Here is a 56,863-nt window from a genome sequence, read left to right as displayed (position 1 = left end):
CCGGAACCAATGACGAGGACGCTTTTGAGATCTGTACGTTTCGGCATTACTTCTTGTCCTCAGTCTTGTTGTCGTTTTTGTGTTCGGCGCCGGCGGAATGTGCAGAGTCCACGGGATCCTTGGACAGGTTGGCAGTCCTGCCGTCCCGGGTTCCGTCCATCAGCTCGATGAAGCGGTCAAACAGGTAGGCGGCGTCGTGCGGTCCGGCCGCTGCCTCAGGGTGGTACTGGACGGAGAAGGCGGGGATGTCCAGGCAGGCAAGGCCTTCCACCACGTCGTCGTTCAGGCTGACGTGGCTGACCTCCACGCGGCCGTACCGTTCCTCGGGAGCCAAGGTGGCGCCGTCGAGCGGTGCATCCACGGCAAAGCCGTGGTTCTGCGAGGTGATCTCCACCTTGCCGGTGCGGCGGTCCATCACCGGCTGGTTGATGCCGCGGTGGCCGTAGCGCAGCTTGTAGGTGCCGAAGCCCAGCGCACGTCCCAGGATCTGGTTGCCGAAGCAGATGCCGAAGTAGGGCAGTTTTTCGTCCAGGACAGAGCGGAGCAGCTTGACCTGGGCGTCGGCCGTGGCTGGGTCGCCGGGGCCGTTGGACATAAAGAAGCCGTCCGGGTTGACGGCCTTGACGTCTTCCAAGGTGGCGGTGGCAGGCAGCACGTGGACCCGGACGCCGCGCTCGGCGAACCGGACGGGGGTCATGGCCTTGATGCCAAGATCGACGGCGGCGATGCTGAAGCGGGGGTCGCCGTCCCAGCCGTGGTCCTTCGGTTCCACCACGTACGCCTCGTCAACGCTGACTTCCTCGGCCAGGCGTGCACCTTCCATGGGAGCGCTGGCGAGCACGGCCTGGACCAGTTCCTTATCGGTGGCCTGCGCGGCTTCACCGGAGAAGATGCCGGCCCGCATGGTTTTGTGCTCGCGGAGGTGGCGGGTGATGGCCCGCGTGTCCACGCCCTGGATGCCCACGATCCCCTGGTCCACCAGCTCCTCGTCCAGCGAACGCTCAGAGCGCCAGTTGGAGGGGCGGCGGGCGGCGTCGCGGACGATGTAGCCGGCCACCCAGATGCGGCGGGACTCGGCGTCGTCGTTGTTTACACCGGTGTTCCCGATGTGCGGGGCGGTCTGGACCACAAGTTGGCGGGCGTAGGAGGGGTCCGTGATGGTTTCCTGGTAGCCGGTCATGCCGGTGGCGAAGACGGCCTCGCCCAGGGCGGTTCCGGTGGCCCCGTAGCTGCGTCCGCGGAAGATGCGGCCATCCTCGAGAACCAGCGCAGCTGGAGCGGAAACTGGGGCCGATACTGCTGTGTTTGTTGTCACTGTCTTACTTTCCACTATTGGCATCAGCCGCGGGGGCCGAAGAAATCAATTCCTGAAGTGCTGCGAAAAGCACGTTCCTGTCCTCTGCGCGGCGGGTCCGGAAGCCGGTGTCCAGCTCGTGGCTGCCGTGCATCCACGACAGGACCAGGAGGCCGTCCTTTTCCACGAACTTGCCGGCCATGCCGCTGTCAAGCCGCACCCCGGTCAGGGAAGCCGCGGGGATGTACAGCGCCGGTGCTCCTGCCCGGTCAAAAAGGACGCCGTGCGCGTAAACCTCGAGCGTGGCGTTCGTCCGGATGCCAAGCCCGTGCACGGCGATTCGGTCCAGCCAGTCGCCGCCAGTGGTGGACGCGACGTACTGCCCCTCGGCACTGGTGAGCGGCTCCCCCGGCGCCTCGGGCACCGAAGGCAGCTGTTCGACGTCGGCCTGGCGGCGCAGGCGGTTGCGCCAGCCCAGCCAAATGAGGCCAAAGGCGGCGGCGATAAGGGCCAGTGTGATGACCAGCGAGAGCAGTTGGGTGTCCATCAGGCGGCGCCTACGGAAGCGGCGTGCCGGTACGGGGTGTTGAGGGCGCCGGCCAGGACAGTGGGGTGTCCCTTGAAGAACGTGGCGACAACCTTCCCGGGCAGCTCCATGCCCTTGAACGGCGAGTTACGGCCCATGGTGGCCATCAGGGAAGGCTCCACCGTCCAGCGCGCGGCGGGGTCCACCAGGATGACGTTGGCGGGTTCGCCTGCTTCGAGCGGGCGGCCCTGGTCCTCCAGGCGGCCGATCGTTGCGGCGGCGGCGGAGGTGACCCGGGCAAAGTCCGCCCACGTCATCAGGCCCGTTTCGATCATGGTGTGCTGCACTACGGACAGGGCGGTCTCCAGCCCGGTCATGCCCATGGCCGCCTGTGCCCACTCGCATTCCTTGTGCTCGCTGGGGTGCGGGGCATGGTCGGTGCCGACGACGTCGATGGTCCCGTCCGCGAGGCCGGCGCGCAGGGCCTGGACATCGGCATCGGTGCGCAGCGGCGGGTTGACCTTGTAGACGGGATCGTAGCTGCGGACCAGCTCATCGGTCAGCAGCAGGTGGTGGGGGGTAACCTCTGCCGTGACATTGATGCCGCGTTCCTTGGCCCAGCGGATGATTTCCACCGAACCGGCCGTGGAGACGTGGCAGACGTGGAGCCGGGAGCCAACGTGCTGGGCCAGCAGGACGTCCCGGGCGATGATGCTTTCCTCCGCCACTGCGGGCCATCCGGCAAGTCCCAGCACCGCTGACACTTCGCCCTCGTTCATCTGGGCGCCGGCGGTAAGCCGCGGCTCCTGCGCGTGCTGGGCCACCACGCCGTCGAACGCCTTGACGTACTCCAGTGCCCTGCGCATGAGGACCGGATCGTGGACGCAGATGCCGTCGTCAGAAAACATGCGGACCCGGGCGCGGGAATCGGCCATGGCGCCGAGCTCGGCGAGCTGTTCACCGGCGAGGCCCACGGTCACGGCGCCGACGGGGCGCACATCCACCCAGCCGGCCTTTTGGCCCAGGCTGTACACCTGCTCCACCACGCCTGCGGTGTCAGCGACGGGAGTGCTGTTGGCCATGGCGTGCACGGCGGTGTAGCCGCCCAGGGCGGCGGCGCGGGTTCCGGTCTCCACGGTCTCGGCATCCTCGCGGCCCGGCTCGCGCAGGTGGGTGTGGACGTCCACCATTCCCGGCAGCGCCACCAGGCCGGCGGCGTCGATGACGGTGGCGCCTTCGCTCCGACCGTCAGCGGAAAGATCGGTTCCGGTTTCGGCGATGTGGCCGTCACGGATCAGGAGGTCCGCCGGCTCGCCGCCCAGGATTGAGGCCCCGCGGATCAGATAGGTTCCGGTGTTGCCTGCCATCAGTTGCTCTCCTTGGTGGAATGGGTGCCGGTATACGCCAGGGCGGGGGTGGCGGCTGGTTCGCGGGTATCCCCGGAGAGCAGCAGGTAGAGGGCGGCCATGCGCACGGACACGCCGTTGCGGACCTGCGCCAGGACGGTGGAGCGGGGGGAATCGGCGGCGGCGGCGGAAATTTCGAGGCCCCGGTTCATGGGGCCGGGGTGCATGATGATGGTGTCCTTCATGCCCAGTGCGTCCAGCGCCCGCAGCCGGTTGTCGTCAAAGCCCCACCGCCGCGAGTATTCGCGGGTGCTGGGGAAGAAGGATGCATTCATGCGTTCGCCCTGGACGCGGAGCATCATCACGGCGTCAACGCCCTGTTCGATGGTTTCGTCCATGTTGTAGCTGACGTTGCAGGGCCACTTTTCGACGCCGATGGGCAGCAGGGTGGGCGGCGCCACCAGGGTAACCTCGGCGCCGAGGGTGCGCAGGAGCCAGACATTGGATCGGGCCACGCGGGAGTGCAGGACGTCGCCGGCGATTGCCACGCGCATGCCCTTGAGGTCGGCACCTTCGGAGCCCGTCCCCGCCAGGCGGGCCCAGTGCCGGCGCATGGTGAATGCATCCAGCAGTGCTTGGGTGGGGTGTTCGTGCGTGCCGTCGCCGGCGTTGATGACGGCGGCGTCGATCCAGTCGGTCGCGGCCAGCCGGTGCGGCGCACCCGAGGCCCAGTGCCGGATAACGACGGCGTCAGCCCCCATCGCGGACAGCGTTTGGGCCGTGTCCTTGAGGGACTCTCCCTTGGACACTGAGGAGCCCTTGGCGGCAAAGTTGATGACGTCCGCGGAGAGGCGCTTGGCCGCGGCTTCGAAGGAGATGCGGGTGCGGGTGGAGTCCTCGAAAAAGAGGTTCACCACGGTGCGGCCGCGAAGGGCGGGCAGCTTCTTGACCTCGCGGTCACCGACGGCAGCCATTTCCTCGGCGGTATCGAGGATGCGGATGGCGTTGGCGAGGCTGAGGTTTTCGGTGGAGAGCAGGTGCTTCACGAGCGGCCCTCAATCACTACTTCGTTGACCGGGGTGCCGCCGGGGGCGGTGTCGGTTTCTTCGAGCCGGACCCGGACTTTCTCCGCGGATGACGTGGGAAGGTTCTTGCCCACGTGGTCCGCGCGGATGGGCAGTTCCCGGTGGCCACGGTCGATCAGCACGGCGAGCCGGACGATGCGGGGCCGGCCCAGGTCCACGAGGGCGTCAAGGGCGGCACGGATGGTGCGGCCCGAGTACAGGACGTCGTCAATGAGGACAACCACCTTGTTGTCGATGCCGGTACGCGGCAGCTTGGTGGGGTACGGCGGCCGGGTGCCCTGGTGGGACAGGTCGTCGCGGAACATCGTGACGTCCAACTGGCCAACAATCGCGGCGGCGTCCACGCCGGGATCAGCGGCGGCGATTTTTTCCGCAAGCCTGGCAGCCAGCGGGTAACCGCGGCGGGGAATGCCAAGCAGGACGAGGTCCTGGGAACCTTTGTTGGCCTCGAGAATCTCATGGGCGATACGAGTGAGGGCCCGGTCGATGTCCGCCTGGCTAAGGACTACCCTGGCTGGAACCGGTGCGCTGGTGACAGAAGTCAACGCTCGTCTCCCCTTTCCCCGCCTCACAGGACGGAATTAAAAAAGGATCATGTGCGTTCCAAAATTACCACACAGGCCTGGCGGGCCCGCTCCGGGACAACGCGTTGATGGTCACACTCCCGGGGCCAATGCATGGGGTCCTTGGACACGTGGCGGGAGCCACTTAGGCTTTCCGGTATGTCGATGCATCCCCGCTTTCCTGCGTCCGGGCCACCCGAAGATCAGTACCGGGGAGCTGGTACGCCACTCCCCCGTGATGCCAACCCCAGTTGGATGGGGCAGGTGCAGCCGGAGAACTACAGGGTGGCGCCGGGGCATCAGGGACGGCCCGTGGATACAGTGGTGCCGCCGCAGGTCCAGGGAACGGTTGTTCATGCCGGCCGGACCCGCAGCGGCGGGTTGCTGGGGCTGACCATCGGCGGCAGCGCCCTGGCCTTCCTCAGCCTCTTCCTGGTGGTGCCGTTCCTGCTCTCCAACACCGGACCGGCCGGATTCCTGGTGGGTTTCCTGGCCTCGCTCATTCCGCTGTCGGTGGTGCTCCTGGCCGTGTATGTCATCGACAAGTGGGAACCTGAGCCCAAGCGGCTCCTGTACTTCGCCTTCACCTGGGGCGCTGCGGTATCCATCGCGGTGACCCTGCTCATCCAGCCGTTTTTTGTGCTGGGGTTCCAGTTGTCCGACGGAGCGGACCTGCAGACGTACATGGCTACGGTGCAGGCTCCCATCGTGGAGGAGTTCGCCAAATCCCTCGGGCTGCTGCTCCTGCTCCTGCTGGCCAGGAAACACTTCGATGGACCTGTGGATGGAGTGGTCTTCGCCTTCACTATTGCCGGCGGCTTCGCCTTTACCGAGAACATCCTCTATTTCGGCCGGGCCATCGCCGAATCGGCGGACCCGGCCAGCAACTTCGCCCAGGTCTTTTTCCTCCGCGGCGTTATGTCCCCCTTTGCCCACGCGATCTTTACCGGCACCACCGGGCTCATCATGGGCTTCGCCGCGCGGCGCTGGCACGCAGGCGCCTCTGTGGCCGCCTTCTTTGTGGGGCTGCTGCCGGCCATGTTCCTGCACAACCGCTGGAACAGCATGGGCCAGGGATTCCTGGTGGACTACATTTTGGTCCAGGTTCCCATCTTCTTCCTTGCCGTGGCAGGCATCATCCTCCTCCGGGTGGCGGAGAAGCGGCTGACGCGCCAGCGCCTTCTGGAGTATTCCGCCGCGGGCTGGTTCACCGCTGCCGAGGTGGAGCTCCTCGCCACGTTGGGCGGCCGCCGTACGGCCTTGAACTGGGCCGGCAGCTACGGCCGGAAGCGGCAGATGAAGGAATTCCTGAAAGCGGCCACCCAGCTGGCCAACACCCGCCAGCGTATCCTCAGCGGCCGGGACGTCCAGCTGCACCAGGCGGAAGAGCGCCAGCAGCTGCAGCGCATCCTGGCCCTGCGGGCCGCCGTCGCCCGTTGAACCTGCTGCACCCCCACCTATAAGCTGCTGGCCGGCAGCTTAACCAGCAAAGGGCCGGCCTCCACGTTCGTGGAGGCCAGCCCTTTGGGTTCCTGCCGCTAGGCGAGCAGGGAAGGCTTCAGCTGCTGCAGCCGGCCCAGGAGGCCGTTGATGAACTGCGGCGACTCGTCGGTGGACAGTGTCTTGGCCAGCGCAACCGCTTCGCTCACCGCCACGCCGTCCGGGACGTCGTCGTTGTACAGGAGCTCCCAGGTACCGATCCGGAGGATGATGCGGTCAACAGAGGGCATGCGCTCCAGGCTCCAGCCCTGCGAGTACGTTTCAAGGAACTCATCGATGGCTGCCTGCTGGGACAGTACGCCCTCAACGATTTCCAGGGTGTACGGGTTGACGATCTGGTCAGTCTTCTCCCGCCGTGCCCGGAGCACGTCGAAGGCCGAAACCGAGCGCTGCTCGGCCTCGAAAAGGACATCCAGGGCCCTGTTACGGGCTTTACCGCGTGCGCTCACTACTCAGTGACCCGGCCGAGGTAGCTGCCGTCGCGGGTGTCCACCTTGACCTTGGTGTTGTTTTCGATGAACAGCGGAACCTGGATCTCGTAGCCGGTTTCCAGGGTGGCGGGCTTGGTGCCGGCCGAGGAGCGGTCGCCCTGCAGGCCAGGCTCGGTGTAGGTGATCTCGAGGACAACGCTCGGCGGCAGTTCGATGTACAGCGGGGTGCCCTCGTGGATGGCAATGTTGACCATCTGGTTTTCGAGCATGAAGTTGGTGGCGTCACCTACGGTAGCGCCGGAGACCGTGATCTGGTCGTAGTCGGAGGTGTCCATAAACACGAAGTCCGCGCCGTCCTGGTACAGGTACTGGTAGTCGCGGCGGTCAACCGTGGCGGTCTCGATCTTGAGTCCGGCGTTAAACGTCTTGTCCACGACCTTTCCGGACATCACGTTGCGCATCTTGGTGCGAACGAAGGCGCCGCCCTTGCCCGGCTTGACGTGCTGGAATTCGATGATGTTCCAGAGCTGGCCCTCAAGCTTCAGGACCGTTCCGTTCTTGATGTCGTTAGTGGTTGCCACTGGTTTCCTCTGGTTTCTTTGTCTGGTCGCGTCGTCAGACGTTGTATGCCGGGCAGGCCTGCCAATCGGCTTGCCAGCGCGTGTTTGTCAAAAATCGGGTCTTCGAAAAAATTCAAGAACTATTCTACCGGTAAAACGGCGGGCACCTTCCGGACCGCGCCCGCTGACGGCGTCAGCAAGCCAGGTCCAGGACATCCCGGGCACGCTGCAGCGCCACAGTGGACGAGTAGATCAGGGCGGCATCTGCGGACTCGGCCACCCGCAGGTCCAGGGCGCGGGCGAAGGATTCAACCGCCGCCGACGTTTGCCCCGCGCTGTACTGGGTCTTGCCCAGGAACTGCAGGACCAGTGCCTCGCGGGGCGTCCCCTGCACCTCGGCGAGCAGTTGCCGGAACAGCTCCACGGCCCGGTCAAGCCGGTTGGAAACCCTGAGTACTTCGGCTTCAAAGGCCCGCAACTTGAAGGACTCGGGGTCTTTGAAACGCGCCTCGGCCAGCAGTTCCGCCGCCTCAGCACCGTGTCCTTCCACCAGCAGGACGAAGATGTGGTCTGCAGGGTCGGTGGACACTGCCAGTGCCTCCCGGCAGGCATCCTCGTTCACGATCTGCGGCAGCAGCGTTTCAGGGTTGATGCGGATACCCGGGAAGCCAGCCTCCGGCCAGTCTCCTGTTCCCTCCATGTCGCCGAGCATCAGGAAGCGATCTCCTGGTACGCGGCGAACAGCAACGAGGTGTCCGGAACGTCAAGGATCCCCGGCTTGGCTATCCCGTCCAGGACAACGAAGCGCAGGAGGTCGCCGCGGGACTTCTTGTCCCGGCGCATCCCGTCCAGCAGGCCCTGCCACCTGTCCCGGCGGTAGGTGACGGGAAGTCCCAGTGTCTCCAGGATGCTGCGGTGCCGGTCGGCGTCGGCGTCGGTGAGCCTGCCGACGCTGCGGGCAAGTTCGGCGGCAAACATCATGCCCACGGACACGGCTGCGCCGTGGCGCCAGGAGTAGCGTTCCACCAGCTCGATGGCGTGGCCCAGCGTGTGCCCGTAGTTCAGGATTTCCCGCAGTCCCGACTCCTTGAGGTCCTCGGAGACAACCTTCGCCTTCACGCCGATTGCCCGCTCAATGAGTTCACGGAGGGCGGCCGATTTCGGATCCACTACCGCCTCCGGGTCCCTTTCAATGAGATCGAGGATGGCGGGGTCGGCGATGAAGCCGCACTTGATGACCTCCGCCATTCCCGAGATGATCTCGTTCTTGGGCAAGGTGTCCAGCGTGTCCAGGTCGGCCAGCACGGCCGCCGGGGGGTGGAAGGCGCCCACCAGGTTCTTGCCCTCGGCGGTGTTGATGCCGGTTTTCCCACCTACGGAAGCGTCCACCATGCCGAGCAGGCTGGTGGGCATGTGGATGACCTTGATGCCGCGGAGCCAGGTGGCAGCGACGAAACCGGCGAGGTCTGTGACTGCGCCTCCCCCGACGGCGACAATTGCGTCGGAGCGGGTGAAATCGTTCTGCCCGAGGACCTGCCAGCAGAATGCGGCCACCTGGATGTGCTTGCCTTCTTCTGCGTCCGGAATCTCCGCCGTCAGGGAGGTGAATCCTGCTTCCGCAAGCTCATCCCGGACGGTGTCGCCGGTCAGCCGCAGCGCGCGGGGGTGGATCACCAGGACCCGCCGGACGCGCTCACCGAGCAGGCCGGGAAGGTCCCCCAGAAGTCCACGCCCCACCACGACGTCGTAGTTGTTACTGGCGGATTCGCCGGTGACCTTGATAACTGTTGATTCCGCGCTCACTTTTCAACTTCCTGTTTGGCAGCTGCGTAGTCCCGCAGTGCTGCTTCCAGTCGGCGTCCCAGCTCGGAAACCGAGCCGTGGCGCACGTCCAGGGTGATATCTGCCAGCCGCTCGTACACCGGCTTGCGGGTGGCGAACATTGCCGTCCACCGGCCCATCGCGTCCCCCGCCAGCAACGGCCGCCCGGAATTCCGGGCAATGCGGGCGGCCACTGTCGTTGCGTCGCCTTCGAGGTACACCACCGTGCACCGGCTGATCAACTGCTGGGTTCCGGAGTCAAGAACAGCGCCGCCGCCAAGGGAGATGACGGTGGGCGTGCCGTCCGTCGCTTCCACGACGTCGGCCACTGTCCGCGCCTCTATCTCGCGGAAGGCGTGCTCACCGCGTCCCGCGAAGATATCGGAGATAGAGCCATGGGCTGCCACGATGACGGCGTCGGTGTCCACGAAAGGTACACCGAGCTGCTGGGCAAGCTGCTGCCCAATAGCGGATTTACCGACGGCCATGGGCCCGATGAGGACCACCGGGCGGCCCAGGGACGCGGTTTTGTTGCTGTGGGGCACTTACTGGCCGATCGAGTCCAGGGACGCCGGAATGCTGTCCAGGTAGCCCTTGATGTTGCGTGCCGTTTCCGCCACGGAGTCGCCGCCGAACTTTTCGGTGACCGCTTCAGCCAGGACCAGTGCCACCATGGCTTCTGCCACCACGCCGGCGGCCGGGACGGCGCAGACGTCGGAGCGCTGGTGGTGTGCCTTCGCCGGTTCTCCCGTGCTGACGTCGATGGTCTTCAGTGCGCGGGGAACTGTAGCGATGGGCTTCATCGCGGCCCGGACGCGCAGCACATCACCGATGCTCATACCGCCTTCGATGCCGCCCGCACGGTTGCTGGTGCGGACAATTCGCCCGTCGGCGTCCCGGACGATCTCGTCGTGGGCAGCCGAACCGCGGCGTGCGGCGGTCAGGAATCCGTCGCCGACCTCCACACCCTTGATCGCCTGGATGCCCATCAACGCGGCTGCGAGGCGGGAATCAAGCCTGCGGTCCCAGTGCACGTAGCTGCCGAGTCCCGGCGGGAGTCCATAGGCGAGGACTTCAACGACGCCGCCCAGGGTTTCGCCTTCCTTGTGCGCCGCGTCCACCTCGGCCACCATCGCGTCGGACGTTTCCCGGTCGAAGCAGCGCAGCGGATCCGCATCCAGGGCCAGCACGTCCGTGGGAACAGGCAGCGGGCGGCCTTCGGGCACGGTAACGGTTGCGATGGAGACGGTATGGCTGACGAGTTCGATGCCGAGGTGCTTCAGGAACTGCGCCGCGACCGTACCCATCGCCACGCGGGTGGCAGTCTCGCGGGCGCTGGCGCGTTCCAGGACGGGCCGGGCCTCGTCGAAGCCGTACTTCTGCATCCCGGTGAAGTCGGCATGCCCCGGCCGGGGGCGGGTCAGCGGCGCGTTGCGGGCCTGGTCGGCGAGCAGCTGGGCATCCACGGGATCGGCAGACATGATCTGCTCCCACTTGGGCCATTCCGTATTGCCCACCTGGATGGCGACGGGCCCACCCTGGGTTCGCCCGTGCCGGACACCGCCGAGGATAGTCACAACGTCCTGTTCAAACTTCATTCGTGCGCCGCGCCCGTAGCCCAGGCGCCGGCGGGCCAGTGAATCAGCGATGTGCCCGCTGGTGATTTCCACACCGGCGGGGACGCCTTCAATAATTCCCATCAGAGCCGGACCATGGGATTCACCGGCAGTCAACCAACGCAACATATTTTCCATCCTGCCACGTATGGCGGTTACAACGCCCGTCGGGGAAGGCCGACTGCGTCACACATCACATCTATGACGGATGCGTTAACTTCCTCATCGAGCCGGCTGAACAGGCGTACCTGTTCCACGGCCTGGTACAGCAGCATTTCGAGGCCCGGGACCACGGCACCGCCGCCGGCCTCCCACACGGAGGCGATCAGGCTGGGCCAGGGATCGTAGGCCACGTCCAGCAAAACGCCGGGCGTGGAGGTCTTCAGCGCCGCGATCTCAGCTGCCAGCCCGTCTGCAGCGCGCGGCGGAAGGGTGGAGATAACGACGTCGGCAGCCGCCGTTGGTTTCGCAGCCTCCGGGAGGGGCCGGATTTCCAGGGAAAGGCCAAGGCTTTCTGCTGCGGCGCGGACTTCGGCCGTTCGTGAGGGATCACGTACGAAGATCCGGGCGGAGCCGGCTCCCAGCTCTGTCAGGGCTGCAACGGCTGCGGCTGCGGTGCCGCCGCCGCCGAGGATGACGGGGGCCTCAGGCTTGCGGGCTCCGGCGTGCCGGACTGCGTTGACGATTCCTGTGACATCCGTGTTGAAGCCAATGGCACGTGAACCGCCCGCGTGCTCCTCGAAGGACACCGTGTTCACCACGCCCAGCGTCCGGGCCACACCGCGGACCTCGTCCACCTCGCCGACCATGGCGGTCTTCAGAGGCATGGTGACCGAGAGCCCGCGCCAGCCCGGCTGGTCCCGGAGCTGCCGCATCAGCGACGGCAGCAATTGCTCAGTGACGTCGATGGCCGTGTAGCTGATGCCGATGCCCAGCCGGCTGTATGCCGCGTGATGCAGCACCGGCGACTTCGAGTGGCTGATGGGGTGGCCCAGGACGGCTGCCCTCAGGCTCATGTGCAGCGGCCGACGTTCGCCATGCACCAGGCGTTGTACTGGTCAACGTAGACGTTGTGTTCAGCCAGGGTGCGGGAGAACTTCGTTTCCTTGGTGTCCAGGTTGATGGTCACCCAGTACAGGTAGTCGTTGGATTTGGGCTTGGCGGCAGCATCAATGGCTGTCTTTCCCGGGGAACCGATCGGGCCCGGGGGCAGGCCCGGATTGGCGTAGGTGTTGTACGGGTTTGACTTGTCCTGGCGCTGTTCTTCCGTGAAGTTATAGCTCTTGGTTCCCAGCCCGTATGTGACAGCTGAGTCCACCTGCAGGAAACCGTTGGTCTGGTCATTGGGCTTCAGGCGGTTGTAGATGGCCCCGGCAACGTCCCCGTATTCTGCCTGGCCGCCTTCCGCCTGCACGATGCTGGCCACGATGACGGCCTCATACTGCTTGGCAGGATCAGTGATCCCCTGCGACTCCAGCTCGTCAACGGTGATCTTGACCAGTGATTGGAGGATGTCCTTCGCCGGTGTGCCCAGCGGGTAGCGGTGCTCACCCGGGGCCAGGTACCCTTCGAGGTTCTTGGCAGTCGCAGGCAGCCCGAACTGGGCCGGCTGGTTGCTGAGGGCCTGCAGATCCTGGATGGAAACGCCGGAACCTTCAGAAATGGCCTGCAGCGACTCACCGATACGCAGCCCGGCGCTCAGGGCGAAGTAGATGACCTTGGTCTGGTCCTTGCCGAGCAGGACGTTGACGGCGTCGGAGTTCTTCATCTCTGTCTTGAAGGTGTAGTCCCCCGGCGCCAGAACTCCGCCGGATGCGTTGAAGGCCTGGAGGAAGGTGTCGGAATTCGCGACGACGCGCTCACCCTCCAGCTTGGTGGCCACGGATCGCGTGCCTTCCCCGTTCTCCACCGTCACCATCACCTCGCCCGAACCGGGGCCCGGGTAGTCGCTGGGCTTGTCATTGCCCAGCAACGGCTTCAGGAACTGCGCCCCCACGGCAACGGCGGTCACGAAAACCGCAAGCGTGAGGAACAGCGCCAGCAACCTGCGACGGCGCCGGACCTTTTTCGAGGGCTTGGCCACTACGGGCGCTGCCGCGGCGACGGGCAGGAACTCTTGGTGCCCGGCGCCGTGGTGCGCATCGTTGTAATGTCCGTGGTCATAGTGCCCCTCGTGATGGAGGGCATGGTCGTGGTGCACGCCCTCCTGGTAGTGGTGCCCCTCGGCATAGTGGGCATCGTCGTCGTAGCTTTCCGCTGCGTGCTGGTGTCCAGCGAGGGCAGGCTCAGGGTAGGACGCGTGGACGTCATCGTAGGAGCCGTCGTCGTGCAGAGCCTGCGGCCCGTCATGAATGTCCTGGATGGATGGTGGCGTTTGGGGAGCGGCCGGAACCGAGCGTTCTTCAGGGGCCGAAGGAGCCGGTGGCGCAGCAGCGGCCGGTGGCTCGGAGGGCGGTGGCGGAACGTCGTGACCCGTTTCGTAGGCCTGCTCGGGCACGGCGCTCTGGAGTCCGGTGTCAGAGGTCTTTTCGCGTGCCCGGAGTTCCTTGCGGGTCAGCGGCCGTGCAGCCCCGGCGTCCAAGGGGCCGGAAGCGTCGTCAATATTGGCAGGACTCACTGTTGCCTTCCATCATCTGAAGATCGGTCCGTGTCCGGAGTGGCGCGGAGGGACTCAACCGCCCCGCCTACCTCCGGTTCCACGGAAGGGGCGGGCACGGTCACGCGTCGACCGACATCCGATCCCCTGGCTTTTTGCATGTCGAGGGCGTGCTGAAGGATGCCTGCCGCCGCGACCTGATCAACTACTTTACGGTGATTCCGGCTGCTCATGCCAGCTTCATGCAGGTTGCGGTGGGCCGTAACGCTGCTCAGGCGCTCATCCACCAGGTTCACGGGCACCGCCAGGGACCGGGTGGCCAGCTCTGCGGCCAGCAGTTCCGCGTACTCGGTAGCCATCCTGGCGGACGCGTGTTCCTCGCCCTTCATAGTCCGGGGCAGGCCCACGATGACCTGCACAGCATCAAGTTCCTGGACCAGGTTGGCGATGACCCGGACGTCCGAGTTTTTCTTCGGGTTCCGGTCCAGTGTCTTGTACGGCGTGGCCAGGATGGAGTCGCGGTCGCAGATGGCCACCCCCACCCGCACCGTGCCGACGTCGACCCCCAGTTTGATGCCCTGGGGGCTGCCGCCGGCCGCTGTTGGATTGGTCATGGGAGGTTTATCGCCCCGAAATCGCGTCCACGACCGCTGCCAGGGCAGGGGCCACCTTGCCGGCGTCCGTCCCGCCGCCCTGGGCTACGTCGTCTTTGCCGCCGCCGCCGCCGCCGAGGATGCCTGCCGCGAGCCGTACCAGGGCACCGGCCTTGACGCCGGCTTCCCGGGCGGCTTCGTTCGTGGCCACCAGGATCATGGGGCGCTCGTTCGCGACGCCGGCAACAGCCACCGTAGCGGCGGCCGAACCCAAGCGGTTGCGCAGGTCCAGCGCCAGGCCGCGGAGGTCGTCCGCGCCGCTGACCTGCCCGGCGTCGTGGGCAACCACGCTGACCCCGGAGGCATCCTTGGCGCTGTTGACGAGCTGGGCGGCGGAAGCAGCCAGTTGTTCCTTGCGGAGCCTGTCGAGCTCCTTCTCGGTAGCCTTCAGCTTGGCGAGGGTGGCGGCGATCCGGTCAGCCAGCTGGCCGGAGGGAACCTTGAGCATGTCGGTCAGTTCGGTCACCAGGGCGCGCTCAGCCGCGAGGTGGCGGAACGCGTCCATGCCCACGAAGGCCTCGACGCGCCGGTTTCCCGAGCCGACTGATTGCTCGCCCAGGAGCGAGAGGCTGCCAATCAGCGAGGTGTTGGCCACGTGGGTTCCGCCGCAGAGCTCGCGGGACCAGGCGCCGTCGATCTCCACAACGCGCACTTCGCTGCCGTAGTTCTCGCCGAAGAGGGCCATGGCGCCCAGGGCCTTGGCCTCGGCCAGTCCCATCACCTTGGTTTCCACGGTGTAGTTGTTCCGGATGGCGAGGTTGGAGACCTCTTCGATCTCAGAACGCGTGGCGGTGCTCAGGCCCTCGCCCCAGGCGAAGTCGAAGCGCAGGTAGCCGGCCTTGTTGTACGACCCGCGCTGGGTGGCTTCCGGCCCAAGGATCTGGTGCAGTGCCGCATGCACAATGTGGGTACCGGTGTGGGCCTGCTCGGCGGCGTGACGGCGTTCGCGGTCGACGGCGGCACGCACCAGCGAGTCAGCGCCGATCTCGCCTTCGCGGACAATCGCCTTGTGGACGCTCAGGCCCTTCAGCGGCCGCTGGACGTCGAGGACCTCGACGACGAAGCCGTCGCCGGTGATCAGGCCGGTATCCGCGGCCTGCCCGCCTGCTTCTGCGTAGAACGGGGTCTCGGAGAGGACGAGCTCGATCTCGTCGCCCGTGGACGCCTGCTGTACCGGCTGTCCTCCGGTGAGGATGCCGCGGACGCGCGATTCGCCGTCGAGCTCGGTGTAACCGGTGAAGACCGTCTCGCCCTGGGCCAGAATCTCCTGGAAGGCGCTCAGGTCGGCATGGCCGCCCTTCTTGCCCTTCGCGTCAGCCTGGGCACGCTTGCGCTGCTCCTGCATGAGGCTGCGGAAGGCTGACTCATCCACCTGGAGCCCGGCCTCCTCCGCCATTTCGAGCGTAAGGTCGATGGGGAAGCCGTAGGTGTCATGCAGGGCGAAGGCATCGGCGCCGGAAAGCGGCCTGTTGGCGGCCTTGGATTCCTTGACGGCGTCCTCAAGCCGGGCGGTGCCGGAGGCGATAGTGCGCAGGAACGCCTTTTCTTCCGCGTAGGCGATCCGGCTGATGCGGGCAAAGTCGGTGTCCACCACCGGGTAGACGCCCTTCATGGCATCCCGGGAGGCCGGCAGCAGCTCCGGCAGGCAGGCCTGCTCCACGCCAAGGAGGCGCATGGAACGTACGGCACGGCGGATGAGCCGGCGCAGGACGTAGCCGCGTCCCTCGTTGGAGGGGGTCACGCCGTCGGAGATCAGCATGAGGGCCGAACGGATGTGGTCGCCTACCACGCGCATGCGTACGTCGTCGGTGTGGTGCGGATCGTCAGCTGTTTCGGCGGACGTGTATTCCTTGCCCGAGAGCTCGGCGGCCTTGTCGATGACGGGACGGACCTGGTCGGTCTCGTACATGTTCTCGACGCCCTGCAGGATCATGGCCAGGCGCTCCATGCCAAGGCCCGTATCGATGTTGCGCTTGGGCAGCTCACCCACAACATCGAAGTCTTCCTTGGAACGGACATTCTCAATCTGGTACTGCATAAACACGAGGTTCCAGATCTCGATGTACCGGGTCTCGTCGGCAAGCGGGCCGCCCTCAATGCCGTAGGCGGGGCCGCGGTCGTAGTAGATCTCCGAGCAGGGGCCGGCCGGACCGGGCTGGCCGGTGTGCCAGTAGTTGTCGGACTTGCCCATTTTCTGGATGCGCTCTGCAGGAACGCCGGTGTTCTTCAGCCAGAGTTCCTTGGCTTCGTCATCCTCTTCGTAGACCGTCACCCACAGCAGTTCGGGCGCGAGGCCGTAGCCGCCGTCGTCCACGCTGGTGGTCAGCAGTTCCCAGGCGAACTTGATGGCGTCTTCCTTGAAGTAATCCCCAAAGGAAAAGTTTCCGCACATCTGGAAGAAGGTGCCGTGCCGTGCGGTCTTCCCGACTTCCTCGATGTCACCGGTGCGGATGCACTTCTGCACACTGGTGGCGCGGGAGTAGGGCGGTTCTTCGCGTGCGGTGAGGTACGGGATAAACGGAACCATGCCGGCAACCGTGAACAGCAGCGAGGGGTCGCTGGAGACCAGCGATGCGGAGGGAACCGCGGTGTGGCCCTTGCTGACAAAAAAGTCCACCCAGCGCTTAGTGATCTCCTGCGACTTCATGAGCTGTTTACTTACCCTTCTTGGTCCACGCACATGCGCGGAAGTTCGTTCGCTTGGCAGTTCCGTAGGCACGGTTGCTGCCGGTTGGTTCTGACGTGCCGGGGCCGGGCTGCGGCCTGGCCGGGTGCCGGGTCAGCGGCGGACCAGTTCTCCGGAGTCCACCCCGAGGGCGGCGCGGAGATCGGTTTCCCGTTCACGCATTCCGTCCCGGATGGCATCCGCGAAGTCGTAGACGCCGTCGGCCAGCCGGCCTACAGCCCGGTTGAGGCCCTGGGGCCCAAGCGTGGACTGCATGGTGGCCTGGGCTTCGGTGACTTTGCGGAACGCGATGACTCCGATCGCCACGCCGATTCCCATCCAGACAAGTCGTTTCATTTTAGGTTCTCCGGAGTTCAGCGGCTGCGGCGGCCGGCAGCGGGTTTCTTGCGGTTGGCCAGTGCGGTGCGGACGCCGTAGCTGAACGCTGCCACTTTAATGAGCGGGGAACCAACGGTGGCGGCAACCAGCGAGGACAGTGCCGAGAGGTTCGCTGACGCGTCAGAGACGTTGGAGGAGATTCCATCCACCTTCTTCAGCTGCTGGTTGGTGGTGGACACGGTGGCCGTGACTTCGTCCATCAGCGGCGTGGCGCCGTCGCTCAGGGACCTGATGGAGGTCCGGACCTCGTCAAGTACTTTGCCCAGCTTCAGGATGGGCACGGCAAGCAGCAACACCAGGAGCGCAAACACTCCGGCAGCGATCAGGCCGGCAATATCGCCACCAGACATAGACGTTCATCTCCTCGAAATTCTGTGGTTCGTTCCACCCGGCGGATGCGTCGTGAAGCGCATTCCGCAGATGTCCCCCAAGTACCTTACATACAAAGAAGCCCGCGGCGCTTGCCACGGGCTTCTTTGGATACGCTGCTGGAATTTAGCGTGCGTAGAATTCGACGACCAGCTGCTCTTCGCAGGTCACGGGGACCTCGGAGCGCTTGGGGCGGCGGACCAGGCGTGCCTGGAGTGCTTCCAGCTTGACGTCCAGGTATGCCGGAACGGCGGGCAGGACGTCGCGGTGGGCGCCGGCTGCTGCAACCTGGAGCGGAACCATGGTTTCGCTGCGGCTGTGGACGTGGACCAGCTGGCCCTCGCCGACGCGGAACGACGGGCGGTCAACGCGGACGCCGTCAACCATGATGTGGCGGTGCACAACCAGCTGGCGGGCCTGGGCGATGGTGCGGGCGAAGCCGGCACGCAGGACCAGGGCGTCCAGACGCATTTCGAGCAGTTCGATGAGGTTTTCACCGGTCAGGCCCTTGGTGCGGCGGGCTTCTTCGAAGGCACGGGTCATCTGTGCTTCGCGGATGCCGTACTGGGCGCGCAGGCGCTGCTTTTCGCGCAAACGTACGGCGTAGTCGGAGTCCTGCTTCTTGCGGGCACGGCCATGCTCACCGGGGCCGTACGGGCGGCGCTCCATGTACTTGGCGGCCTTGGGGGTCAGAGCGATGCCGAGGGACCGCGAGAGGCGGGCCTGACGGCGAGCACGAGTGTTGTTAGCCACTTGTGTCCTTCCAATATCTGCGGTGTGTCAGTGTTACTGGCCTCCACGATGGAGAGCATCGGCCAACCGCTGCCTTTTGCTACTGGGCACAGGCATAACCTTCTCAACATAAAATTGGGGAGATTGTGCGTCCGCGCCTTGCCAGACAAACATCTATCCTACCACGGCGCCTACTGGCCCCGGACGATCTTTCGCAGCCGCTCCAGCCGTACCGCGATGTCGCGCTCGGCGCCGTTGGCGGTGGGCTGGTAGTAGTCCTTTCCCACCAGGTCATCGGGCGGGTACTGCTGAGTGGCAACTCCGTGTGGCGCGTCGTGGGCGTACTTGTAGCCCAGGCCGTGCCCCAGCTGCTTCGAACCGGGGTAATGGGCGTCCCGCAGGTGGGCGGGAATGCCGTTCCCCAGCCCCGCCCGCACATCGGAGACGGCCTTGTTGATACCCATGTACGCGGCATTGGACTTTGGCGCCGTGGCCAGGTGCACCACGGCTTCGGCGAGGATGATCCGCCCCTCGGGCATACCGATGAGTTGCACGGCCTGGGCCGCGGCCACCGCAGTCTGCAGGGCCGTGGGATCAGCCATCCCCACATCCTCCGCTGCCGAGATCACGATCCGCCGGGCGACGAACCGCGGATCCTCGCCCGCCTCGAGCATGCGGGCCAGGTAGTGCAGGGCCGCGTCCACGTCGGAGCCGCGGATGGACTTGATGAACGCGCTGATGACGTCATAATGCTGGTCGCCGGCACGGTCGTAGCGGACCGCAGCCACATCCAGGGCACGCTCGGTGTGTTTAAGTTCGACGGCGACGGGCCCCTCCCCTGCATCGTCCGCGTCCCCGAAGGCAACGCCGGCGGCCGCCTCCAATGCCGTGAGGGCCCGGCGTGCGTCGCCGCCGGAAAGCCTTACGAGGTGGTCGAGTGCTTCCTCACTGAGGCCTACTTTCCCGTTCAGCCCGCGGGGGTCGGCGACGGCGCGCTGGATCAGTCCTTCAATGTCCGCGTCCGTCAGCGGACGGAGCGTTAGCAGCAGTGAGCGGGACAGCAGCGGTGACACCACGGAGAACGACGGATTCTCGGTGGTGGCGGCAACCAACACCACCCAGCGGTTTTCGACGCCGGGCAGCAGGGCATCCTGCTGGGCTTTGTTAAAACGGTGGATCTCGTCCAGGAACAGGACCGTGGTGGTCTTGTAGAGGTCGCGTGCCGTCAAGGCCTCGTCCATCACCCGCCGCACGTCCTTGACACCTGCGGTAATCGCGGAGAGCTCCACGAATTTCCTGCCCGGTCCGCGGGCAATCACGTGGGCGAGGGTTGTTTTGCCGGTTCCCGGGGGCCCCCAGAGAATGAGCGAGGTGGGTCCAGCAGGGCCTGTTGTGTCTGCTCCGGCCCCGGCAGCGAGCTGCCGCAGGGGCGAGCCCTGGCCCAGGAGGTGCTGCTGGCCCACTACCTCATCAAGGGTGCGGGGACGCATCCGGACGGCAAGCGGGCCGCGGGGGGAAGCGTTGGCCCCCGGCCCTGCAGCCCGGCCGGCGGCAACGGAACCGTCGTCGACATCGTCATTGCCGGTACCGTGCCCGAAGAGATCTTCCACATAGATAGGCTACTTCGAGTTCACTTCCGGATTTTGCCCGGGAGTCCACCCGGCCCAGTAAAGGAATGCCACTATGTCCGCACGCAGCACCGGCGGAGCCAAACTGCCGTCCGTGCGCACTGCCTACGTCCCGGGCAGCCGCCTGCCCGGCTGGGCGGAGAGGTTCGGCGCCGCGCATGGCGGGTTTCAGGTGCGGGATGACGACGACGGGCTGCGCCTCCTCGCTGACGACGGCGCCGAAGCGCTCCTGCAGGCGCCCTGGCCCAGTGACGGTAGGCCGGGCCGCGGCGCTGACGCGCTGGAACGGCTTGCCTCCCTCGCGTCACAGCCGCGCCGGCTCGGCCTCCTCCTCGTCCGGCGTGGAGGTTACGGGGTTGCGGTGGTCAGTGAGGGCGTGCCCTTGGCTTCGAAGGTCGGCTCCACCTACGTGCAATCCCGGACCGCCGCGGGCGGCCAGTCCCAGCAACGGTTCGCGCGGCGGCGGTCCAACCAGGCGGACGCACTCGTGGATGCTGTAGCCGAACAGGCCCTTCGGGTATTCAGCGGGGAGCCGTTCGAATACGTGGTCCCGGGCGGTGACCGGGCATTGGCGGGCTTTGTCCTCGACCACGTGGCCCTGAAGGACTATGCCGGGCTGCCCCGGCTGGCCTACCTTGACGTCCCCGACCCCAAGGCCGCCGTACTGAAGAAGGCGGCCGCTGATGCCTGCTCGATACGGATCCAGGTCACCGACCCGCACTAGCAACGCCGGGACCGGGACAGCAGGATGACAAGGACCCTTGACACTTCTTTGTGGCGGCCGCACACTTGATGCATGACAAGCAAACTTGACAGCAATGACCGCAGCGCCGGCGACCGGGCAGTTGCCCGCTCCTATCAGATTGATTTCTGGCCAGGCATCGCCGCCTACGCCGTGGTGCTGACGGCAGTGCTTCTCTGGGGCGACCTGGATGGGAGCAGCCCGTGGCGCTTTGTCTGGGCCGTTCTGCCGGTGATACCCAGCCTGTGGATCGTCCGGGCCGTGCTCCGCCATGCAAAGCGCATCGACGATTATCAACGCCTTTTGCTGCTGCAGGCGCTCGGAGGCGGGTTCGCCGTCGCCATGGTTGCGTCTGTGACCGTTGCTTTCCTCGAGATAGCAGGCATGAGCTTCGTGGGGATCGGCTGGATCATCTACGCAGCAGGCATGCTGGGGTGGATCGTCACAAGCATCGTGGTGGCCCGCCGGTGAACAACCACCTGAAAGTGCTGCGCGAATCACGCGGGTGGACGCAAGGGAATCTCGCCGATCAGTTGGGCGTTTCGCGGCAGACCGTCAACGCGCTGGAGACCGGCCGCTACGACCCGGCCCTTCCTTTGGCCTTCCGCATCGCACGGCTCTTTGACAAGCCCATTGAGTCGATCTTCATTCCCGACGATGCGGACATAAGAACCGGGCGTTGAGCTCAGCAGCCCGTCAGGGCGCGCCGGGGCCGCTGCTGGCGGTAGAGGTAACGGCCCGATTCCTCGAACCCAACCCGGTTGTACAGCCGCCGGGCTGCCTGGTTAGCCGCAGTGACCAGCAACCAGAAGTGGGCGACGCCGCGCTTGTCCCCCTCGGACAGCAGCGCCTGCAGCACCGCCGAAGCGTAGCCGCGCCTCCGACGGGACGGTGACGTGGCCATGCAGTAGAGGCCGCCGGTTCCGTCCGCCAGGGCGAGGCGCCCGACGGCGGCTGGCCCGCCGTCGTCGTCCCTCGCCAGGGCATAGAGGGAAGGGCACCCGGCCAGGATGGTTCGCGCCGTCTCACGTTCGGCCTGGCCGCCCCGACCATCCACGCTCCACCAAAGGTCCAGCCATTCCTCGTCCGGCTGGTCCCGGATTTCCACCTTGGCAGCCGCTGGCCCCGGAGGTTCAATACCGGCCGGCCGGGCCAAAATAAGCGTCTCGGACTGCCGGGTGAAACCCTGAGCGTCCAAAAGATCGTTCAGGACGGCGTTGGCAGGTGTGTCCGTTAGCTGGAAGATCAGGGGAAGACGCCGCTTCCGGTACCACTGAACCGCCTCGCGCAGCGCAGCCTGGGGCTCCGCTGGGGCCTTCCGCGGCCACACCGAGTTGGCCCTTTGGGTAACGCCGGCGGCAGCCCGGAGCACCCACTCCCCCGTGTCGTAACGCTCGACGGCGGGCCAGGCCATGTCCATCAGCGTTTCGAAGGCGCGGGCCCGCTGCCCGGGGAGGCGGTGGACCATAAGGACTCCAGTCTGCGGATAAGCCTGAAGGCCCTCCCTGCCGGGAGAGCCTTCAGGTGGATCAGCGGTACGTTACTTGCCGTCTGCCGGCTTGGCCTCAGGCTTAAAGTCCACGCCGGCTTCCTTGCGCTGCTGCGGCGTGATCGGTGCCGGGGCGGCAGTGAGGGGATCGTAACCGTTGCCGGTCTTCGGGAAGGCAATAACGTCGCGGATGGACTCCACGCCGGCCAGCAGTGCCACCACGCGGTCCCAGCCGAAGGCGATGCCGCCGTGCGGAGGGGCGCCGTACTTGAAGCCCTCCAGCAGGAAGCCGAACTTCGTCTGGGCATCTTCCCGGTCCAGGCCCATCAGTTCGAAGACCCGTTCCTGGACGTCGCGCTCGTGGATACGGATGGAACCGCCGCCGATTTCGTTGCCGTTGCAGACGATGTCGTACGCGTAGGACAGGGCCGACTCCGGATCCTGGTCGAACGTGTCCAGGAACTCGGGCTTGGGCGAGGTGAAGGCGTGGTGCACGGCGGTCCACTTGCCGCCCCCGACGGCCACGTCTCCGGAGGCCACCGCTGCTGCGGCGGGTTCGAACATGGGCGCGTCCACTACCCAGCAGAAGGCCCAGGCCTTGGGGTCGATCAGGCCGGTGCGGTGTCCGATTTCGACACGAGCAGCACCGAGGAGGGCGCGGGCAGCTGACTTCTCGCCGGCAGCGAAGAAGATGCAGTCGCCGGGCTTGGCGCCTACTGCATCCGCCAGGCCTGCACGCTCCGTGTCGGTCAGGTTCTTCGCTACCGGGCCGGCAAGCTCGCCGTCTTCCTTGAACAGGACGTATGCAAGGCCCTTGTGTCCTCGCTGCTTGGCAAACTCCTGCCAGCCGTCCAGCGTTCGGCGGGGCTGTGAGGCACCGCCGGGCATCACCACGGCGCCGACATACGGGGCCTTGAAGACACCGAAGTTGGTGTCCTTGAAGAACGCGGTGAGCTCGGTCAGCTCCACGCCGAAGCGGAGGTCGGGCTTGTCCGAGCCATACCGGGCCATGGCATCCGCGTAGGTAATGCGCTGGATGGGCGTCGGGATCTCGACGTCGATCAGCTTCCACAGTGCTTTGACGATGTTTTCGCCCAGGGCAATGATGTCGTCCTGGTCCACGAAGCTGGCTTCGATGTCCAGCTGGGTGAACTCCGGCTGGCGGTCGGCGCGGAAGTCTTCATCGCGGTAGCAGCGGGCGATCTGGTAGTACTTCTCGAAACCGCCCACCTGCAGGAGTTGCTTGAAAAGCTGCGGTGACTGCGGCAAGGCGTACCACGAACCCGGGGCCAGGCGCGCGGGGACCACAAAGTCACGGGCGCCTTCCGGCGTCGAACGGGTCAGCGTGGGGGTCTCAACCTCCACGAAGCCGTCCTGGTGCAGCAGCTCACGGGCCACCCGGTTTGCCTCCGAGCGCAGCCGAAGGTTGCGGGCGGGGCCGGGCCGGCGCAGGTCCAGGTAGCGGTGCTTCAGGCGTGCTTCCTCGCCCACCTCAACGTGCTCGTCGATCTGGAACGGGAGCGGCTCCGAGGTGTTGAGGATGACCACCTTGTCCGCCATGACCTCGATTTCACCGGTGGCCAGCGCAGGGTTCTCATTGCCCTCAGGCCGCTTGGAAACGGTGCCGGTGACCTGCAGGACATACTCGTTGCGCAGGCCGTGGAAAACTTCTTCCTCACGGACCACAACCTGTGCCACGCCGGAAGCATCGCGCAGGTCCACGAAAGCCACACCACCGTGATCACGACGGCGGCCCACCCAGCCAGCGAGGGTTACGGTTTGTCCAATGTGCTCGGAACGAAGGGATCCGAGGTCATGTGTGCGCAGCACAGCACGCCTTTCTGCGGGGTAAACACGGGAAGTCATACGGAAAGTTGAATAGGATCGTTCGGGGAACGATTCCGTTCGAGTTTACCCGCTGGAAAGGGACTGTCACCGCATGAGCGCGCACCAGCAACTGCATCGAAGGCTTGGTACCTTCGATGCCACCACTATCGGCCTTGGCTCCATGCTGGGCGCGGGGGTGTTCGTCGTCTTCTCCCCCGCCGCCGCGTTGGCAGGAAACCTGCTGGTCCTATCGGTCGTCATTGCCGGGGCCGTGGCGTACTGCAACGCCGTGGCATCAGCTGCCCTGGCAGCTAAGTATCCCACCAGCGGAGGGACGTACGTCTACGGCCGCAAACAGCTCGGAGAGTGGCCTGGGTTCCTCGCCGGCTGGGGCTTCGTCACCGGAAAAACCGCCTCTTGCGCAGCGATGGCGCTGACATTCGGCAGCTATATAGCCGGTGACTATGCAGTGCCCGTCGCCATCGCAGCGGTGGTGGCGTTGACCGCTGTCAACCTTCTGGGGATCACCCGAACGGCCCTGTTGACCCGCGTCCTGCTGTGCGTGGTGCTGGCCACCCTGGCGTTTGTCGCCGTTGCGGCGATTGTTGGGCCGCACCCGGCAGTGGACGGACCTCTGACTGCTGCCTCGGGTGGACCCGGGGGTGTGTTGCCGGCTGCCGGACTGCTGTTTTTCGCCTTCGCCGGTTACGCCCGTATTGCCACGCTGGGCGAGGAAGTCAAGGACCCGTCCCGCTCCATCCCAAGGGCCATCCTTGCTGCACTGGCTGCTGCCTTCGCCATCTACCTGGCGCTGGCATTGCTGCTGCTCAACCACCTTCCCGGCGGAGAACTGGCGGCCACGCAGACCCCACTGCTGGAAGCGGTCCTGCAGTCACGGCTGTCCGCTGGCGCGCCGTTGGTGCAGGCGGGCGCGGCAGCTGCGTGCCTCGGCGCGCTCCTGGCCCTGGTCACCGGCGTGGGCCGTACCACGCTGGCGATGGCACGTAAACGGGACCTTCCCCGGCCGCTGGCCCGGGTGGGCGGCAAGCATACCGTTCCGTACGCTGCAGAAGTCGCCGTTGCCGCCGTCGTTATCCTGCTCCTGCTGACAACCGACGTCATGACAGTGGTGGGCTTTTCAAGTTTCGGCGTGCTCCTGTACTACGCCGTGGCCAACGCCTCTGCGTACACGCTGGCATCGCACCCCGGGTATGCACCTAAGTGGCTTAACGCGGTCGGCTTCCTGGCCTGCCTCCTGCTGGCCTTCACCCTTCCACCGGCGTCAGTGCTCACCATGATGGCGGTCCTGGCCGCCGGTGTGGCCGGGCGCTGGCTGGTGCTGCGGCTGCGGCCGGAGTTATCCACATAGCTCCTCGGGCATCTGTTTTTGCCGCGTCCGGCTGGAAGACTTTGTCCATGGAAGCAACAGCGTCGTCGGGAACCCGGGGTCAGGAAGCGACTCAAGCAGAGGGAAGTTTTCCTGGTCCCCGGGTTGCCGATGCCGTGCGCACCGTTGCATCCATCCGTCCAGCCGCTGATGGCCCGGGAATGATTGACCAGCTCCGCGAGCTGGAAGACCTGAAAGCGGCAGCAGCCGCGGTGCAGGCCAAGATCGCCGTGGCTTATGACATCTCGAGAAGACAAGAACAGGCCGCGGCGGGTGTCCCGGCAGATGAGCTCGGCGCCGGGGTGGGAGCGGAAATCGCCCTGGCCCGGCGCGAGTCTCCCTCCCGTGGCGGCAGGTTTTTGGGTTTGGGGAAAGCCCTCACCCGCCACGCCGACACACTTAAGTCTTCCGGCGATCAACGTCCCAAAGGCGCCATCATGGCCGACGCCCTCGTCGAACGCCTCACCGGCACCCCCGGCGGGATCACCGGCGTCGAGATCCAGCTTGTGATGACCGACCGCACCCTCTTCCAAGGCGACAGCGAACCAGCCCGACTCACCGGCCACGGCATCATCCCCGGCAGCTGGGCACGAAAAGCGGTCATGGGAGCGTTTGACTCAAAGCCTGCCGGCAGGGAAACAGCTGCTGAAAAGGCGGGCATAAGAGCAACTGGTTCTGAGAACACGGGCGCCGCGGCGCATTCAGCAGCAACCCCGGAGAGCGCCGAATTCAAGGTCTGGCTCCGCCGGCTCTACACAGCACCCGCCACCGGTGAACTGGTCGGGATGGACTCCAAGGCACGCCTCTTCCCGCCGGGCCTCCGCCGGTTCCTTCAAGTACGCGACGACACCTGCCGCACCCCCTACTGCGACGCGCCCATCCGCCACCACGACCACATCATCCCCCGGCACAATGACGGCCCCACCATCAGCGGAAACGGGCAAGGCCTCTGCGAAGCCTGCAACCACACCAAAGAAGCACCAGCCTGGTCAGCAAAACCCGTCCCGGGGCCCCGACACTCAGTAAAACTGCGCACACCAACAGGGCACCGATACCGGTCAACAGCTCCCCCGCTGCCCGGCACACTGATGACCGGGACTCATTTAACCGGCACCTTGGCGAACGTTGGGGGTGCTGCGCCGCGTCGTCGTCAGCACCGGGAACGCATGAAGGCACTCAAGCGCGCCCACTTCAACGACCCGTACTGGCGTAGGACGTCAGTTCCCTAAACCGTGGATGGCACCTGCACCGTCGAGGCCACTTGAACCGTCAGATCTTCCAGCGGCGGGGTCCAGGTTTCCGGGAACGCGACCACCTGTTCACCGGTGCGGATGTCCTTCACCTGGTGGGTGCCGTCGTCGTCGGTGAACCAAACGAAGGGGATGCCGCGGCGGTCAGCGAACTTGATCTGCTTGCCGAACTTTTCCGCCTTCGCCGCCACCTCGGTGGCAATTCCACGGCTGCGGAGCTGGGCTGCAACGTCCTGTGCCGCACTCCAGCTGTCGTCGGAGGTGAGGGAAACCAGGACCGCGGTCGGAACGGAGCGTGAGGCCTTGGCGAGGTCCTGGCTGAGGATGCGGGAGACCAGCCGCGTGACGCCGATGGAGAGGCCCACCCCCGGGAACTTCCGGTTGCCCTTCGATGCCAGCGCGTCGTAACGGCCGCCGGAGCAGATGGAGCCCAGCTGCTCGTGCCCCACCAAAACGGTTTCCACCACGGTGCCGGTGTAGTAGTCCAGGCCGCGGGCGATGCTGAGGTCAGCCACCACCTTGCCGGGGGCACGCTGGACAGCCGCCTCGATCACCTGTTCCAGCTCGTTCAAGCCTTCATCCAGCAGCTCGTTGCTGACCCCGAGCGCCTGAACCTGTGCCACGAAGGACGTGTCCTCCGTGCGGATCGCAGCCAGCTGCAGCGCCTTCTGCGCCTGTTCGTCCGTGGCCCCCAGCTCCGCCTTGAGCAGGTCCGCCACCTTGTCCGGGCCGATCTTTTCAAGTTTGTCGATGCTCCGCAGCACGCCGGCGGTGTCCTCGAGTCCGATGCCGCGGTAGAAGCCTTCCGCCAGCTTGCGGTTGTTGATCCGCAGGCGGAAGTCCGGGATGGGCAGTGAACTGAGGGCCTCGGCGATCACCAGGGCAATTTCGACGTCGTACCGGAAGGGCAGGTCGCCGTCGCCCACCACGTCGATGTCCGCCTGCGTGAATTCACGGGCGCGGCCCTCCTGCGGACGCTCACCGCGCCAAACCTTCTGGATCTGGTACCGGCGGAACGGGAAGGCGAGGTAGCCGGCGTTCTCCACCACATAACGGGCAAACGGGACGGTGAGGTCAAAGTGCAGGGCAAGGGCGTGCGGATCGGCCTTGCCTCCCTTGACCGGGTTGTCGCTCTCGTCCTCCTGTAGCCGGCTGAGGCCGTACACTTCCTTGTCAATCTCGCCCTTGCGCAGCAGTTGGCCAACCGTTTCCACCGCCCGGGTCTCAATTGAAGAGAACCCGTGCAGCTCGAATACCCGGCGAAGCGTGTCCAGCACATGCAGCTCCACCAGCCGCTCCTCGGGAAGCCACTCGGGGAATCCGGACAGGGAGGCGGTGCGTGCCATGGTGGATTTTCTCCTCGTAGGTGTTGTGCCTGGGACTTGCCCGGTATCCCGAAAGAGGCCAGGAACGGCGGCAGTCCAGCCAGTCATGCATAAACTATGTGCGGCAGTCAGTTTATGCGTCATCCGCCGGCATCTCTAATGCGGCGGACCGGCAGGGCTCGGCCGTCAGACAACTGCGCCCGAGGCCTTACGCCACGCTGTGCAGCAGCCCGACAATAAGGAGGAACCTTGGCGGCCAGTTCACGCAGCGCCCGCGAAGCAAAGCGTCGCATCCAGCAAATGGAAGCCAAGCGCGAGCTGCGGCGGGACCAGGAGAAGCGGCGCAAGCGGGACAACGTCATCGCCGCCGGCGCCGGAACCGCCGCCGTTGTGCTCGCCGTCGTACTCCAGCTCACCGCCTTCGCAGGGAATCCGACTGAGGAAGAGTTCGCTGCTGCGGAGGCGGGGCTGACAAGTCCGTCCGCCTCAGCATCCGCAAGCCCGACTGCCCAAGCGACCAACGGCCCTAATATCCCGGCTGCCGAGACCGCTGCGGGCAAGACCTTCACCGGCGACCTCGTCCTTAACGGCAGCGCACTCGCCGTGGAGCTTGATGGGACGAACGCCCCGCAGGCCGCCGCGGTTTTCAAGTCCCTCAGCGACGAGGGCTACTACAACGGGAAATCCTGCCACCGCCTCACCACGGGTGAGACCTTCGGGCTGCTGCAGTGCGGCGCCTCCGGCCCGGAAGGCCAGGGCGATCCTGACTACACCTGGGGGCCGTTGGAGAACACGCCCGCTGACAATACTTATCCCGCCGGGACAGTCGCCGTGGCCCGTACCGGCAACAACGCCTTTGGGAACGGAAAACAGTTCTTCATTGTCTACAAGGACACGGTCATTCCGGCCGACACTGCCGGCGGCTACACAGTGGTGGGACGGGTGACGTCCGGCCTGGAAGTGGTCTCGAATCTGGCCGCCGCCGGAATTACGCCGGGCAGCAGCGACACAGACGGCGCACCTGTGGAACCAGTCACGATAGACTCGTTTTCTCTGAAGTAGGAGGCCCGGCCCCGGCGGCTGCGGCGCAGGACCTGAGTATTTTCCTCCAAGCGAAAGACTTTTAGCGGTGACAGACAGTCAGAAATCCGACGAAACAGCAACAGACCTGACCGAGACGACGGCACCCGCCGCCGTCGAGGACGCGTCTGAAGCAGCCACCACCCCGGCAGCGGAAGCCCCCGTGGACGATGCAACGGAGAGCAGCAGCCCGGCACCGGAGAACAGCGCGCATGCGCCGGCGCCCCGCCCGGCGCCCTCCCCGGCCGCCTTTGCCTCCCGCCCCAAGCCCGCCGCAGCGCCTGCCGCAGCACCGGTTCCCACGGTTCCGTCCACCTCACTGGCGGAAGCCTCAAAGTGGGGACGCGTTGAAGGCGACGGACACGTCTTCCTGACCATCGACGGCGCCGAGCACCCTGTCGGCCAGTACCCGGACGTCAGCGACGACGAAGCCCTGGCGTACTTTGCCCGGAAATATGACGACGTGGTAGCCCAGATCGTCCTGCTTGAGCAGCGCGTCAGCTCCAAGGCTCCAAGCACCGACATGCAGAAGACAGTCAGTCACCTCCGCGAGCAGTTGGCCGAACGGAACATGGTGGGCGATCTCCGGTCGGCCGAGGCGCGCCTCGACGAGCTCTCCACCCAGATCGCTGAGCTGGAAAAGGCGGAAAAGGCTGAGCACGACGCCGTCCGCGCTTCCGAGCTTGCCGCACGCGAGGCAATTGTTGCAGAAGCCGAGCAGATATCCGGGCAGGATCCGGCCCAGACGCAGTGGAAGACCTCCAGCGCCAGGATGAATGAGCTCTTCGAGAGCTGGAAGGCCGCGCAGAAGAGCGGAGTCCGCCTGGGCCGCAGCAACGAGGACGCCCTGTGGAAGCGCTTCCGGGCCGCCCGCACCGTGTTCGACCGTCACCGCCGGGCCTACTTCTCACAGCTGGACAGCAACAACTCCGCTGCCAAGTCCGCCAAGGAAAAGCTGATCGCCGAAGCGGAGGCCCTGTCCACCTCCACTGACTGGGGTTTCGCAGCCGGCGAGTACCGCCGCCTGATGGACCAGTGGAAGGCCTCGCCGCGGGCCAGCCGCAAGGACGACGACGCCCTGTGGGCGCGGTTCCGTGCCGCCCAGGATGTCTTCTTCACAAACCGCCAGGCCGCCAATGACGAAATCGACCAGGAGTACGCGGCAAACCTCACGGTCAAGGAAGCCCTCGTGACCGAGGCCAACGCGATCCTCCCGGTGAAGGACCTGGCCGCCGCCAAGAAGGCCCTGCAGTCCATCCGTGACCGCTGGGAAGAGGCCGGCAAGGTCCCGCGGGCAGACATGGGACGCATCGAGGCGGGTCTTCGCAAGGTTGAGGATGCAGTGCGCAACGCTGAGGAAGAACAGTGGCAGCGGTCCAACCCGGAGCGGAAAGCACGCACCAACAGCGCCCTCTCCCAGCTGGAGTCCGCCATCGCCGGGCTGCAGGACGATCTTGCCAAGGCAGAGAAAACCGGCGACCAGCGCCGGATCAAGGCTGCCCAGGAAGCCCTCGAAGCACGGCAGGCGTGGCTTGACCAGATCCAGCGTTCCGCCAGCGAACTGACCTAGCCTCATCGCCTGGCTCATCCAGGCTGCCGTAAACTGCAGGCCCGGCTCCGGTTATCCACATATCCGGAACCGGGCCTGTCCCTGTTAAGCGCGGGGGCGGCAGGATGGGTGGATGGCGATTCCACCACCTGCTCCGTCGGCAAACCGGGACAAGGACCCTGGCCAGGGCGGGGAAGCAGCACCCCGTTTTCCCGAACTGTACGCTCCTGGCCTGCCTTTTGCATCGCCGGAGCTGCAGTCCCTGGCCTCGGACGGCCTGCTGCAACGTTTCCATCAGCACGGCTACACCTTGCCGGGAGCCACTGCCTCTCCACAGCTGCGTGCACGGGCTGCAGCGGGTGCCGTCCCCGTTGCAGTCCGCCAACGGGTAGTAGCGGGCCGAATGACGGCGGCATGGATCTACGGCTGTGCCGGCGAACCGGACCGGATTGCCCTCCTGGTGGACGCGAAGCGGCGCGTTTCAAGCCTTCGGAACACCAGGGGCTGCACGCTGCATGAGGTGAAGCTTGGGCCCCTCGACGTGGTCAGCCTGGGCGGCCTGATGGTGTCCAGCCCGCTGCGGACTGCCCTTGATGTCGCGCTGCACGTGGAGGCCGACCGCGCCGTTCCCACGCTCGAGCGGCTGCTCGCACGCCCGCAGAACGATGTGCGCCTGCGTTTGCTCGTGCTTGCCATCGAGGCCAGCCCCCGCGTACCCCATAAAAGAGCAGCGCTGGAGAAGCTGGCCCGGCTAGCTCCGGCGCTTGTTCCCGGTGGTGCGGTAGACGTCAAAAACCCCGTCAATGCGGCGGACCGCACTAAGGACGTGGTGCAGGTACTTGGGGTCCCCCATCTCGAAAGCAAACTTTGAGATGGCCACCCGGTCCGTGGAGGTATGGACGCTGGCTGCAAGGATGTTCACGTGGTTTTCGGACAGCACGCGCGTCACATCGGAGAGCAGCGATTTGCGGTCCAGCGCCTCCACCTGGATCTCCACCAGGAACACACTGGACTGGGTGGGCGCCCAGTCCACGTCCACAATCCTGTCCGGCTGGTCCTTCAGGTCCGAGATGTTGGTGCAGTCAGTGCGGTGCACCGAAACCCCTGAGCCCCTGGTCACGAAACCCAGGATGGGATCCGGCGGCACGGGAGTGCAGCAGCGGGCAAGCTTTACCCAGACGTCACCCACGCCTCGGACGACAACCCCGGAATCGGAGAACCGTGCCTTGGTGACCTGGGTGGGGACACTGACTTCGGTGATGTCGTCGTCGGTGCTTTCATTGCCGCCAAGGCTTTCAACGAGCTTCTCCATGACCGACTGGGCGGAGGTGTGCCCGTCCCCCACTCCGGCGTAGAGACCGGAAATGTCGACGTACTTGAATTCCTGGGCTACTGCGGCCAGGGCCTCGTGCGTCATCAAGCGCTGCAAGGGAAGATTCTGCTTCCGCATCGCCCGCGTCAGCAGTTCCTTACCGCGGTCGATCGCCTCTTCACGGCGTTCCTTGCTGAACCACTGCCGGATCTTGTTGCGGGCCCTGGCGCTCTTGACGAAGTGCTGCCAGTCCTGGCTGGGTCCGGCGCCTTCGGCCTTGGAGGTAAAGATCTCCACCCAGTCGCCGTGGTTCAACTCGCTGTTGAGCGGAACCAGCTTGCCATTGACCCGGGCGCCGATGGTCCGGTGTCCCACCTCGGTATGGACGGCGTACGCGAAGTCCACCGGCGTAGACCCTGCCGGCAAGGCCATAACCTCACCCTTGGGGGTGAAGACAAACACCTCACGGGCGTTAATCTCGAACCGCAGCGAATCAAGGAACTCGCCGGGATCCGACGTTTCCTGCTGCCAGTCCACCAGTGAACGCAGCCAGCCCATGTCGCCGTCGCGGGGACTGCCCGGGCCCACGGCAGTCCGGTTGGGCTGGTCCTTGTACTTCCAGTGGGCGGCAACGCCGTATTCGGCGCGGCGGTGCATCTCGTGGGTCCGGATCTGGATTTCCACCGGCTTCCCGCCCGGGCCGATCACCGTGGTGTGCAGCGACTGGTACATGTTGAACTTGGGCATTGCGATGTAATCCTTGAACCTGCCCGGCAGCGGGTTCCACCGCGAGTGCATGGTTCCAAGCGCCGCGTAACAGTCCCGGACGGAGTCCACCAGGACACGGACACCCATGAGGTCATTGATGTCGTCAAAGTCCTTGTCGCGGACAATCATCTTCTGGTAGATCGAGTAGTAGTGCTTGGGGCGCCCCGTGATGGTGGCCTTGATCTTGGCAGTGCGGAGGTCTTCCGTGATCTGGTCGCGGATAACGCTCAGGCTCTTCTCCCGCTCCGGTGTCCTGTCCCCCACCATGCGGACAATCTCTTCGTACACCTTCGGATAGAGCGCCGCGAAGGAGAGGTCTTCCAGCTCCCACTTGATGGTGTTCATGCCGAGGCGGTGGGCAAGCGGGGCAAAGATTTCCAGCGTTTCCCGGGCCTTGCGGGCAGAAGACTCGGCGGAGACAAAGCGCCATGTGCGGGCGTTGTGAAGCCGGTCGGCAAGTTTGATCATCAGCACGCGGATGTCCTTAGCCATGGCCACAACCATCTTGCGTACAGTCTCGGACTGGGCTGCTTCCCCGAAGCTGACCTTGTCCAGCTTGGTCACGCCGTCAACGAGCATTGCCACCTCAGGGCCGAAATCGCGCTTCAGGTCAGCAAGCGTGTAGGCGGTGTCCTCGACGGTGTCGTGCAGGAGAGCCGCCGCCAAGGTTGTCCCGCTCAGTCCCAGTTCGGCGAGGATGGTGGCCACCGCCACCGGGTGGGTGATGTAGGGATCGCCGCTCTTGCGCTTCTGCCCCCGGTGGCTTTGTTCCGCCACGTCGAAGGCACGCTGGATCAGGTCAAAATCCTCTTTGGGATTGTTGGCCCTTACTGTCCTCAGCAGCGGCTCGAGGATGGGCGAATAATTTGCTGCGCTGCGTCCCGTCAGGCGGGCGAGCCTGGAACGGGTGCGTTCCCTCCGGCCGGGGAAGGTGGGACGGGACCCGGAGTTGTCAACGGGGACCAGAGAACTTGAGCGCGCGGAAGCGGCCGCCCCGGCCTGCAGACCGGCAGCACTCTTATCTCCCTGTGCCGTTGGCACCGACGCCGAACGTTCTTCCAATGAAGCACCCCTCACCACCGTTTAATTACTTCAGTCTATTCCTCCGCCGGGGGACTTTTTAAACCGGCCGTTAAAACAGGACGGGCCGGGCAGCGTCAAAGTTCTGACACTGCCCGGCCCGGCATAAGCCGGTCAGGCTTGGGCCGGCTCTACGGCACTTGATCCGGACCTGGAGGCTGCCTCGGCGCGGCGGTGCTCCACGCGCTTGGCCTGCCTGGCCAGATCGGGCTCGTTCTGGCGCAGCCAGGCATACATGGGAGCGGCGACGAAAATCGTGGCTGCGGTTCCAATCAGGATGCCGACGAACAGCGCAAGCGAGAGATCGCGCAGGGTTCCCGCACCCAGCAGGCCTGCACCAATGAACAGGATGGCGCCCACGGGGAGGATTGCCACCATCATGGTGTTAATCGAGCGGACCAGGGTCTGGTTCACGGCCAGGTTGACTTCCTCCGCAAAGGTACGCCGGGTTGAGGCATCCAGGTCGGCGGTGTTTTCGCGGATCTTGTCGAACACCACCACGGTGTCATAGAGCGAGTAGCTCAGGACGGTCAGGAACCCGATGATCGCGGACGGGGTGACTTCGAAGTCGCTGAGGGCGTAAACCCCCGCTGTAACGAACATCGTGACCACCATGCCGGCGATTGCCGAGAGTGACATCTTCCAGGTGCGGAAGTACAACGCCATCAGCACCGCGGCCAGGAGCACAAAAATCACCAGGCCGATCAGTGCCTGCTTGGTCACGTCCGCGCCCCATGTCGGACCCACAAACGTTGAGGTCACTTCGTTGTCCGTGACGCCGTAGGCGGCGGTGAGGCCCTCCTTGATGCGAAGGGTCTCGTCGTCCGTGAGCTTGTCGGTCTGGATCCGCATGGTGGTCCCGGCCACGTTGGCTACGCGCGGAACGCTGCCCTCCACCACATCGGTGACGGCCTTTTCGCCTAGGGCTGCGTCAGTGGTCTGGACGTTGGAGACCGTGAACTCGGATCCGCCGCGGAACTCAATGCCGAGGTTGAACCCGCCCTTGGCCACCGGAATAAGGATGGACAGGGCAACGGCAACCGCCGCAATGATGAACCAGATCTTCTTGGCCCCTACAAAGTTGTAGGAGCGCTTGCCCGTGTAAAGCTCGTTGCCGAAATTAGCGAAGCTTGGCATTACTTGTTCTCCTTCGCTGCAGACTTCGAGGAGCCTGCGAGCTGCTCCTGCTTCTGCGCCATCCGGCGCTCGGCAATGGTCATCCGGCGTTCGGCCTCGGCCGCGGCACCGGCGTTCTTGGCGCGGACCACGGCGGCGGCAGGTTTGTCTTCGGGCGTACGGATACGGCCTGCGCCACGGTACAGCGGCACGGCGCCCAGACGCTTGGGGTCAAGGCCGGACAGCCGGTGGCCTTCACCAAAGAACCTGGTCCGCGCCAGGAGCTGCAGGGTGGGGTGCGTAAACATAAACACCACGATGAGGTCGGCGATGGCGGTGAGGCCAAGCGTGAAGGCAAAGCCACGGACGTTGCCCACGGCCACGAAGTACAGGACAAGGGCCGCAAGGAGGTTGACGGCCTTGGAAGCCAGGACGGTGCGCTTGGCCCGCTTCCAGCCGTTTTCGACGGCGGACACCAGGCCGCGTCCCTCGCGGAGCTCATCGCGGATGCGCTCGAAGTAGACGATGAACGAGTCTGCTGTCTGGCCGATGGCCACGATGATGCCGGCCACACCGGCCAGGGACAACCGGTAGTTTTCGGTCCAGCCCAGGATGGCGATGGCGAGATAGGTCAGAATGCCGGCCACCACGAGCGAGGCGATGGTCACGAAGCCGAGGGCCCGGTACTGGAAGAGTGAGTACACCACCACCAGCAGCAGGCCGATCACGCCTGCAAGGAGGCCCATCCGCAGCTGTTCGCCGCCAAGGGTGGCAGAGATCTGCTGCTCGCTCTGGATCTCGAAACTGATGGGTAGTGCGCCGAAGCGGAGCTGGTCTGACAGGGCCTTGGCGGTCTGTTCGGTGAAGCCGCCGGTGATCTGGGGCCGGCCGTCCGTGATGACCGCAAGAGAGCGGGGAGCAGAGATGACCTGGTCATCGAGCACAATGGCGAACTGGGCCTTGGGGTCGTTCCCGGAGTCGCCGCCGGCAGCCACGTAGAACTGGTTCAGGCGTTCGGTAACCTCTTTGAACTTCGCCGTGCCTTCGTCGTCGAACTGGATGTTGACGGCCCACTCGTTCGTGACGGCGCCCTGCGCACCCTGCTGGAGCTGGAAGGAGGACGTGACGATGTTGCTGCCCTTGACCTCCACCGGACCGAGGATGTATTTGATGGCAGGGTTCGTTCCGGAAGCCGGCTCGCAGGTAACCAGCGGTTTGGCCGGATCCGAACGTTCCTGCTCATCCTGGGACGGGTTGTCACAGTCCAGGGCTTCGAACTGCCGGTAGATTTCCGGGGTGATCCAGTTGGTGTCGCTGCTGTTGGTGGGTTCCGCCGTCGGCTTCGGCAGCTGTTCCTCGGGTGCCCGCGACTCCTCCGGAACAGGTGCGCCCGCTCCGTTGAGGAGGACGGGGCGGAAGTTCATGTCAGCGGAGGCCTGGATGAGGTCGCGCGTCTGGCTTGAGGGTGTGCCGGGAAGGCTGACCACCACGTTGCGCCCGGACTGGGTGCTGATCTCCGCTTCAGCGACGCCGGAACCGTCGACGCGCTGGCGGATGATCGCCACAGCCTGGTTGAGCTGTTCTTCGTTGATGTCCGAACCGCCCTCTACCTTGGGCGCCAGAATCATCTGGGTGCCGCCCTCGAGGTCCAGCGCCAGCTTTGGCGCCCAGCTCGCCTGCCCGGCCATGGTGCCGCCGGCAAGGACAGCAGTCAGCACGGCGAGGATTACGCCGAGCCAGACCAGGACCCTGAGGCCCGGTTTCTTAAGGCCAGTTCGTGCCATTGTTGATCTTTCTCTTATTCACGGAGGAACCGCCGGTGCATGCTTGGTGCCGGCACCGGCGGTCATCCGCAGCCGTAGCGGTGGTGTAAAGAACCAGCGGGACTAGTTGTCCTTCTTGCCCTCGTCATTGAGCCGCTTCAAGGTCTCGTCCGGGGTCTCCACCGACGCGGGCTGGGTGCCGGTTTCCCGGGCGGTGAGGGATGAAGCGTCATCCGGCACGGCCGGGGAATCGGCTTCCGGAGCTGCTGCCGGCTCCACGATCTTGGTGACGGCCTGGCGGTGGACAGTGGCCAGGTTGCCCGGGGAAAGTTCCAGCGTCACCTTGTTCTCCTCGTCGTCCATGTCGACGATCCGGCCGTAAAGGCCAAAGCTGGTCATCACCTCAACCCCCGGGGCAAACTGCGACTGCAGGGCCGCCTGCTGCTGCTGGGTCTTCTTGTTCCGGCGGAACATCATAAAGATAAAGATGCCGAGCATCACGAACAGCAGGATCGACATGATGTCAATGCCGCCGCCGGGCTGCGTAGTAGTGGTCTGGGCAGTGATATGTCCGAACACGGGGAAGTTCCATTCTGTACTTGCGTAGTGCCTATTGAGGGCGCCGTCCGCTTTGAACGTGTGGCCTGGCGGGAAATACGCCATCCGTCCACGGGCGGCTGGTGCTGCCTGCGGGAACAAAGACCCGAACGTGCCGAGCGTCATACCAGTCTAAAGGGAAAAGCTGAAGGGAGCCTGTTATTGGCTTTGCGGGGCCCAGTCTTCCTGGCCGTCGGCGTCATCGCCGGCCGTTTCGAACAGGTCCAGCGGCTCCTGCGCGAAGACGCCGGCAGGGATGGCGTAGCCAAGGTGCGTCCACGCGGGGGCCATGGCGATCCGGCCCCGTGGAGTGCGGCCCAGGAGCCCCTCGCGGACAAGGAAGGGTTCGGCGACTGTTTCCACGGTTTCAGTTTCTTCGCCGACGGCGATGGCCAGGGTGGACAGCCCCACAGGGCCGCCGCCGAACTTGGTGATCAATGCCTCCAGGACTGAGCGGTCCAGCCTGTCGAGTCCCTTTTTGTCCACTTCATACATATCCAGTGCAGCCGACGCCGCGCGCGCATCGATCTGTTCGATGCCGTGGACCAGTGCCCAGTCACGTACCCGCCGCAGCAACCTGTTGGCGATGCGGGGCGTGCCGCGCGAACGTCCGGCGATTTCGCTGAAGCCGGCGGAATTGACTTTAAGGTCCAGCAGGCCGGCAGAGCGCCGCAGCACCAACTCAAGCTCGGAAACGGAATAGAACTCCAGGTGCCCGGTGAAGCCGAAGCGGTCGCGCAGCGGCCCGGGCAGGAGACCGGCGCGCGTCGTAGCGCCGACGAGGGTGAACGGCGGGAGTTCGAGCGGAATTGCGGTGGCGCCGGCTCCCTTGCCCACAACAATGTCCACGCGGAAATCCTCCATGGCCATGTAGAGCATTTCTTCCGCCGGCCTGGACATCCGGTGGATCTCGTCCAAAAACAGGACTTCGCCCTCCGACAGGGAGGAAAGGATGGCCGCCAGGTCTCCGGCGTGCTGGATGGCGGGGCCGCTGCTGATCCGCAGCGGGGCGTTCATTTCGGACGCAACAATCATGGCGAGCGTGGTCTTGCCAAGGCCAGGCGGACCGGAAAACAGCACGTGGTCCGCGCTTCGCCCGCGCATACGGGAGGCCTGCAGCACCAGGGAGAGCTGTTTGCGGACCCGGTGCTGGCCCACAAAGTCGTGCAGGTTCTTGGGCCGGAGCGCGGCCTCAATGGCACGCTCCTCCGGCTCCTCGCCTGCCGCCACGACTGACGGTTCAGCCACGGCTGCCTACGCGGTTGCCGGCCCGGGCCCCGTCCTGGCCCAGCCAGCGAAGGGTGGTCCGCAGGATCTCCGGGACATTGCCGCGGAACGACACCTCAGGGTCATCGGCCAATGCCTTGTCGATACTTGCTGACGCGTCCTTTTCGGACCAGCCGAGGCTGGTCATGGCCGCCACGACCTGTGGCTTCCAGGCAGCCTCTGCAGCGGTGGGCGCACTGGCGGTGCCGGCAGTGCCGTGGGGAACCAGTTTTCCTGCGAGCTCCAGCACGATCCGGCCGGCAACCTTGGGCCCGATACCGGGCACCTTGGTGAACGTTTTGCTGTCGCCTGTATGTGCTGCCACCCGGATGGCCTCCGGGTCATGGACGGCAAGAACCGCGAGAGCCAGCCGCGGGCCCACCCCGCTGACACTGAGCAGGACATCGAAAACTTCCCGCTCGTCGTCGGACGCGAATCCGAAGAGGGTCAGCGAATCCTCCCGGACGATCAGGGAGGTAAAAAGCTGCCCCTCCTCCCCCGTGCGGAGCCGGCTGAGGGTCTGCGGCGTGGCGTTGACGCTCATGCCGGCGCCGTTGAGGTCGATGACGGCCGTGGACAGGCCAACGTGCGTTACGGTTCCGCGAAGGAAACTGATCAAGGGCCTGGCTCCTGTGTACTGCCGGGCTCCAGGGATTGGACCGGCTATCCGAACATACCTACGAATACCCTAGCAAGCAGCCAGGACAATCAGCGTGCGCGCCGCACCTTCGCTTCGGCTTCAGCCCAGGCTCTTTGGGCGGGCGTGAGAGCAGAACTGCCCGGCCCGGTGGTGGCAACAGCCGCACCGCTGCCTGCACGCCACGCATGGGTGATGGCCAGCGCCAGGGCGTCCGCGGCGTCAGCCGGGCGCGGCGGCGCGTCCAGCCGGAGGATCTTGGTCACCAGCTTGGTCACCGCATCCTTGTTGGAGGAGCCGCTGCCGGTGACTGCGGCTTTGACTTCCGACGGCGTGTGCAGCGCCACCGGGATTCCCCGCCGCGCCGCGGCGGCGATCACCACACCGGACGCCTGGGCAACGCCCATCACGGTGCTGACGTTGAGCTGGGAGAAGACCCGCTCGACGGCGAGGACCTGGGGCTCGTAGCGGTCCAGCCATTCGTCAATGGCCAGGGCGATCACCAGGAGGCGCTGGTCCAGCGTTTCGTCCGGCGAAGTTCCGACCACCCCTACGGCCACCATGGTGGCGCGCCTGTTCCGTTCGACGTCCACCACGCCGATGCCGCAGCGGGTCAGTCCGGGGTCGACCCCCAGTACGCGCAGCGTCACGGGTGGCCGGGTTCAGCAGGCAAGGCCGGGCGTCACTCGGATTCCAGGGCAGCCTGGACTTCGTCGCTGAGGTCGGCGTTGCTGTAGACGTTCTGTACGTCGTCGAGGTCTTCGAGTGCGTCTGCTAGCTTCAGGAACTTGCGGGCGCCGTCGACGTCGAGTTCCACCTGCATCGAGGGGACGAACTCCACTTCGTCGGTCTCGTACTCGATGCCGGCTTCGTTGAGTGCCTCGCGGATGGCCTGCAGGTCACCCGGTTCGGAGTGGATCTCGAACGTTTCGCCGTTGTCCTTTACTTCCTCCGCGCCGGCGTCGAGGACTGCCATCAGGACGTCGTCCTCGCTGAGGCCGTTCTTGGGCAGGTTGACGACGCCTTTGCGGGCGAAGAGGTAGCTCACGGAGCCGGGATCAGCGATGGTGCCGCCGTTGCGTGAGATGGCCAGGCGGACCTCGGAGGCGGCACGGTTCTTGTTGTCCGTCAGGCACTCGATCAGCAGCGCAGAGCCCTGCGGGCCGCGGGCTTCGTACATGATTTCCGTGTAGTCAACCACTTCACCGGTGAGGCCGGCGCCGCGCTTGATGGCACGGTCGATGTTGTCGTTGGGAACCGAGGTCTTCTTCGCCTTGGTGACGGCAAGTTCCAGGCCGGGGTTGCCGGCGAGGTCCGGGCCGCCCATCCGGGCTGCAACTTCGATGTTCTTGATCAGCTTGGCGAACGACTTGGCGCGGCGGCTGTCAATGATCGCCTTCTTGTGCTTCGTCGTCGCCCATTTGGAGTGGCCTGACATGCTTTACGCTTCTCCTCTGATCATGCGGATAAAAAGTTCGTGTACGCGTTTTTCCCCAGTCACTTCCGGATGGAAGGAGGTGGCCAGCAGGTGGCCGGAACGCACTGCAACAATTCTAGCTGTCCCCGGCAGCGGGACCGCGTGGGACGCGTGCTCCGGATCCGCCGGTTCCACCTGGGCCAGGATCTCCACGTCCGGGCCGACCCGCTCCACCCAGGGGCCCCGGATGAAGACGGCGTGGACCGGAGGAACACCGGTTTCGGTGGCGCTGAAATCGAGTCCCTTGAAGTCGAGGTCCGTTTCAAAAGACTCGCGCTGCCGGCCGAAGGCGTTGCGCCGGACGGTGATGTCAAGTCCGCCGAAAGTCTGTTGCGGAGCTCCGGCGAGGTCCGTTGCTGGATCTGCAATGTCTGCGGCAAGCAGGATCATGCCGGCACACGAACCGAATACAGGCATACCCTCGGCGATCCGCTCCCGAAGGGGTTCAGCCAGGTCGAAGGCACGGGCGAGCTTGTCGATGGCGGTGGATTCACCGCCGGGAATGATCAGCCCGTCCAGGCCGTCCAGTTCCTTGGGGCGGCGGATCGCGACGCCCTCGGCTCCGGTTGCTTCGATGGCATGAAGGTGCTCGCGGAAGTCACCTTGAAGCGCCAACACACCGATCCGCAGGCCCGAGCCCACGCGCGCGGAAGCAGCTGAAGGGGAAATTGTCATCCATCCAGCATACGGTGCCCAGCCTTCCTGGCCGGCGCCGGAGGCCCACCCCCGACGCCGGTTGCATGCCGTTGCTGGGATATATTCGAAGCATGCTCTACTTCAGTGTTCCGCTCGGCAAGCTGGTCCGCCGGGTGTCCCGGCTACGGGGCGGCGGCTCTGCCCTGCCCGGGCTGGTGGTCGAAAAAATCGATCCCGGCTTCATGCGGCGGACGCTCACCACACTCCCCCACGGGGTAGCAGTGGTCAGCGGTACCAACGGCAAGACAACCACCACCAAAATGGTGGTGGAGCTGCTGGAGAGCCAGGGGCTGAAGGTCTTCACCAACCGCACAGGCAGCAACTTCACCCGGGGTGTGGCCGCCGCACTGCTCGGAGAGGTGGACTGGCGGGGCCGGCTTGACGCCGACGTCGCTGTCCTCGAGCTCGACGAGGCCCACGCCGTGCACTTCGTCAACAGCGTGCCGCCCCGTTACTGCCTGCTCCTGAACGTCCTTCGCGACCAGCTGGACCGGTTCGGCGAGATCGACAAGACGGCCCAGCTGCTCCAGCACATCGCCGCCAAAACCACCGGAACGGTGGTGCTGAACCGGGAGGACCCCCGCGTTGCCAGGATCGCCGCGTCCCTGACGGGGCAGGACGTCAAGTACTTCGGCCTGGACGATTCGCTGCTGGGCACCTTCCCAAACGATGACGACATGCGCGCCGCTCCCGGAAGTCCCGCTCCGGCGGGTCTTCCGGAGAAGCCCGCTGCCGACGTCGTCCTTCGCAAAGTGGGTGCGGACACCGCCGAATTTGAGTACGACGGCGTGACGGTCACCACCGGGATGAAGCTCCGCGGCGTCTACAACATCTTCAATGCGGCCGCGGCGCTGACCTTGGCGCGCAGCATCTGCGGCGGCGGTGCAGCCACTGCCGACCACGAGACCCTGCTGGCCGCCCTCGCCCAGGTTGCGCCTGCCTTCGGCCGTGGCGAAAGCCTCGTGGTCGACGGGCAGCCCCTTGACCTGGTCCTGGTCAAAAATCCCAGCGGGTTCCGGCTCGGCCTGAAGTCCTTCCCCGCGGGCGGCTACGCCACCATGATTGCCATCAATGACAACTACGCCGACGGCCGCGACATGTCCTGGTTGTGGGACGTGGAATTCGACTCCCTGCGCGACGGCGGGGTGGACCAGCTGACCGGCTCCCGCGCCTACGACATGGCCCTGCGCCTCCAGTATGACGACGTGCGGATCGGCGGGGTCGAGCCCGAGATTACGCCAGCCCTTGCTTCTTTCATCAGGGAGGCCCAGGGCAAGCCGAAGCGCATCTTCTGCACCTACACGGCAATGCTGGCCATCCGCCGCGAGCTGTCCAAAATCACCACGGTGGAGGTTGTCTCTTGAGCCAGTCAGGCGCGCATCCTGGGAGGGAAAGCTCCGGGAGCAAGGGCACCATCCGGGTTGTCCAGCTGTACCCCCGCGACATGAACATCTACGGCGACTGGGGCAACGCCCTGGTCCTTCAACAGCGCATCAAGTGGCACGGCTACACCCCGGAGCTGCTCGAATACAACGTGGGTGATCCCTTCCCGGAGAACGTGGACATCATTGTGGGCGGCGGCGGCCAGGACAGCGGGCAGCTGGTGATCCAGGACGACCTGCAGGCACGGGCTGGAGTGCTGAAGGACCTGGCTGAGGACGGCGCGCCGATGCTGGTCATCTGCGGGCTGTACCAGCTTTTCGGACGGTTCTTCAAGACGCGCACCGGAGCAGTCATCCCCGGCATTGGCGTCCTTGACGTGGAAACCCACGGCACTGACGAGCGCCTGATCGGCAACGTCAAGGTGGCTACGCCGGAGTTCGGCGAGGTGCTGGGCTACGAGAACCACAGCGGGCAGACCACACTCGGTGACGGGGTACGGCCGCTCGGCACCGTGGCCAAGGGGACGGGGAACAACAGCAGCGACGGCCACGAAGGTGCCCGCTACCGCAACATCGTGGCGAGCTATTTGCACGGGTCCCTGCTGCCAAAGAATCCAGCCATCGCCGACTTCCTGATCCGGACGGCGGCTGAGCGGAAGTACGGCACGTTCCAGCCCGGCCACCCGGATGACCATTACGCGGAACTGGCCAGGGAACACGCGGCGCGCCGCCCGCGCTGACCGGCACACCCTCCAGCGGCCGACGGCGGCCTGTGCACCTTTTGGCGGTCCGGCTTACGGTTCACGGCTTATCAGGAGTTCATGGGCACCCGCAGCCCCCGCGCCGCGGGATTCCACCACGGTGCTGGTCCGCTGCCTGGTCGCGGCGTCCGCTTCCGCACCGGCGCATTGTCCCTGTGGCGCATCAGCAGCCACGGAGCACCAGCGGTACGGGTCGCGGACAATGACCGATGGTGCCCAGGCAAGGTCCGTACCGGACCATTTGCCGGAGGCGTCCTGGCCAAACTGCGCCCGCACCAGCAGGCCCTCGTTGTTAACCACATGCCAGGGAGACAGCTCCGTGACGCCATTGCCGAGGCCGTACACAATCCAGGTGCCTTTGTAGTTTTCGATGGGCAGCACCGAGTGGGTGTGGTGGCCATAGACCAGGTTGAACTGCCCGCTGTCCACCAGGGCGCGCGCCACCTCCTCCTGCTGGGCGTTCGGTTCGCTGGCGTACTCATCACCGGCATGCATGGCGGCCAGGACGACGTCCGCCCCCAGCGCCCTCGCCTTTTCGGCCTTGGCGATCATGGCTTGGGTGTCCAGCATGTCCACCTGCCAGGGATGATCGGGAAGCAGGCCGTTGAGCCCGTATGTGGCCTGAATGATGGCGACTTTCGCGGCCGCCGTCTGCACGATGAGGATTCCGTGGGATTCGCTTTCGGTCCGGTAGGACCCTGTGTGCTTGAGGCCTGCGGCATCCAAGGCGTCCAGGGTGCGCAACAGCCCGTCGGTGCCGCGATCGATGGTGTGGTTGCTGGCGGTGGTACAGACCTGGTATCCCACGTCCTTGGACGCGGTGATGATCTGAGGCGGAACGTTGAACGACGGGTACGAAGAAAACGGACCGTCCGGACCTGCCACCGGCGTCTCCTGGTGGCAGACGGCAAGATCGCTGTTCCTGATGTATCGGCGTTGACCTTCCAGGAGTGGCCCAAAATCCATACCCGGGTTGCCGGCGGCTGTGGCGTCCTGCTGCGCCTGCTGCCAGAGCTGGCTGTGGATCAGCATGTCACCGGTGACCAGCACGGTAGTGCACCGGACCATCGGGCAGGCCGGGCCCTTACCTGGTGTGGGCGCAGGTGCGGGGCCAGGGGCAGGTGCGGGGCCAGGGGCAGGAGCGGCGCTGGGCGGCAACGTCCCGGAACCGGAAGTTTGGGAAGCAGACCCCGCCGGCCGTGGCGCCTGCCCCTCCCGTTCCGCCACGAGGCCGCAGCCGGCCAGCACAGCAACCCCAAGCAGGGCACACACCATGGCCCCGGCTCGCGGGGCAACACCGCCCCAACTAATCCCCATAACGGTCATTCTAGGTAGGCTGCTGGCCGGCACGAGCATTTGGAGGTCGTTGAGAAGGTGTGGCCCGTGTGGAAGATTTACGTCATGACAAACCCCCTGCTCAATCCCAGCACGCTTCCGTTCGCCCTGCCCCCGTTCGCGGACATAGCGCCAGCGCATTATGCCGAGGCGGCCGAGGCCGGATTCGCGGAGCACCTGTCCGAGGTCCAGGCGATCGCCGGGAACAGGGATCCCGCCACCTTCGACAACACGGCCGTCGCGATGGAACGGTCGGGCCAGCTGCTCCAGAGGACTGCTGCCGCGTTCTTTACACTTGTCTCTGCCGATGCCTCTGACGAGATCCGGGACCTGGAAACCCAGCTTTCGCCGCTTTTTTCGGCCCACCAGGACGAGGTGTTCCTGAACCGGGCCCTGTTCGAACGCTTCGCCGCCATCGATACGGCGGGTCTCGACCCGGAGTCGGTACGCCTGGTGAACGAATATCTGAAGGAGTTCCGGCAAACAGGCATTCAGCTGGACGGTCCGGGGCAGGAGCGGCTGCGGGAGCTCAATGCTGAGCTGTCCAGGTTGGGAACAGAATTCGGCCAGAGGGTCAAGGAAGGGATGAAGTCCGCAGCCCTGCTGCTGGAGGACCCGGCAGAGCTGGCGGGGTTGCCGGCCGATGACGTGGCTGCCGCCGCAGAAGCAGCCCGTGCGGCCGGTCATGAGGGGAAGTTCCTCCTGACGCTGATCCAGCCCACCAACCAGCCGGCCCTGGCCGCCTTGGAAAACCGGAACGTCAGGCAGCGGCTCTTTGAAGCCTCGGTTGCCCGCGGCAGCAGCGGCGGAAATCTCGACGTGCTCGAACTTGCCAGGTCCCTGGCCGCCCTCCGCGCCGAAAAAGCTGCCCTGCTGGGCTTCGCCAACTACGCCGAACTGGTGGTGGACCTGCAGACAGCACCCGATTTCGAGTCGGTCCAGTCGATGCTGAACCGCATGGCACCGGCCGCGGTCCGTAATGCGGACCGCGAGGCCACCGCTCTGGCGGAGGCAGCCGGGCATCCACTGGAGGCCTGGGACTGGGCGTTCTACTCCGCGAAGGTCCGGCGGGAAAAGTACGACGTGGACGAGCAGGCCCTCCGGCCCTATTTCGAGCTGGACAGGGTCCTGGCCGACGGGGTCTTCTTCGCTGCCACGTCCCTCTACGGCATAACCTTCCACGAACGGAAGGACCTCTCCGGTTACCACCCTGACGTGCGGGTCTGGGAGGTCCGCAATGAGGACGGCAGCGCCCTGGGGCTGTTCCTCGGTGACTACTACACCCGTGAGTCCAAGCGCGGCGGCGCTTGGATGAACTCCCTGGTGGAACAGTCGGGACTGCTCGGGACCAAGCCAGTGGTCATCAACAACCTGAACATTTCCAAGCCGCCCGCGGGCGAACCTACGCTGCTGACGCTGGACGAGCTGCGGACCACCTTCCACGAGTTCGGGCATGCCCTGCACGGCTTGTTCTCCAACGTCACCTACCCGCGGTTTTCCGGTACCTCGGTTCCCAGGGATTTTGTGGAGTACCCATCCCAAGTCAACGAGATGTGGATTATGTGGCCAGAGGTGCTGGCCAACTACGCGAAGCACCATGCCACGGGCGAGCCGCTTTCCCAGGAAGTCGTGGACAAATTGAACGAATCCCGGCTCTGGGGTGAGGGCTTTGCCACGACCGAGTACTTGGGGGCAGCGCTGCTGGACCTGGCCTGGCATGTGCTGGGGAGCAGTGAGGCCCCCGAGGATGCACTGGCTTTCGAGGAGAAGGCCCTGGCGGCTGCCGGAATCGCCCATGCGCTGATTCCGCCGCGGTACCTCACGGGTTACTTCCAGCACGTCTTCGCGGGTGCCGGCTATGCTGCCGGCTACTACTCCTACATCTGGAGCGAAGTGCTGGACGCCGAGACCGTGGACTGGTTCAGCGAGAGCGGGGGCCTTACCCGAGCGAACGGTGACCGTTTCCGGCAGGAGCTGCTGTCGCGCGGAAACAGCCGCGACCCGCTCGAGTCCTTCCGGACCCTCCGGGGCCGCGAAGCAAAGCTGGAGCCCCTCCTGAAGCGCCGCGGCCTCGAGTAACCGCCAACAACCCCGCACCGCTTAAAGAGAAGTACGACGCCGGTCCCCCACCAGAGAAAGGTGAGAAACCGGCGTCGTGCATCAAAAACGAAGGCGACGAGTCACTCGGCAAACGTGACTCGCCTCCGTCGCGGTTTGTTGCTCGAAGGCAGGTAGTGGTCCGGCAGCTTGCGTAAAAGGGGCCCTGCGTCCCCGCTCGCCGCGAAGCGGCCTTAGCGGGACGTGGGGAATAGCAAGCAGAGGATCAGGACCTGCCGTAAGGAAGAGGACTACCAGCCGCGCTCGGCGAGGCGGTGCGGCTGGGGGATCTCGTCGACGTTGATGCCCACCATGGCTTCACCCAGGCCGCGGGAGGCCTTGGCGATGACGTCGGGGTCGTCGTAGAAGGTGGTGGCCTTCACGACGGCGGCGGCGCGCTGGGCGGGGTTGCCGGACTTGAAGATACCCGAGCCGACAAACACGCCGTCGGCGCCGAGCTGCATCATCATGGCAGCGTCGGCAGGGGTGGCGATGCCGCCGGCAGTGAACAGGACCACGGGAAGCTTGCCGGCAGCGGCGACTTCCTTGACCAATTCGTACGGGGCCTGCAGTTCCTTGGCGGCGACGTAAAGCTCGTCCTCGGGCAGGGCTGCGAGCTTGGCGATCTCGGAGCGGATCTGGCGCATGTGCCCGGTGGCGTTGGAGACGTCACCGGTGCCGGCTTCGCCCTTGGAGCGGATCATTGCCGCGCCTTCGTTGATGCGGCGCAGTGCCTCACCGAGGTTGGTGGCGCCGCAGACGAAGGGAACGGTGAAGTTCCACTTGTCGATGTGGTTGACGTAGTCGGCCGGGGTCAGGACCTCGGACTCGTCAATGTAGTCCACGCCCAGGGACTGCAGGACCTGGGCTTCGACGAAGTGGCCGATCCGGGCCTTGGCCATGACCGGCACGGACACGGCGTCGATGATTTTGTCGATCATGTCTGGATCGGACATGCGGGAGACGCCGCCCTGGGCGCGGATATCGGCCGGAACGCGTTCCAGCGCCATTACAGCAACGGCACCGGCGTCTTCGGCGATGCGGGCCTGTTCGACGTTGACGACGTCCATGATGACGCCGCCCTTGAGCATCTCAGCCATGCCCCGCTTCACGCGGCTGCTGCCCGTGACGCTGTTCGCGGACGAACCGGCTTCGCTGCTTACATCAGGTGTAGACACAAAAACCCCTATGGGTAGATAGATGACCTTCGCCGGGCGTGCAGGGCGGCACGGAGATGCCATGTGTACACACACCGGGTTGCCGGATCCATTGATCGGGCAGTCCTAATACTAGTCTCACCGCGCCCGGCCGGCTTAATTCGTGTTAATCCGCCGGCGATGGTTCAGCCTGTGCCTGGCGGCGGACGGACACCATGCGCTGGACCACGGTGATGAGGCTGGCGAGGGCAAGCAGGATCAGTGTCACCAGCAGCACCACGTGCGGCAGCCCAAGGCCGGTAAATCCGGTCACCACCAGCACGGAAACCAGGCGTTCCGCCCGTTCCGCGATGCCGATGTTGGCCGTGAACCCCAGCGACTCCGCCTTTGCCCTGGCGTAGGAGACCACCATGCCAAGGACCAGGCAGACAGTGGCGGCCATGGCGATCGGAACATTCGCGCCGCCGGTGAAGAACCAGACGGCCAGGCCGGCGAAAAGGGCGCCGTCGGCGATCCGGTCCAGGGTGGAGTCCAGGAAGTTGCCCCAACGGCTGCCCACTGCCTGCATCCTGGCCATGATGCCGTCCAGGACGTCGGAAAAGATGAACGCAGTGATGAACAGTGTTCCCCACCAGAGCTGCCCGAGCGGGTAGAAGACGACGGCTCCCACCACTACACCGGCAGTACCGATGATGGTCACCGCGTCCGGTGAGACGCCGATGCGAAGGAGCCAACGGGCGAGCGGGGTGAACAGTGCGGTGAAGAACCCGCGGGCGTGCCTATTCAGCATCCGTCTCCCCGGGCCAGGCGTCGGCGACCTGCTGGCGGACCTCGTCAAGGGTCTGCGTGATCGCCTTGGTCTGGGCGATGATGGGGAAAAAGTTCCCGTCACCGCCCCAGCGCGGAACAATGTGCTGGTGCAGGTGCGCGGCGATGCCCGCTCCGCCCACCACGCCCTGGTTCATCCCCAGGTTGAATCCACCCGGGTTCGCTACTTTCCGCAGCACCCGCATGGCTGTCTGGGTCAGCTCGGCGAACTCCGCCGTCTCCTCGACGGTGAGGTCCGTGTAGTCGGGGATGTGACGGTAGGGGCAGACCAGGAGATGCCCGGGGTTGTACGGAAACAGGTTCAGCACCACGTAGCAGGTCTTCCCCCGGTGAACGATCAGCGCATCCTCGTCGGTCCGTGCCGGTCCGATACAGAAGGGGCAGTCGTTTTCGTTCTTGAACTGGTGCTGGCCGCCCTTGATGTAAGCCATGCGGTGCGGAGTCCACAGGCGCTGGAAGGCATCCGGGACACCGGCGAGGTCAAAGTCGTCGGTAACGCCGGCATCCCCTGGATATCCTGCGCCTGTGTTCTCCTGCACGCTGCTGTTCCCGTTTCCGCTAGCTGGTCCGGTTACGGACGGCTTCCGTGATCCGCTTGACTGCTTCTGCCACGGGCACGCCGTTGTCCTGGCTTCCGTCCCGGAACCGGAACGAGACGGCGCCTGCCTCGGCGTCGTCGCCGCCGGCGATCAGCACAAACGGGATCTTGTCCTTGCTGGCAGTGCGGATCTTCTTCGGGAACCTGTCCGACGACGTATCCACCTCGGCCCGGATTCCTGCCGCCTTCAGCTGATCGACGACGTCGAACATGTACTCGTTGAACGTCTCCGCCACAGGGATGCCCACCACCTGGACCGGGGCGAGCCAGGCCGGGAAGGCGCCGGCGTAGTGCTCGGTCAGGACACCCATGAACCGCTCGACGGACCCGAAGAGTGCACGGTGGATCATGACCGGACGCTGGCGGCTGCCGTCGGCGGCCTGGAACTCGAGTTCGAAGCGTTCGGGCAGGTTGAAGTCCAGCTGGATGGTGGACATCTGCCAGGTGCGGCCCAGCGCGTCCTTCGCCTGGACGGAGATCTTGGGGCCGTAGAAGGCCGCTCCGCCCGGATCCGGTACGAGCTCAAGGCCTGATTCCTGTGCCACTTCGGCGAGGGTCCGGGTGGCTTCCTCCCAGGTGGCGTCGTCACCGACGTACTTTTCCGGGTCCTTGGTGGACAGTTCCAGGTAGAAGTCGTTGAGCCCATAGTCCTTGAGCAGGTCCAGGACGAAGGTCAACGTCTTGGTGAGCTCGTCCTTCATCTGCTCACGGGTGCAGTAAATGTGGGCGTCGTCCTGTGTCATACCGCGCACACGGGTGAGGCCGTGAACCACGCCGGACTTCTCGTACCGGTAGACCGAGCCGAATTCGAACAGGCGCAGGGGCAGCTCACGGTAGGAGCGTCCGCGGGAACGGAAGATGAGGTTGTGCATGGGGCAGTTCATCGGCTTCAGGTAGTAGTCCTGGGCCGGCTTGCGGATGGAGCCGTCCTCATTGAGTTCGGCGTCAACCTGCATTGCCGGGAACATGCCGTCCTTGTACCAGTCCAGGTGGCCGGAAACCTCGTACAGGTGGCCCTTGGTGATGTGCGGGGTGTAGACGAACTCGTAGCCTGCTTCAACGTGGCGCTGCCGCGAGTAGTCCTCCATCTCCTTGCGGATGATGCCGCCCTTGGGGTGGAACACCGGCAGGCCGGAACCGAGCTCGTCCGGGAAGGAGAACAGGTCCAGCTCAGAGCCCAGCTTGCGGTGGTCGCGGCGTTCGGCCTCTGCAAGGCGCTCCTGGTAGGCCTTCAGCGCGTCCTTGGTGGGCCAGGCCGTACCGTAGATCCGCTGCAGCTGCTGGTTCTTCTGGTTTCCCAGCCAGTAGGCGGATGACGAGCGGGTGAGGGCGAAGGCGTTGGAAATCATCTTGGTGTTGGGCAGGTGCGGGCCGCGGCAGAGATCGCACCAGACCGCGGTGCCTTCCTTGCGCTCAACATTGTCGTAGATGGTGATGTCGCCGGCGCCCACCTCAACGTTGACGCCTTCGCCGGCTTCGGCGGCTTCGTTTTTCTTGCCCAGGAGTTCGAGCTTGTAGGGCTCGTTCTTCATGGCTTCGCGGGCCTCGTCCTCGGAGACCACACGCCGGACGAACTTCTGGTTCTGGTTGACGATCTTGAGCATCATCTTTTCGAGGGTTTTGAGGTCCTCGGGGGTGAAAGGCTCGGCCACGTCAAAGTCGAAGTAGAAACCGTCGGTGATGTACGGCCCGATGCCCAGCTTGGCGTCAGGGCGCAGCTGCTGGACTGCCTGGGCCATGACGTGGGCCGTGGAGTGGCGGAGCACGTTCAGGCCGTCGGGGGAATCGATGGTGACGCCTTCGATCTCGGCCCCCTCCGGAAGTTCCTGGTCCAAGTCCTTCAGTTCGCCATTGACGCGGGCAACAACAACATCACGGCGCTCAAAGAAGAGTTCCGCACCGGTTGTCCCGGTAGTCACCTTGGTCTCTTCGCCATCGACGAGAAGGGTGATCTGCTGGGCATCTGACACGGGTGTCTCCTATTCAAAGTTAAGGCTTCATAGCTTGTGGCATACGGGGACCACAGCCAGCCATCGTCAATGCTATCGGTTCAGCAAAGGGCCGACCAACGCGGCGCACGGCAGGCTCAGCCATTAAATCCGGTGATGGCCAAGCTCCGGTTGATTCCGTCCAGGGGGTGCGGGCCGTCCGGGGCCCGGGTCTCCGAAGGTGGAAATGGCAGGGTTTCGGTGCGGCTGAGGTCCCAGGCCATGCTTGCACTCAGGCTGATTCCCCGCGGGCCTGTCCTCCTGGTGGTGCCACGGATCAGCAGCAGCCTGGTCCCGAACAGGAGCAGGCCGGCATTTTCCTGGGCCTCATGGAAGAAAACAGAATCGATGCACCCGGTGCCGTCGTCAATGCTGATGAACACCACCCGTCTCCCGCCGCGCATGGGAGGCGTCTGGGTGGCTACCCGCACTCCGGCCACCAGCACTTCTGTTCCATTGCGCAGGCCCAGGAGTTTGTCAGCCGTTGTCACCCCCAGCCTGTCCAGCATGGGCCGGTGGCTGTCCATCAGGTGGCTGCTGACGTCCACCGCCATCAGATCCAGTTCTGCCCGGACGTTTTCTATCAGGGTAGGTTCGGGAAGGCCAGGCTTGACGTTGCGAAGTTCCACATCGCCCAGCGGCAGGGACAGCTGCCCTTCGAGGACCTCGATGCCTTTCCGCGCACTGCCTGAGTTCTGAAGCTGCTGCAGGTGCTGGACCAGGTCAGCCCGGTTTGCCACCCCACCCGCCTCGCGGTGGAGGGAATCAAAAGCGCCCAACTGGGCCAGGCGTTTGATACTGGGTTTGCTGAGCCGCGAGCGCGCCCGGAGGTCCGCGAGGGAGTCATAAGGCTGGCCTGCCACAATCCTCTTCAATTCTGTGGCGGACAGCCCGTAGATACCGTTCAGGCTCAGCCTGATTCCCAGCTTTCCCGCATCCGGCCCCTGCCGGACACGCTCCACCCGGTACTCCCCCTTACTGCAGTTGATATCCAGGGGAAGGATGGGAATGCCAAGCCTCCTGGCTTCGGCAACCAGCAGTCTTTTGGGATACATGCCGGGATCGTGTTCCCAGAGTCCGGCGAGGAAGGCTTCGGGATGGTGTGCCTTCAGCCAGGCCGACTGGTAGGTGGGCACGGCGAAAGCGGCCCCGTGGGCTTTGCAGAAGCCGAAGCTGCCAAAGGCCTTCAGGGTCCCCCAGACGTTGTCCACAACCTCCGGGGAATAGCCTTTCTTCCGGGCCTCCCTGCGGAAGTACTCCTCAACGCTCAACTCCAGCACTTCATTGCCCAGGGCACGCCGGAATTCGTCTGCCCGGGCCAGGCCACAGCCGGTCATCACATTGAACGTTTTCAGGATCTGCTCATGAAAAACGGTCACCCCATGGGTTTCCGCCAGGACGGGTTTCAGGTCCGGGTGGGGGTAGACCTCGGGCGCGAAACCGTGCCGGTGTTCCAGGAAGGGCCGGACCATGTCCGATTTCATGGGACCGGGGCGGAAAAGTGAGATGTCGATGATGAGGTCATTGAACTCCCGCGGCACCATCTTGCCGATCAGCTCGCGCTGCCCGGGCGATTCGATCTGGAAGCAGCCCAGGGTGTGGGTGCTCCGGATGAGTTCAAAGGTGGGTTCATCATCCAGGGGGATGGCGTTGAGGTCTATGTGTCCGTTTTCTGCAATGTAATCCGGGCCGGATCCGTCCTGCCCGGCAGGATGGCCCCCTGCGGCCACCACTTCCTCTTTCGAGGGATGGATCCGGATGATTTCCCGGACCGCAAACGCCATGGCGCTTTGCATCCTGACGCCCAGGACATCAAGCTTGAGCATGCCCATGGGGTCCATGTCGTGTTTGTCGAACTGGCTCATGGGCAGTCCCAGTCCGCTGGGTTGGACCGGAGTACGGTCCAGCAGGGTTGCGTCGCCCAGGATCACACCGCAGGGATGCATTGATATATGCCGCGGCAGCCGGTCAAGCCGTTCGGTCAGGTCCACCAGCAGGTCCAGCTGCTGGTTGCCGTGGGTGTCCCTTTGCTCCACCCGGCCGGCAAACTCCCTCAATTCCGGCTTTTCCTGCAGGGCCTCGCGGAACTTCCGCGCTGAAAACCGCCACAGCTGTTTGGCGATGTCACCCACGTCGCTGTCATCCATGCCCAATGCCATGCCGGCATCCCTCACTGCGCCTCTTGCCCGGTAGCCGTTCTGCATGCTCATCAGCGTGACCCGCTCCGCGCCGAAGCGCTCGAAGATCCTGCGGTAGACGTTGTGCCGTTCGGCGCTTTCGACGTCGATATCAATATCCGGCAGGGTGGCGCGGTCACGGGACAGGAAGCGCTCGAAAATCAGGTCATGCTGCAGGGGGTTCACCTGGCTGACATCAATCAGGTAATTCACCAGGCTTGAAGCTCCCGACCCTCTGGCAGCCGCCCTTACCCCCATGTCCTGGATCATGCGTGAGACTTCGGCGACGGTGAGGAAGTAGGAGGAAAAACCAAGGTTCTGGATGATCCCCAGTTCATGGTCAAGGCGGTGCCGCATTTCCTTTTCCCGGCTGCCATGGATTCCCGGGAACCGGCGCCCTATTCCAGCCTCGCAGCGCTGCACCAGTTCAACGTGCGGATCCTGGTTGATTCCGATGACCGAAGCCTCCGGCACCACTGGCTGCTTCCAGCCCATGTCGGCTTCGGGGTCCATCCTGCAGAGATCGGCGAGCGCCTCGGTTTGTGCCATGAGCTGTTTGAGGTCCTGTGCACCGTAACCCGCTGCGGCAATGATTTCCTTGCCCAGTTGCAGCATCTGGGCAGTGGACTTCAGCCAGCCCTGGCCGTTGGGCTGCAACAGTGGTTCCTGGGCCAGTTCCGGCAGCGATTTCAGGGTCCGTGCCGAGTCCAGAACATCAGCGGTGGCGGCTCCGTCCTCCGCACAGTACCTGACTGCGTTGCTGAGGATTGCCGGAACGTTGTGCTCCGCTGCGAGCTTGAGCATCCGGACTGCATGGGAGGTGCTCAGGGGCGCCCCAGGTGCGCTGAGCTGGGAAACGATCTCGGCAACCACTGTTCCGCGGGGCATGGCATCGAGCCATTGCTTGAAAAGGGTCCGCGGGCGCAGGTAACGGCGGCCGCCCATGGCACGCCCGACGTCGGAGTCCGGCCCTATGAGCACCATCAGCACTGGCTTGAGGGTCTGGGGGTCCAGGGTGCGGGAGGCAAGCTCCGCCCTGGTGACAGCTACCGGAATGGCTCCCCCGGCCTTTCCCGAGGTGCGGGCATGGGCATCGGAGACCAGCCGGCACAAGGCACGGTAGCCAGCCCCGTTGTTGTTGCCACGGGCGAGCACTACCACGTGGCCAGCCAGTTGGGTGCGGTGATCGCCGTCGTCGTCATACACCGCCAGGTCCACCCCGACAATGGGATCAATTCCAGCATCCATGCACGCTTTGAGGTGCTTGATGGTTCCGTACAGGCCGTCACGGTCAGTGCAGGCCAGTGCGGTTGCTCCGTCAGCAGCAGCAGCCTGCGCCAGTTCCTCAGGCCATGACACCCCATAGTGGGCACTGAATGCGGTGGAGACGTGGAGATGGGTGAAGCTCATGCTGTTCGTGGACGGAGTGCATCGTGGATGCGCAGGAGCCGCCAACGGCCGCTGCGGATATGGCGGGTGAGGTCAAGGGTGAGCGCCTCGTCCTGTTCCTTGGCCGTACCCGAACCTGCAGCGGACGGCAGTACCTGGACCCGCCAGATTTCGTGGTCAACAAGCCCGGGCCCGCTTCCCAGCGGGGCCCGGCTTTCTTCCGCCCACCACTGCCGGCGTTCGTACCAGCGCACCGGTTCAGCGCACACGGAATAGGACCGTCCTGCCCATTGAAGGCTCACAGGCTGGCCGTCAGGGTTGCAGGCCACATCCACGGATTCGCTGAACATCGCCATGGGCACCTCCTGACAAGACAAAGAAACAAAGAAGTATTCGAATATGTGTTCGAATACTTCCAGTCTAAGCCAGGGGCGGCACAAATCCTAGGCGGGGGTGGACGGAGCGATCGGCAGGGAGCAGGATGGGTCCATGAGCACCCATGACGCACTCCTCAAACAGGTCAGCATCAAAGCCCAGGACTCCACACTTGTGGCAACCTTCGATATCGACGGCAACATTCCCGGTTCCGGTGCCTATGTGGTGGGGCTTGTGGCTGCCAGCCCGGATTACTCTTCCCAGCGGCGGCTGGGCATTGAATTCATGAACGGGGAGGCAATCGCCTTCTTCTCGTTCAACCATGAACAGAGCACGGAGGAGAACTACGATCTTTCCGGCGTGACCCACTCAGGGAACACCATCACCGGCCATTTCCCGCTCGCGGCCATTAATGGGCTCGGCAAAGGACATGTGATGACCGGCTTCAGCGAAGCGGACGGCCGGGAATTCCAATCCGGTGTTCCGGTTGAGGAGAACCTGTAACAGCTGGGCTGAAACAGCTCAGCTGTTCTCTTTGTGGACCCGGAGTTCGAGTTCGATGAAGCCCGAAATCATGGCCCGGTAGGTGGACTCGACGATGTCCGGGTCTATGGCCTTCTTCTCAGCGGCGGAGCGGACGTGCTCGATGACCCGCTCCACGCGGCCGGGCGCGCGGACCTCGGCGTCGTCGCCCTTGAGGGTTCCGGCGATCCGGATCAGCCGCTCCCTGCGGGCAATGAGGGTGACAATCTGGTCATCCACCTCGTCAACGGCAACCCGGACGGCAGCGAGCTGTTCCTTGTCGGCCAGGGCGTCCCTATCGTTCCCTTGAATTGTTGCCATCCTCTGACAGTATCGAACCATGCAACCCAGAGTCGACTTCATTTCACTGGGCGTCCGCAGCGTCCCGGCGTCCCGTTCCTTCTATGTAGACGGCCTTGGCTGGCCCGTGCACCGGGAATTTCCGGGGGACGTGGTGTTCATCCAGGTGAACCACGGCCTGGTGCTGTCCCTGTGGGACGTCCGCCAGATGCAGGCTGACGCCGGTGTCAGCGCTCCGGGCCCCGTCCCCTGCATCACGCTCAGCCACAACCTCCCCAGCACAGAAGACGTGGACCGGGTCATGGCAGAAGCCGCCGCTGCGGGAGCGGACATCATCGCCGAGCCCATCACCCAGCCCTGGGGCGGCTACAGCGGCTACTTTGCAGATCCGGACGGCTTCCGCTGGGAAGTGGCGTACAACCCGACGTGGACAGTGGACGACGCCGGGTCGGTCACCGTTTAGCCCGGCGGCCCGCCACCCAGGGCTGCTTGGGTGGCGGCTTAGAAAAGGGCCTCCACCGGGCGGATCAGGTCAGGGCCGTTGTTGCGGACGTTGCCCACTTCCTTGCCTACCGAATCCACGTGCCAGTCCGAGGCCACGTCCTTGACGCCGGACCGCACCAGGTCCACCAGTCCGGCGGCGTCGTCTACCTCCGGGTCGAGCCAGGCCTGCATGGTGGACTTGTCCATCGGCAGCGGCACACGGTCATGCAGCGCCGTCAGTTTGCCGAAGACGGTTGATTCGCTGCCGGGCGGCGGAGTGTCAGCAGTCAGGATTGACGTGGAGAGCATCCAGCCGCCGGGCTCCC

Annotated in this window: 55 protein-coding genes (2 of these 55 only partly in view); 14 read left to right on the top strand and 41 right to left on the bottom strand. The window is 65.1% G+C overall.

The window, feature by feature from the left end; translation table 11 throughout:
* The 6 genes in view from carB to pyrR are tightly spaced (each overlapping or abutting the next) and all read right to left on the bottom strand, a layout consistent with a single transcriptional unit that may run on beyond the window.
* Nucleotides 1–47, bottom strand: partial view of a carbamoyl-phosphate synthase large subunit gene (gene carB / locus M1D32_RS09530; protein WP_458781958.1) — the 5' portion only. The gene continues 3,268 nt to the left of window position 1, outside the view; the window shows 47 of its 3,315 coding nt (coding positions 1–47); it begins with the start codon at nt 45–47; the stop codon falls past the left edge of the window.
* Nucleotides 47–1,339, bottom strand: coding sequence for a glutamine-hydrolyzing carbamoyl-phosphate synthase small subunit (gene carA / locus M1D32_RS09525; protein ID WP_458781957.1), 1,293 nt, complete (start codon nt 1,337–1,339; stop codon nt 47–49). Before carA ends, carB begins: the two co-directional genes overlap by 1 nt.
* Nucleotides 1,320–1,841, bottom strand: coding sequence for a PH-like domain-containing protein (locus M1D32_RS09520; protein WP_458781956.1), 522 nt, complete (start codon nt 1,839–1,841; stop codon nt 1,320–1,322). The genes carA and M1D32_RS09520 overlap by 20 nt, the downstream gene beginning before the upstream one ends.
* On the bottom strand, nt 1,841–3,187 hold the full coding sequence (locus tag M1D32_RS09515) for a dihydroorotase (RefSeq protein ID WP_458781955.1): 1,347 nt from the start codon (nt 3,185–3,187) through the stop codon (nt 1,841–1,843). Before M1D32_RS09515 ends, M1D32_RS09520 begins: the two co-directional genes overlap by 1 nt.
* The gene (locus M1D32_RS09510; protein WP_458781954.1) at nt 3,187–4,212 is read right to left on the bottom strand and encodes an aspartate carbamoyltransferase catalytic subunit; all 1,026 of its coding nucleotides are present in this window, start codon (nt 4,210–4,212) and stop codon (nt 3,187–3,189) included. The genes M1D32_RS09515 and M1D32_RS09510 overlap by 1 nt, the downstream gene beginning before the upstream one ends.
* Entirely contained in the window at nt 4,209–4,796 is a 588-nt protein-coding gene (gene pyrR / locus M1D32_RS09505) for a bifunctional pyr operon transcriptional regulator/uracil phosphoribosyltransferase PyrR (protein WP_159825916.1), read from the bottom strand. The genes M1D32_RS09510 and pyrR overlap by 4 nt, the downstream gene beginning before the upstream one ends.
* A 177-nt stretch (nt 4,797–4,973) precedes the next feature.
* Between pyrR and M1D32_RS09500 the strand changes: the two genes are divergently transcribed.
* Nucleotides 4,974–6,254 carry a PrsW family intramembrane metalloprotease gene (locus tag M1D32_RS09500; RefSeq protein WP_458781953.1) on the top strand — a complete coding sequence of 427 codons (1,281 nt, stop codon included), beginning with the start codon at nt 4,974–4,976 and terminating at the stop codon, nt 6,252–6,254.
* 98 nt (nt 6,255–6,352) lie between these two features.
* Here M1D32_RS09500 and nusB read toward each other — a convergent pair whose 3' ends face one another.
* The 14 genes from nusB to M1D32_RS09430 all read right to left on the bottom strand — a co-directional run bounded on the left by nusB (nt 6,353) and on the right by M1D32_RS09430 (nt 19,766).
* Complete coding sequence (gene nusB, locus M1D32_RS09495; RefSeq protein WP_163163910.1) at nt 6,353–6,763, bottom strand: transcription antitermination factor NusB; 411 nt, start codon at nt 6,761–6,763, stop codon at nt 6,353–6,355.
* The gene (gene efp, locus M1D32_RS09490; RefSeq protein ID WP_050054941.1) at nt 6,763–7,326 is read right to left on the bottom strand and encodes an elongation factor P; all 564 of its coding nucleotides are present in this window, start codon (nt 7,324–7,326) and stop codon (nt 6,763–6,765) included. Before efp ends, nusB begins: the two co-directional genes overlap by 1 nt.
* 172 nt (nt 7,327–7,498) lie before the next feature.
* On the bottom strand, nt 7,499–8,017 hold the full coding sequence (locus M1D32_RS09485) for a tetratricopeptide repeat protein (RefSeq protein WP_458781952.1): 519 nt from the start codon (nt 8,015–8,017) through the stop codon (nt 7,499–7,501).
* Nucleotides 8,017–9,108 (bottom strand): 3-dehydroquinate synthase, encoded by a 1,092-nt coding sequence (aroB, locus tag M1D32_RS09480; RefSeq protein ID WP_458781951.1) that lies wholly within the window; start codon nt 9,106–9,108, stop codon nt 8,017–8,019. Before aroB ends, M1D32_RS09485 begins: the two co-directional genes overlap by 1 nt.
* Nucleotides 9,105–9,614, bottom strand: a complete 510-nt coding sequence (locus M1D32_RS09475) for a shikimate kinase (RefSeq protein ID WP_458782152.1) — start codon at nt 9,612–9,614, stop codon at nt 9,105–9,107. The genes aroB and M1D32_RS09475 overlap by 4 nt, the downstream gene beginning before the upstream one ends.
* A gap of 57 nt (nt 9,615–9,671) precedes the next feature.
* The gene (gene aroC / locus M1D32_RS09470; RefSeq protein ID WP_458781950.1) at nt 9,672–10,871 is read right to left on the bottom strand and encodes a chorismate synthase; all 1,200 of its coding nucleotides are present in this window, start codon (nt 10,869–10,871) and stop codon (nt 9,672–9,674) included.
* Between the two features lie 26 nt (nt 10,872–10,897).
* Nucleotides 10,898–11,758 carry a shikimate dehydrogenase gene (locus M1D32_RS09465; RefSeq protein ID WP_458781949.1) on the bottom strand — a complete coding sequence of 287 codons (861 nt, stop codon included), beginning with the start codon at nt 11,756–11,758 and terminating at the stop codon, nt 10,898–10,900.
* Nucleotides 11,755–13,359: an endolytic transglycosylase MltG gene (gene mltG / locus M1D32_RS09460; protein WP_458781948.1), complete on the bottom strand. Its 1,605-nt coding sequence runs from the start codon at nt 13,357–13,359 to the stop codon at nt 11,755–11,757. The genes M1D32_RS09465 and mltG overlap by 4 nt, the downstream gene beginning before the upstream one ends.
* Nucleotides 13,356–13,952: a Holliday junction resolvase RuvX gene (ruvX, locus tag M1D32_RS09455; protein ID WP_458781947.1), complete on the bottom strand. Its 597-nt coding sequence runs from the start codon at nt 13,950–13,952 to the stop codon at nt 13,356–13,358. The genes mltG and ruvX overlap by 4 nt, the downstream gene beginning before the upstream one ends.
* A gap of 7 nt (nt 13,953–13,959) precedes the next feature.
* A complete protein-coding gene (gene alaS, locus M1D32_RS09450; RefSeq protein ID WP_458781946.1) occupies nt 13,960–16,638 on the bottom strand; it encodes an alanine--tRNA ligase in 2,679 nt (892 codons plus the stop codon).
* A 132-nt stretch (nt 16,639–16,770) separates the two neighbouring features.
* On the bottom strand, nt 16,771–17,013 hold the full coding sequence (locus tag M1D32_RS09445) for a hypothetical protein (RefSeq protein WP_240341793.1): 243 nt from the start codon (nt 17,011–17,013) through the stop codon (nt 16,771–16,773).
* 17 nt (nt 17,014–17,030) lie between these two features.
* Nucleotides 17,031–17,405 carry a DUF948 domain-containing protein gene (locus tag M1D32_RS09440; RefSeq protein ID WP_050054932.1) on the bottom strand — a complete coding sequence of 125 codons (375 nt, stop codon included), beginning with the start codon at nt 17,403–17,405 and terminating at the stop codon, nt 17,031–17,033.
* A 145-nt stretch (nt 17,406–17,550) separates the two neighbouring features.
* Nucleotides 17,551–18,177, bottom strand: coding sequence for a 30S ribosomal protein S4 (gene rpsD, locus M1D32_RS09435; protein WP_066276228.1), 627 nt, complete (start codon nt 18,175–18,177; stop codon nt 17,551–17,553).
* Between the two features lie 170 nt (nt 18,178–18,347).
* Nucleotides 18,348–19,766, bottom strand: a complete 1,419-nt coding sequence (locus M1D32_RS09430; RefSeq protein WP_458781945.1) for a replication-associated recombination protein A — start codon at nt 19,764–19,766, stop codon at nt 18,348–18,350.
* A gap of 73 nt (nt 19,767–19,839) precedes the next feature.
* Between M1D32_RS09430 and M1D32_RS09425 the strand changes: the two genes are divergently transcribed.
* From M1D32_RS09425 to M1D32_RS09415, 3 genes are all read left to right on the top strand, one after another.
* Nucleotides 19,840–20,508 (top strand): acVLRF1 family peptidyl-tRNA hydrolase, encoded by a 669-nt coding sequence (locus tag M1D32_RS09425; RefSeq protein ID WP_458781944.1) that lies wholly within the window; start codon nt 19,840–19,842, stop codon nt 20,506–20,508.
* Nucleotides 20,509–20,580: 72 nt separating this feature from the next.
* A complete protein-coding gene (locus tag M1D32_RS09420) occupies nt 20,581–20,997 on the top strand; it encodes a hypothetical protein (protein WP_458781943.1) in 417 nt (138 codons plus the stop codon).
* Nucleotides 20,994–21,209 carry a helix-turn-helix transcriptional regulator gene (locus tag M1D32_RS09415; protein WP_458781942.1) on the top strand — a complete coding sequence of 72 codons (216 nt, stop codon included), beginning with the start codon at nt 20,994–20,996 and terminating at the stop codon, nt 21,207–21,209. Before M1D32_RS09420 ends, M1D32_RS09415 begins: the two co-directional genes overlap by 4 nt.
* Before the next feature lie 2 nt (nt 21,210–21,211).
* Here the strand turns inward: M1D32_RS09415 and M1D32_RS09410 are convergent, their stop codons facing one another.
* Nucleotides 21,212–21,994, bottom strand: coding sequence for a GNAT family N-acetyltransferase (locus M1D32_RS09410; RefSeq protein ID WP_458781941.1), 783 nt, complete (start codon nt 21,992–21,994; stop codon nt 21,212–21,214).
* A 72-nt stretch (nt 21,995–22,066) separates the two neighbouring features.
* A complete protein-coding gene (gene aspS, locus M1D32_RS09405) occupies nt 22,067–23,845 on the bottom strand; it encodes an aspartate--tRNA ligase (RefSeq protein WP_458782151.1) in 1,779 nt (592 codons plus the stop codon).
* A 109-nt stretch (nt 23,846–23,954) separates the two neighbouring features.
* Here aspS and M1D32_RS09400 point away from each other — a divergent pair, with 109 nt between their 5' ends.
* The gene (locus M1D32_RS09400; RefSeq protein WP_458781940.1) at nt 23,955–25,211 is read left to right on the top strand and encodes an APC family permease; all 1,257 of its coding nucleotides are present in this window, start codon (nt 23,955–23,957) and stop codon (nt 25,209–25,211) included.
* A 179-nt stretch (nt 25,212–25,390) separates the two neighbouring features.
* Nucleotides 25,391–26,458, top strand: coding sequence for an HNH endonuclease (locus M1D32_RS09395; RefSeq protein WP_458782150.1), 1,068 nt, complete (start codon nt 25,391–25,393; stop codon nt 26,456–26,458).
* Here the strand turns inward: M1D32_RS09395 and hisS are convergent.
* Entirely contained in the window at nt 26,455–27,825 is a 1,371-nt protein-coding gene (gene hisS / locus M1D32_RS09390; protein ID WP_458781939.1) for a histidine--tRNA ligase, read from the bottom strand. The two genes, M1D32_RS09395 and hisS, sit on opposite strands and share 4 nt — an antisense overlap.
* A gap of 228 nt (nt 27,826–28,053) precedes the next feature.
* Between hisS and M1D32_RS09385 the strand changes: the two genes are divergently transcribed.
* From M1D32_RS09385 to M1D32_RS09375, 3 genes are all read left to right on the top strand, one after another.
* On the top strand, nt 28,054–28,866 hold the full coding sequence (locus M1D32_RS09385) for a peptidylprolyl isomerase (RefSeq protein ID WP_458781938.1): 813 nt from the start codon (nt 28,054–28,056) through the stop codon (nt 28,864–28,866).
* Nucleotides 28,867–28,933: 67 nt separating this feature from the next.
* Nucleotides 28,934–30,454 (top strand): DUF349 domain-containing protein, encoded by a 1,521-nt coding sequence (locus M1D32_RS09380; protein ID WP_458781937.1) that lies wholly within the window; start codon nt 28,934–28,936, stop codon nt 30,452–30,454.
* 112 nt (nt 30,455–30,566) lie between these two features.
* Nucleotides 30,567–31,304: a hypothetical protein gene (locus M1D32_RS09375; RefSeq protein WP_458781936.1), complete on the top strand. Its 738-nt coding sequence runs from the start codon at nt 30,567–30,569 to the stop codon at nt 31,302–31,304.
* Here M1D32_RS09375 and M1D32_RS09370 read toward each other — a convergent pair.
* The 9 genes from M1D32_RS09370 to pdxT form a co-directional block, all read right to left on the bottom strand.
* Entirely contained in the window at nt 31,185–33,575 is a 2,391-nt protein-coding gene (locus M1D32_RS09370; protein WP_458781935.1) for a RelA/SpoT family protein, read from the bottom strand. The genes M1D32_RS09375 and M1D32_RS09370 overlap by 120 nt on opposite strands.
* A 132-nt stretch (nt 33,576–33,707) precedes the next feature.
* Complete coding sequence (gene secF, locus M1D32_RS09365) at nt 33,708–34,730, bottom strand: protein translocase subunit SecF (RefSeq protein WP_458781934.1); 1,023 nt, start codon at nt 34,728–34,730, stop codon at nt 33,708–33,710.
* Nucleotides 34,730–36,493 (bottom strand): protein translocase subunit SecD, encoded by a 1,764-nt coding sequence (secD, locus tag M1D32_RS09360; protein WP_458781933.1) that lies wholly within the window; start codon nt 36,491–36,493, stop codon nt 34,730–34,732. The genes secF and secD overlap by 1 nt, the downstream gene beginning before the upstream one ends.
* A gap of 102 nt (nt 36,494–36,595) precedes the next feature.
* The gene (yajC, locus tag M1D32_RS09355) at nt 36,596–36,991 is read right to left on the bottom strand and encodes a preprotein translocase subunit YajC (protein ID WP_458782149.1); all 396 of its coding nucleotides are present in this window, start codon (nt 36,989–36,991) and stop codon (nt 36,596–36,598) included.
* 237 nt (nt 36,992–37,228) lie between these two features.
* Entirely contained in the window at nt 37,229–38,317 is a 1,089-nt protein-coding gene (ruvB, locus tag M1D32_RS09350) for a Holliday junction branch migration DNA helicase RuvB (protein WP_458781932.1), read from the bottom strand.
* Entirely contained in the window at nt 38,310–38,954 is a 645-nt protein-coding gene (gene ruvA, locus M1D32_RS09345) for a Holliday junction branch migration protein RuvA (protein WP_458781931.1), read from the bottom strand. The genes ruvB and ruvA overlap by 8 nt, the downstream gene beginning before the upstream one ends.
* 89 nt (nt 38,955–39,043) lie before the next feature.
* Nucleotides 39,044–39,622: a crossover junction endodeoxyribonuclease RuvC gene (gene ruvC, locus M1D32_RS09340; RefSeq protein ID WP_458781930.1), complete on the bottom strand. Its 579-nt coding sequence runs from the start codon at nt 39,620–39,622 to the stop codon at nt 39,044–39,046.
* A 32-nt stretch (nt 39,623–39,654) separates the two neighbouring features.
* Complete coding sequence (locus tag M1D32_RS09335; protein WP_458781929.1) at nt 39,655–40,410, bottom strand: YebC/PmpR family DNA-binding transcriptional regulator; 756 nt, start codon at nt 40,408–40,410, stop codon at nt 39,655–39,657.
* 3 nt (nt 40,411–40,413) lie between these two features.
* Nucleotides 40,414–41,124 carry a pyridoxal 5'-phosphate synthase glutaminase subunit PdxT gene (gene pdxT / locus M1D32_RS09330; protein ID WP_458781928.1) on the bottom strand — a complete coding sequence of 237 codons (711 nt, stop codon included), beginning with the start codon at nt 41,122–41,124 and terminating at the stop codon, nt 40,414–40,416.
* 92 nt (nt 41,125–41,216) lie between these two features.
* Here pdxT and M1D32_RS09325 point away from each other — a divergent pair, with 92 nt between their 5' ends.
* On the top strand, nt 41,217–42,509 hold the full coding sequence (locus M1D32_RS09325) for a MurT ligase domain-containing protein (RefSeq protein WP_458781927.1): 1,293 nt from the start codon (nt 41,217–41,219) through the stop codon (nt 42,507–42,509).
* A gap of 80 nt (nt 42,510–42,589) precedes the next feature.
* The gene (locus tag M1D32_RS09320; RefSeq protein ID WP_458782148.1) at nt 42,590–43,267 is read left to right on the top strand and encodes a type 1 glutamine amidotransferase; all 678 of its coding nucleotides are present in this window, start codon (nt 42,590–42,592) and stop codon (nt 43,265–43,267) included.
* A 54-nt stretch (nt 43,268–43,321) separates the two neighbouring features.
* Here M1D32_RS09320 and M1D32_RS09315 read toward each other — a convergent pair whose 3' ends face one another.
* Entirely contained in the window at nt 43,322–44,605 is a 1,284-nt protein-coding gene (locus M1D32_RS09315) for a CapA family protein (RefSeq protein WP_458781926.1), read from the bottom strand.
* Between the two features lie 84 nt (nt 44,606–44,689).
* On the opposite strand from M1D32_RS09315, the gene M1D32_RS09310 reads away from it, so the two are divergent.
* Nucleotides 44,690–46,702 carry a M3 family metallopeptidase gene (locus M1D32_RS09310; protein WP_458781925.1) on the top strand — a complete coding sequence of 671 codons (2,013 nt, stop codon included), beginning with the start codon at nt 44,690–44,692 and terminating at the stop codon, nt 46,700–46,702.
* A 269-nt stretch (nt 46,703–46,971) separates the two neighbouring features.
* Here M1D32_RS09310 and pdxS read toward each other — a convergent pair whose 3' ends face one another.
* The 6 genes from pdxS to M1D32_RS09280 form a co-directional block, all read right to left on the bottom strand.
* The gene (gene pdxS / locus M1D32_RS09305) at nt 46,972–47,898 is read right to left on the bottom strand and encodes a pyridoxal 5'-phosphate synthase lyase subunit PdxS (protein WP_163163961.1); all 927 of its coding nucleotides are present in this window, start codon (nt 47,896–47,898) and stop codon (nt 46,972–46,974) included.
* A 145-nt stretch (nt 47,899–48,043) separates the two neighbouring features.
* On the bottom strand, nt 48,044–48,667 hold the full coding sequence (gene pgsA, locus M1D32_RS09300) for a phosphatidylinositol phosphate synthase (RefSeq protein ID WP_458781924.1): 624 nt from the start codon (nt 48,665–48,667) through the stop codon (nt 48,044–48,046).
* Nucleotides 48,657–49,244 (bottom strand): HIT family protein, encoded by a 588-nt coding sequence (locus M1D32_RS09295; protein ID WP_458781923.1) that lies wholly within the window; start codon nt 49,242–49,244, stop codon nt 48,657–48,659. The genes pgsA and M1D32_RS09295 overlap by 11 nt, the downstream gene beginning before the upstream one ends.
* Before the next feature lie 19 nt (nt 49,245–49,263).
* A complete protein-coding gene (gene thrS, locus M1D32_RS09290) occupies nt 49,264–51,273 on the bottom strand; it encodes a threonine--tRNA ligase (RefSeq protein WP_458781922.1) in 2,010 nt (669 codons plus the stop codon).
* 116 nt (nt 51,274–51,389) lie between these two features.
* Nucleotides 51,390–54,878: a DNA polymerase III subunit alpha gene (locus tag M1D32_RS09285; RefSeq protein ID WP_458781921.1), complete on the bottom strand. Its 3,489-nt coding sequence runs from the start codon at nt 54,876–54,878 to the stop codon at nt 51,390–51,392.
* A complete protein-coding gene (locus tag M1D32_RS09280) occupies nt 54,875–55,213 on the bottom strand; it encodes a DUF6504 family protein (RefSeq protein ID WP_458781920.1) in 339 nt (112 codons plus the stop codon). The genes M1D32_RS09285 and M1D32_RS09280 overlap by 4 nt, the downstream gene beginning before the upstream one ends.
* Before the next feature lie 133 nt (nt 55,214–55,346).
* Here M1D32_RS09280 and M1D32_RS09275 point away from each other — a divergent pair, with 133 nt between their 5' ends.
* Complete coding sequence (locus M1D32_RS09275) at nt 55,347–55,736, top strand: hypothetical protein (protein ID WP_458781919.1); 390 nt, start codon at nt 55,347–55,349, stop codon at nt 55,734–55,736.
* An 18-nt stretch (nt 55,737–55,754) separates the two neighbouring features.
* Here the strand turns inward: M1D32_RS09275 and M1D32_RS09270 are convergent, their stop codons facing one another.
* Complete coding sequence (locus M1D32_RS09270) at nt 55,755–56,075, bottom strand: chorismate mutase (protein ID WP_256248964.1); 321 nt, start codon at nt 56,073–56,075, stop codon at nt 55,755–55,757.
* Between the two features lie 19 nt (nt 56,076–56,094).
* Here M1D32_RS09270 and M1D32_RS09265 point away from each other — a divergent pair, with 19 nt between their 5' ends.
* Nucleotides 56,095–56,517 (top strand): VOC family protein, encoded by a 423-nt coding sequence (locus tag M1D32_RS09265; RefSeq protein WP_458781918.1) that lies wholly within the window; start codon nt 56,095–56,097, stop codon nt 56,515–56,517.
* Nucleotides 56,518–56,555: 38 nt separating this feature from the next.
* Here M1D32_RS09265 and M1D32_RS09260 read toward each other — a convergent pair whose 3' ends face one another.
* Nucleotides 56,556–56,863, bottom strand: partial view of an SOS response-associated peptidase gene (locus tag M1D32_RS09260; protein ID WP_458782147.1) — the end only. Its footprint extends 436 nt past the window's final position; only the last 308 of its 744 coding nucleotides appear in the window; its start codon lies beyond the right edge, outside the window; its stop codon occupies nt 56,556–56,558.

The organism is Arthrobacter sp. D3-16 (assembly GCF_054408515.1).
Note: the sequence above shows the minus strand (reverse complement) of the source record. Positions and strands in the feature narration are given on the sequence as shown.

Excerpts from the sequence above, each read along its gene's own strand:
- hisS (WP_458781939.1), bottom strand. The coding sequence starts at position 27,825 with ATGGCACGCACCGCCTCCCTGTCCGGATTCCCCGAGTGGCTTCCCGAG.
- M1D32_RS09465 (WP_458781949.1), bottom strand. The coding sequence starts at position 11,758 with ATGAGCCTGAGGGCAGCCGTCCTGGGCCACCCCATCAGCCACTCGAAG.
- M1D32_RS09395 (WP_458782150.1), top strand. The coding sequence starts at position 25,391 with ATGATTGACCAGCTCCGCGAGCTGGAAGACCTGAAAGCGGCAGCAGCC.
- carA (WP_458781957.1), bottom strand. The coding sequence starts at position 1,339 with ATGCCAATAGTGGAAAGTAAGACAGTGACAACAAACACAGCAGTATCG.
- M1D32_RS09520 (WP_458781956.1), bottom strand. The coding sequence starts at position 1,841 with ATGGACACCCAACTGCTCTCGCTGGTCATCACACTGGCCCTTATCGCC.
- secF (WP_458781934.1), bottom strand. The coding sequence starts at position 34,730 with ATGCCAAGCTTCGCTAATTTCGGCAACGAGCTTTACACGGGCAAGCGC.
- M1D32_RS09325 (WP_458781927.1), top strand. The coding sequence starts at position 41,217 with ATGCTCTACTTCAGTGTTCCGCTCGGCAAGCTGGTCCGCCGGGTGTCC.
- M1D32_RS09400 (WP_458781940.1), top strand. The coding sequence starts at position 23,955 with ATGAGCGCGCACCAGCAACTGCATCGAAGGCTTGGTACCTTCGATGCC.
- M1D32_RS09375 (WP_458781936.1), top strand. The coding sequence starts at position 30,567 with ATGGCGATTCCACCACCTGCTCCGTCGGCAAACCGGGACAAGGACCCT.
- M1D32_RS09275 (WP_458781919.1), top strand. The coding sequence starts at position 55,347 with ATGAGCACCCATGACGCACTCCTCAAACAGGTCAGCATCAAAGCCCAG.
- M1D32_RS09285 (WP_458781921.1), bottom strand. The coding sequence starts at position 54,878 with ATGAGCTTCACCCATCTCCACGTCTCCACCGCATTCAGTGCCCACTAT.
- pgsA (WP_458781924.1), bottom strand. The coding sequence starts at position 48,667 with ATGCTGAATAGGCACGCCCGCGGGTTCTTCACCGCACTGTTCACCCCG.
- M1D32_RS09445 (WP_240341793.1), bottom strand. The coding sequence starts at position 17,013 with ATGAAACGACTTGTCTGGATGGGAATCGGCGTGGCGATCGGAGTCATC.
- alaS (WP_458781946.1), bottom strand. The coding sequence starts at position 16,638 with ATGAAGTCGCAGGAGATCACTAAGCGCTGGGTGGACTTTTTTGTCAGC.
- M1D32_RS09315 (WP_458781926.1), bottom strand. The coding sequence starts at position 44,605 with ATGGGGATTAGTTGGGGCGGTGTTGCCCCGCGAGCCGGGGCCATGGTG.
- M1D32_RS09320 (WP_458782148.1), top strand. The coding sequence starts at position 42,590 with ATGAACATCTACGGCGACTGGGGCAACGCCCTGGTCCTTCAACAGCGC.
- M1D32_RS09440 (WP_050054932.1), bottom strand. The coding sequence starts at position 17,405 with ATGTCTGGTGGCGATATTGCCGGCCTGATCGCTGCCGGAGTGTTTGCG.
- M1D32_RS09265 (WP_458781918.1), top strand. The coding sequence starts at position 56,095 with ATGCAACCCAGAGTCGACTTCATTTCACTGGGCGTCCGCAGCGTCCCG.
- pdxT (WP_458781928.1), bottom strand. The coding sequence starts at position 41,124 with ATGACAATTTCCCCTTCAGCTGCTTCCGCGCGCGTGGGCTCGGGCCTG.
- M1D32_RS09410 (WP_458781941.1), bottom strand. The coding sequence starts at position 21,994 with ATGGTCCACCGCCTCCCCGGGCAGCGGGCCCGCGCCTTCGAAACGCTG.
- M1D32_RS09420 (WP_458781943.1), top strand. The coding sequence starts at position 20,581 with ATGACAAGCAAACTTGACAGCAATGACCGCAGCGCCGGCGACCGGGCA.
- M1D32_RS09475 (WP_458782152.1), bottom strand. The coding sequence starts at position 9,614 with ATGGCCGTCGGTAAATCCGCTATTGGGCAGCAGCTTGCCCAGCAGCTC.
- M1D32_RS09485 (WP_458781952.1), bottom strand. The coding sequence starts at position 8,017 with ATGCTCGGCGACATGGAGGGAACAGGAGACTGGCCGGAGGCTGGCTTC.
- M1D32_RS09310 (WP_458781925.1), top strand. The coding sequence starts at position 44,690 with ATGACAAACCCCCTGCTCAATCCCAGCACGCTTCCGTTCGCCCTGCCC.
- M1D32_RS09335 (WP_458781929.1), bottom strand. The coding sequence starts at position 40,410 with ATGTCAGGCCACTCCAAATGGGCGACGACGAAGCACAAGAAGGCGATC.
- M1D32_RS09270 (WP_256248964.1), bottom strand. The coding sequence starts at position 56,075 with ATGGCAACAATTCAAGGGAACGATAGGGACGCCCTGGCCGACAAGGAA.
- aroC (WP_458781950.1), bottom strand. The coding sequence starts at position 10,871 with ATGTTGCGTTGGTTGACTGCCGGTGAATCCCATGGTCCGGCTCTGATG.
- ruvX (WP_458781947.1), bottom strand. The coding sequence starts at position 13,952 with ATGACCAATCCAACAGCGGCCGGCGGCAGCCCCCAGGGCATCAAACTG.
- secD (WP_458781933.1), bottom strand. The coding sequence starts at position 36,493 with ATGGCACGAACTGGCCTTAAGAAACCGGGCCTCAGGGTCCTGGTCTGG.
- M1D32_RS09500 (WP_458781953.1), top strand. The coding sequence starts at position 4,974 with ATGTCGATGCATCCCCGCTTTCCTGCGTCCGGGCCACCCGAAGATCAG.
- yajC (WP_458782149.1), bottom strand. The coding sequence starts at position 36,991 with ATGTCGATCCTGCTGTTCGTGATGCTCGGCATCTTTATCTTTATGATG.
- M1D32_RS09280 (WP_458781920.1), bottom strand. The coding sequence starts at position 55,213 with ATGGCGATGTTCAGCGAATCCGTGGATGTGGCCTGCAACCCTGACGGC.
- M1D32_RS09425 (WP_458781944.1), top strand. The coding sequence starts at position 19,840 with ATGTCCGCACGCAGCACCGGCGGAGCCAAACTGCCGTCCGTGCGCACT.
- M1D32_RS09515 (WP_458781955.1), bottom strand. The coding sequence starts at position 3,187 with ATGGCAGGCAACACCGGAACCTATCTGATCCGCGGGGCCTCAATCCTG.